We start from the raw sequence: 56,494 nt of genomic DNA, 5'->3' as shown, positions 1-56,494 counted from the left end.
CGCCGGCTCCGCCGCCGGATCCGCCAGGGCCTCGCGCAGGAACGGCAGGATGCCCCGCTCCAGCAGGGCGTTCCGCCAGGCCTCGCGCGCCAGCGTGACCTCGTCGGGTGCGGCTTCGGCCCCGTCCCCGGCCACCACCTCGGTCGCCCGGTTGCGTACGGCCGTCACCAGCAGCGCGACCACCGCGCCGAACAGGGTGACCGCCGTCAGCGCGCCGAAGAGCCAACCGGCCGTCAGCATCGTGTCGGCGAAGGCGGGTTCGGGCTCGACCGCCTTCAGGACGTAACCGACCAGCAGGAAGATCACCATGGCGGTGGCCGCCAGGACCGGGGCGAGGACCGCGACCATGGCGGTGATGCCCGCCCCGTCGCTCCCCTCCCGACCGCTCTCCCGGTAGTCCGCCCGCGGGGTGGAGCGGATTTCCTCGCGCTGCGCGCCGCGCACCTTCACGTAGTGGTCGTACTCGGCCGCGGCCGCGGCCGCCAGCAGCGCATTGGCCCCGACGGCCATGATGCGCAGTTGTTCGGCGGTGAGCCGTTCCCCCAGCCCGTCGAGTCCGGGCCGCTCGTGTGCGGTGCGCAGCGCCTCGTCGAGGAGCCGGTCGAACTCCGGCCGGTCTTCGGTCAGCAGGTGCGGAGCGCTGTTCATGTGCATCCCCCGATGCTCCGTGCGGGCCGGTTTGCCCGCGTAGACCCGGGCGCCGGCACAAACGGAGGAGAGCCTGCTACGGATAGAGCGATGGTAGAGGGCCCATGCCACGCCGTGACAGGGGCTTTCCCGAAATACGCCCTTCCTGACAAGCCTCAGTCGGTCAGCGGGAGTTGTACGACCAGGAGCTTGCCGGCCATCGTCACACCGCCGTCCATCGCGATGGCGAGGCCGCCCGCGTACACATGGGGGCCGTCGACGACCTCCGGACCGCCGCTGCCGTCACCGTCCTCGGTGCCCACCTCGCCCAGCAGGTACGGGATGGGGCTGTGGCCGTGTACGACCCGGCCGCCGCCGTAGGTGTCGAGGAGCTCGCGCACGGCCTGCGGGCCGGTCTCCTCGTCGCGGAAGGCGAACCGCTTGGTGAACTTGCGGAACAGGTCCCAGGTGATGTCCGCGTCGTTGCGGTTGAGCAGCTCGTGGATGGTGTCGTTGACGTCCTCGATGGAGTCGCCGTAATCGAGGTACGCGGTGGTGTCGGAGTGCAGCAGCAGGTGCCCGTCCACCAGCACGGCCGCGTCCAGGCGTGACATCCACTGCAGGTGGACGTCCTCCAGCCGCTCCATGTCGGTGCGCTGGCCGCCGTTCAGCAGCCAGGCGGCCTGGAAGGTGGCCGTGCCGGCGCCCGACTGGACCGGCGTGTCGCCGAACCGCTTGGCGCCGATGAGCAGCAGCTCGTGGTTGCCCATGAGCGCCTTGCAGTAGCCGCCCGCCGCGGCGGCCTCGGCGGACAGCCGCATGACGAGGTCGATCACACCGATGCCGTCGGGCCCGCGGTCGGTGAAGTCGCCGAGGAACCAGATGCGGGCGTTCCCCGCCGACCAGCGCTGGTCGGCGTCGATGATGCCCTGTGCCTGGAGCTCGGCGACGAGCTCGTCGAGGTATCCGTGCACGTCGCCGACGACGTAGAGCGGGCCGGGGCCGCTCGGCGCCTGCTGGGGGACGTAGTGCACCTGGACGGTGTCGCCGGGGCCGCCGAGACCGCCGCGGCCGATGACCGGGAGATCGCGCTGGGTGGGGGTGTAGTCGTCCATGCTGCCCTCCGCGGGCGGCATGCCCACGGGGGGCTGCGGGGGCACGTGCGGCACCGGCGGCGCGGCCGGGACCGGCGGCACCGGCGCAGGCGCGGGCGGCACCGGGCCGGGAGGCGGCGGGACCGCTCCCGGGGCGGGCGCGGGCTCGCCGTAGTACGCGGGGTACTCGCCGTAGACCGGGGCCTCTTCGGCAAGTCGCGCGGGCACGCCGTACGGATGGGGCTCGGTGACCGGCACCCGGAAGTCCCGCAGCGTCTCCGTCCGCATCGCGGGTCCCTGACCGGCCCCCTGAGTCATCGACCCCTCCACCACCGTCGCGCTGCCGTACACCTGCGGATCCGCCCGCCCTCCGGGTCGGAGGATCCGTGATGTCGTGCGCCCATCATAGGAATGCAGCTCGCGCTGTGTGACGCACCAGGGGTGGTGAATCCTGTGCGGAACCGATCGTTCCTGCCGCTTTATCCCGAAATCTGCGTTGCCGAACTCTCCGGCGGGGTCGTCGACCCCGCCGGAACGACGGTGCAGCGGTCAGTCCTGGGCCGGAGACCGGGGCGGGCTGATCGTCGTCCGGGGCCTCCTGCGCTGCGAGGACGTACGGACGATCAGCTCGGTCGGGACGACCTGTTCGACGGTGCGCCCGGTGTCGACGCCCTCGATGGCGTCGATGAGCAACTGCACGACGGCGGTGCCGATGCGGCGCGGCTTGAGGGAGAGCGTGGTGATCGGCGGCTCGGTGTTGGCGTACACGGTGGACTCGCTGCAGCAGACGAGCAACAGGTCCTCGGGAACGCGCAGGCCGTAGCGGCGCGCCGCGGCGAGCAGGTCGGTGCCGTTCGGGTCGAACAGCCCGTAGACGGCGTCCGGCCGGTCGGGCCGGGCGAGCAGGCGGTCGGCGGCGACCGCCCCCGCGCACGGGTCGTGGGCGGGGTAGGACTCGTACACGGGGTCCTGGCCGACGCGCTTGCACCAGTTGAGGTAGGCGGTGGTGGACAGGTGGGTGTATGTGTCGGTGGTCGTGCCGGTCAGCAGCCCGATGCGGCGGGCTCCGGCGGCGGCGAGGTGGTCCAGCAGGTTGAGCACGGCCGCCTCGTGGTCGTTGTCGACCCAGGCGGTGACCGGGAGGGAGCCGGCGGGGCGCCCGTCGGAGACCACCGGAAGGCCCTGGCGGACCAGCTCGGTGACGACGGGGTCGTGGTCCGAGGGGTCGATCACGACGGTGCCGTCGAGGGCGACGTTGGACCACACGTCGTGCCGGGAGGTGGCCGGCAGGATGACGAGGGCGTAGCCGCGGGCGAGCGCGGCCGAGGTGGCGGCTCTGGCCATCTCGGCGAAGTACGCGAACTCGGTGAAGGTGAAAGGTTCATCCCCGTACGTGGTGACGGTCAGGCCGATGAGGCCCGATTTGCCGGTACGGAGGGTGCGGGCCGCGGCGGAGGGGCGGTACCCCAGCCGGTCGGCGACCTCGCGGACGTGGCGGCGGGTGGCATCGGGCAGTCGCCCCTTGCCATTGAGCGCGTCGGAGACTGTCGTGATCGAGACGCCCGCCGCGGCGGCCACGTCCCTGATGCCGGCCCGGCCCTGCCGGCCGGCGGCCCGCCGGGTGGTCTCGGTCCGGCTCACCTGATGCTTCCCTGCTGCTGTCATGGCGAGCCGATAGTAGGGCTCGGTGGGGAAGGCGGTCCGGATGCATATGCACGCGTTGACAGGCACGTTTCTGCATGGTTCGCCACCCCCAATGACCTTGGAAATAAAGGCATTTGAGAGTTCGCAGTGAATGGGCCCTTTGCTGACGGGTCCGAGCATGCCAAAACGGCGCGGTCCTGGGGCGTTCCCAACTCACCTGTACGAGGGATGCGCGCCACGGCGCAGGCCACCGGCGCACGCATATATGCGTGCGCTCCCCCGCAATCCTGGCGCCGCCATTTTCGCCGGAGCGGAATCCTCTTAAGGTGAGCAGTATTGAGTCGACGGCGACGTCCGACGGGATGGTCTAGGAGGACCTGCGGTGAGCGAGATGACCCCTAAGCTGCGCGCCGAGCTGGACGGCATCCCCGTCTACAAGCCGGGCAAGCCCGCCGCCGCGGGCGGTCCCGTCGCGTACAAGCTGTCCTCGAACGAGAACCCGTACCCGCCGCTGCCCGGCGTGCTGGAGACCGCGGTGGCGGCGGCAGGCCAGTTCAACCGCTACCCGGACCTGGCCTGCACCCGGCTGGTGAACGAGCTCGCGGAGCGGTTCGGGATCCCGGCCGACCACATCGCCACCGGCACCGGCTCGGTGGGCGTGGCCCAGCAACTGGTCCAGTCGACCGCCGGCCCCGGCGACGAGGTGATCTACGCCTGGCGCTCCTTCGAGGCCTACCCGATCATCACGCAGATTTCGGGTGCGAAGTCCGTGCCGGTCCCGCTGGCCCCCGGGGACGTGCACGACCTCGAGGCGATGTACGACGCGATCACCGAGCGGACCCGCCTGATCTTCGTTTGCAACCCCAACAACCCGACCGGCACCGCCGTGCGCCGAGCGGAGCTGGAGCGCTTCCTGGACCGGGTGCCCTCGGACATCCTCGTGGTCCTCGACGAGGCGTACCGCGAGTTCGTCCGCGACCCCGAGGTGCCGGACGGCATCGAGCTCTACCGCAACCGTCCGAACGTCTGCGTGCTGCGCACCTTCTCCAAGGCGTACGGCCTGGCCGGCCTGCGCATCGGCTTTGCAGTGGCACACGAGCCGGTGGCCGCGGCCCTGCGCAAGACGGCGGTGCCGTTCGGTGTGAGCCAGCTGGCCCAGGACGCGGCGGTCGCCTCGCTGCAGGCCGAGGACGAGCTGATGGGCCGGGTCGGTTCGCTGGTCGCCGAACGGACCCGGGTCCACGAGGGGCTGCTCGGCCAGGGCTGGACGGTCGTGCCGGAGACGCAGGCCAACTTCGTGTGGATGCGGTTGGGTGAGCGGACCCTGGAGTTCGCCGCGGCCTGCGAGAAGGCCGGCGTGGTGGTCCGGCCCTTCCCGGGCGAGGGCCTGCGGATCACGATCGGTGAGTGCGAGGCGAACGACATCTTCCTGCACACGGCGGAAGCCTTCTTCAAGGAGATGTAGTGCTGTGAGGGGGTGTGGCGCTCGCGCGAGCGCTATGCCCGCTCCACCCGGATCGGGTCGCCGTCCCGGACGGTGGCCAGCAGGCGGACGTCGCCGTCGAAGGAGCCGAGGACGTTGCACGGGCTCGCCAGGCGGCTCTCGCCCCCGCGCGAGATGGGCGTCGGGCCGTAGGGGAGCGCGAGGGCGTCGCCCTCGGTCCAGAACGCGACGGTGCCCGGTTCGACGACCTGTCGGGCGTCGTGTTCCAGGGCCACGGCGACGCCGGTGTCGAAGTAGACCTCCTCTCCCCAGGTCTGGGCGGAGGCGGAGATCGGGAGGGCCTCGGCCAGCGCACTGCTGGTCGGGGTCTCCTCGAGGGTTGCGGTGAGGTGGCCGGCGGGCCACGAGATGCGGATCTTCATGGGGCGTAAGTCAACATTTTGTTGAATGCGTTGGCTAGGGGACCCCCGGCTGAAAGTCGCTGGAGCCGGTACGACATAATGCTTGTGAATGTGAACGCGTTCACAAGCTCGACCGTTTCCTTCCTCAATGAGGGAAATGGGGGCTGACTTCGGCCATGACCACGGCGACCCGAAGGAGATGACGACGTGGACCTAGCTTTGGCGCCGGAAACACTGGCGCGCTGGCAGTTCGGCATCACGACCGTCTACCACTTCCTCTTCGTCCCCCTCACGATCTCCCTCGCCGCCCTGGTCGCGATCTTGCAGACCGCATGGGTGCGCACCGAGAAGGAGAAGTACCTCAAGGCCACGAAGTTCTGGGGCAAGCTCTTCCTGATCAACATCGCGATGGGTGTCGTCACCGGCATCGTCCAGGAGTTCCAGTTCGGTATGAACTGGTCCGACTACTCGCGGTTCGTCGGCGACGTCTTCGGCGCCCCGCTGGCCTTCGAAGCGCTCATAGCCTTCTTCTTCGAGTCCACCTTCATCGGCCTGTGGATCTTCGGCTGGGACAAGCTCCCGAAGAAGATCCACCTCGCCTGCATCTGGATGGTGTCACTCGGCACCGTGCTCTCCGCGTACTTCATCCTTGCGGCGAACTCCTGGATGCAGCACCCGGTGGGCTACCGCATCAACAAGGAAACCGGCCGCGCCGAGCTGACCGACTTCTGGCTCGTCCTGACCCAGAACACCACCCTGGCGCAGGTCTTCCACACCCTGACCGCGGCCCTGCTGACCGGTGGCGCCTTCATGGTGGGCATCGCCGCCTACCACCTGCTGCGCAAGAAGCACATCCCGGTGATGCGTACCTCGCTGCGGCTCGGCCTGGTCGCCGTCGTCATCGGCGGTGCGCTCGTCGCGATCAGCGGCGACACGCTCGCCAAGGTCATGTTCAAGCAGCAGCCAATGAAGATGGCCGCCGCCGAGGCCCTGTGGGACGGCGAGGAGAGCGCCCCGTTCTCCGTCTTCGCCTACGGCGACGTCGACAAGGGCCACAACAAGGTCGCGATCGAGGTGCCCGGCCTGCTGTCCTTCCTGGCCGACAACGACTTCGACTCGTTCGTGCCCGGCATCAACGACGTCAACAAGTCCGAGCAGGAGAAGTACGGCCCCGGCGACTACCGGCCGAACATCCCCGTCGCCTACTGGGGCTTCCGCTGGATGATCGGCTTCGGCATGGCCTCGGTCGCCATCGGCGCCGCCGGCCTGTGGCTGACCCGCAGGAAGTTCCTGCTCCCGCCGGCCCTGCGGACCGGTGACGACGAACGGCCGCACCTGGTCCTGTTCGCCAAGCCCCTCAGCCCCCGACTGACCCGGCTCTACTGGCTGGCCGCGATCTGGACGCTCGGCTTCCCTCTGATCGCAAACTCCTGGGGCTGGATCTTCACCGAGATGGGCCGCCAGCCCTGGGTCGTCTACGGAGTCCTGAGGACCAGGGACGCGGTCTCCCCGGGGGTTTCCCAGGCCGAGGTCCTCACCTCGATGCTCGTCTTCACCGCTCTGTACGCCGTACTCGCCGTGATCGAGGTCAGGCTGCTGGTCAAGTACGTCAAGGCCGGCCCGCCCGAGCTCACCGAAGCCGACCTCAACCCGCCGACAAAAATCGGCGGCCACGACTCCTCCGACCGGCCGATGGCCTTCTCGTACTGAGGCTGAGGGGACCACACCATGCAACTCCACGACGTCTGGTTCGTGCTCATCGCCGTCCTGTGGACCGGCTACTTCTTCCTCGAGGGCTTCGACTTCGGGGTCGGCGTCCTGACCAAGCTGCTCGCCCGCGACCGCAAGGAGAAGCGGGTCCTGATCAACACGATCGGGCCCGTCTGGGACGGCAACGAGGTCTGGCTGCTCACCGCGGGCGGTGCGACCTTCGCCGCCTTCCCCGACTGGTACGCCACCCTGTTCTCCGGCTTCTACCTGCCGCTGCTGGTCGTCCTGGTCTGCCTGATCGTCCGCGGCGTCGCTTTCGAGTACCGGCACAAGCGGGACGAGGACCGCTGGCAGACCAACTGGGAACACGCGATCTTCTGGACCTCGCTGATCCCCGCCTTCCTGTGGGGCGTGGCGTTCGCCAACATCGCCCGAGGCGTGAAGATCGACCAGAACAAGGAGTACGTCGGCACCCTCCTCGACCTGCTCAACGTCTACGCCGTCCTCGGCGGCTTCGTCACCCTCACCCTGTTCACCTTCCACGGCGCGGTGTTCACCGCGCTCAAGACGGTGGGTGAGATCCGCGACCGTGCACGGGCGCTGGCCACCCGGCTGGGCCTGGTCACCACGGTGCTGGCCCTCGTCTTCCTGGGCTGGACCCAGCTGTCGCATGGTGACGGGTGGAGCCTGGTCGCGCTGATCATCGCGGTGGCGGCGCTGGCCGGAGCCCTCGGCTGCAACCTGGCGGGCCGTGAGGGCTGGTCGTTCGCCCTGTCCGGGATCACCATCGCGGCGGCCGTCGCGATGCTGTTCCTGACGCTGTTCCCGAACGTCATGCCGTCCTCGCTGACCGATGCCTGGAGCCTCACGGTCACCAACGCATCGTCCAGCCCGTACACCCTGAAGATCATGACCTGGTGTGCGGCCGTGGCCACCCCGGTCGTCCTGCTCTACCAGGGCTGGACGTACTGGGTGTTCCGCAAGCGGATCGGCACGCAGCACATCGCCGACGCGCACTGACGCTGTCCGCCGACGCGCCCTGACCCCGTCTGGGAGATGTTTCACGTGAAACCGATCGACCCGCGCCTGCTTCGGTACGCCCGCTCCACCCGCCTCTTCCTGGCGGCGGTGGTGGCCCTCGGATGTGCCGGGGCGGGGCTGGTCATCGGTCAGGCGATGCTCATCGCCGAGATCGTGGTCGGCGCCTTCGAGAAGGGCCTGGACGGTGGGCAGCTGCGCACACCGCTGCTGTTCTTGGCGGCCGTGGCGGTGGGCCGCGGCCTCCTCGCCTGGCTCACCGAGCTCGCCGCCCACCGGGCGGCCGCGTCGGTCAAGTCGGAGCTGCGGGCCCGGCTGCTGGACCGCGCCACCGGTCTCGGGCCGGGCTGGCTGAGCGGGCAGCGAACGGGGTCGCTGGTGGCGCTGGCCACCCGGGGCGTGGACGCCCTCGACGACTACTTCGCGCGCTATCTGCCCCAGTTGGGGCTGGCGGTGGCCGTCCCGGTCGCCGTCCTCGCCCGGATCGTCACCGAGGACTGGGTGTCGGCGGCCATCATCGTGGTCACCCTGCCGCTCATCCCCCTGTTCATGGTGCTGATCGGCATGGCCACCCAGACGCGGATGGACCGCCAATGGCGGCTGCTGTCGCGGCTGTCGGGGCACTTCCTCGACGTGGTGGCGGGCCTGCCGACGCTCAAGGTCTTCGGCCGGGCCAAGGCGCAGGCGGAGTCCATCCGCAGGATCACCGAGGACTACCGGCGGGCGACGATGCGCACCCTGCGCATCGCGTTCCTGTCGTCCTTCGCGCTGGAACTGCTGGCGACGTTGTCGGTGGCCCTGGTCGCCGTGACCATCGGCATGCGACTGGTCCACGGAGAACTGGACCTCTACACCGGCCTGGTCGTACTGATCCTGGCGCCCGAGGCGTACCTGCCGCTGCGGCAGGTCGGTGCCCAGTACCACGCGGCCGCGGAGGGGCTGGCGGCGGCGGAGGAGGTCTTCGAGGTCCTCCGGACGCCGGCCCCGGTGGGCGGGCCCGAAGGCCACACCACCGGGGCCCCCGGTGCCACCGGTGTCGGCGTGCCCGGGGCGGGACCGGCGGGGCTGCGGATCGAGGTCGACGGGGTGGCCGTACGGCATCCCGGGCGGGGCGAGGACTCGCCCGGGCCGGTCTCGTTCACAGTGGAGCCCGGCGAGTGCGTGGCCCTCACCGGACCCAGCGGGGCCGGCAAGTCCACGCTGCTCCACGTGCTGCTGGGATTCACGGCGCCGACCGCGGGCCGGGTGCGGATCGGCGGCGCGGACCTGGCCGGGCTCGCGCCGGAGCAGTGGCGGAAGCGGATCGCCTGGGTGCCGCAGCGGCCGCACCTGTTCGCGGGAACCCTCGCCGAGAACGTGCGTCTGGCCCGGCCGGACGCCTCCGACGAGGCCGTTGCGGCGGCCTTGGAGGACGCCGGGGCGGGTGGGTTCGTGGCCGCACTGCCGCACGGCATCGAAACGGTGCTCGGTGAGGGCGGCGCCGGCCTGTCCGCCGGGCAGCGCCAGCGGATCGCGCTGGCGCGGGCCTTCCTGGCGGACCGACCCGTGCTGCTGCTGGACGAGCCGACGGCGGCGCTGGACGGGCAGACCGAGGCCACGGTGGTCGAGGCCGTACGCCGCCTCGCGGTGGGGCGGACCGTCCTGCTGGTCGTGCACCGGCCGGCGCTCCTCGCCCTCGCGGACCGGGTACTGGAGCTCGGCGCCGGACCGGCGGGTGTGCCCGCGGCCATGTCGCACCCCGAGCCGGAGGATCGGGTGCCGGAGGGTCGGGCGTCCGAGGGGCGGGTGCCGGGGCCGCGGAACCACGAGTCCGAGGACACCGCCTCACAGGCCCCGCTGGTCGGGGCCGGCTGGGGCGACTCCGCCGGGCGGGACCCGCTGCGCCGGGTCAGGGACGTGGCCAAGGCCTGGCAGGGGCGGTTCCGGCTCGGCTTGCTGTTGGGGGCGCTGGCCGTCGGATGCAGCGTCGGGCTCATGGCCGTCTCCGGATGGCTCATCTCGCGGGCCTCCCAGCAGCCGCCCGTGCTGTACCTGATGGCGGCGGTCACGGCCACCCGCACGTTCGGCATCGGACGGGCCGTCTTCCGGTACGCGGAGCGGCTGGTCTCCCACGACGCCGTCCTGCGGATGCTGTCCGACCTGCGGGTGTCCGTCTTCCGGCGGCTGGAGCGCATCGCTCCCGCCGGGCTGCCCGCGCAGCGGCGCGGTGACCTGCTGGCCCGACTGGTGGCGGACGCCGACGCCCTGCAGGACTACTGGCTGCGCTGGCTGCTGCCGGTGGGCGCCGCCGCCCTCGTGGGCGGCGGGTCGGTCGCGTTCACCGCGTGGCTGCTGCCCGAAGCCGGTGCCGTTCTCGCCGCCGGACTGCTGGCTGCCGGGGTCGGGGTGCCGCTGGTCAGCGGGGCGTGCTCCCGGCGCGCGGAGCGCCGGCTGGCACCCGCCCGAGGGGAACTCGCCACCCGTACGGCCGACCTGCTGACCGGGACCGCAGAACTGACCGTCGCCGGCGCGCTCGGACGGCGCAAGGACGCCGTGCGCGAGAGCGACCGGATCCTGACCGCCATCGCCGCGCGCGGCGCCGCCGCCACCGGGCTCGGCAGTGGGCTGTCGGCCCTCGTGTGCGGGCTGACCGTGGCGGGCGCCGCGGCCTTCGCCGCCGGCGCGGTGCAGGACGGGCGACTGTCCGGGGTGGCCATGGCCGTGGCCGTCCTGACCCCGCTGGCCGCCTTCGAAGCGGTCGCCGGGCTGCCGCAGGCCGTGCAGTTCCGGCAGCGGGTGCGGCGCAGTGCCGAGCGGGTCTACGAGGTCATCGACGCCCCGGCCCCGGTGGCCGAGCCGGCGGTGCCCGTGCCGGTGCCCGCCTCGCCGTTCCCGCTCCGTCTGTCGGGTATCGCCGCCCGGCACCCCGGCCAGGAGGGCGACGCCCTGCACGGTCTCGACCTGACCCTGGAGGCCGGGCGGCGGACCGCCGTCGTCGGGGTCTCCGGCGCCGGCAAGTCGACCCTGGCGCAGGTCCTGCTCCGGTTCCTGGACCCGCGCGCGGGCTCGTACACCCTGGGCGGGACCGACGCCCGCGGGGTGGACGGGGACGAGGTCCGCCGGATCGTCGGCCTGTGCGCCCAGGACGCCCACATCTTCGACAGCTCGGTCCGGGAGAACCTGAGGCTGGCCCGTCCCGCGGCGAGCGAGGAGGAACTGCGGACGGTCCTGGCTGCGGCCCGGCTGCTGGAGTGGGCCGACGGGCTGCCGGACGGCCTCGACACCCTGGTCGGCGAACACGGCGCGCGGATATCCGGCGGCCAGAGCCAGCGCCTGGCGCTGGCCCGCGCCCTGCTCGCCGACTTCCCCATCCTCGTCCTGGACGAGCCCGCCGAGCACCTGGACCTCGGGACGGCAGACGCCCTGACCGCGGACCTGCTGGCCGCGACCGAGGGTCGCACCACCGTGCTGATCACGCATCGGCTGGCCGGGCTGGAAGCGGTCGACGAGGTCCTCGTCCTGGACGGCGGAGGCGTCGTCCAGCGCGGTGCCTTCGACGAGCTGGCCGTCGTCGAGGGCCCGCTGCGCCGCATGCTGGAGCGGGAGACGGCAGCCGACGGCGTACTGGCCGACTTTCCCTGATAAAACGGACTAACTAGGCTCACCTGCATGTCGCTGCAGCAGTCGCCGGAAGCGCCGGACCCGGCCCCTCGGGTTCCGGACCCGCTGGAGGCCGCCACCCTGGCCACCCGAAGTCTGCACGGGTTGTCCACCGAGCTCACGGCACGCGTGCCGCAGCTGCTGGAGGCCATGCGATCGGTTGGCACCGGCCTCGAACTGCACTCCACCCTCGACCGCATCTGCGAGACCGCCGCCGAGCTCGCGGACGCCCGGTACGCGGCGATCGGCGTCGTGGACACCGAGGGCCGCGGCCTGTCGGACTTCGTCACCTTCGGGATCGACGCCGAGGTGGCGGAGAGGATCGGGCACCGCCCGAACGGCAAGCGGGGCCTGCTCGGAGCGCTGATCTCGCATGCCGGGACCGTACGGCTGGCCGATCTCACGCAGGACCCCCGCTCGGCGGGCTTCCCGCCGCACCACCCACCGATGAAGACCTTCCTCGGTGTCCCGATCCGCGTGCAGGGGGAGATCTTCGGCAACCTGTACCTCGCCGAGAAGAACGGCGGCGGCGAGTTCAGCGACTACGACGTCCACATGGTCCGGGTGCTGGCCACCGAGGCGGGCATCGCCATCGGCAACGCCCGGCTGTACGAGGCCGCTACCCAGCGGGAGCGGTGGATCGACGGCTCGGTGGCCGTCACCACGGCCCTGCTGTCGGGCGGGGACGCGGACGACGCCCTTTCCGTGGTGGCCGAGCAGGCCCGCCGCCTCGCCGACTCCTCCGCCGGGATCGTGATGCTGCCGACCGATGACGGCGGAATGGAGATCGTCGCCGTCTCCACCGACACCGCGGCCACTTCGCTCGGTGTGGTCGTGCCGGCCGAAAGCCCGGTCGTGGCCCGGCTGCTGCGCGGAGAGCCGGTCTTCGTGGACGACGCCGCGGCCGACCCCCGCACGGCCAGCCCGCTGACCAGCCGGTTCGGACCCTGCATGATGTTGCCCCTGCACAGCGGCGGGCGGGTGCTGGGCGCCCTCGTCACCCCGCGCGACCGAGGCAAGAGGCCGTTCAGCGATGCCGAGCGGACCCTCGCCACCCAGTTCGCCTCCCAGGCCGCGCTCGCCCTGATGATGGCCGAGGCGCAACGCGACCGGGAGCGGCTCGCGGTGTTCGAAGACCGCGACCGGATCGCCCGGGACCTGCACGACCTGGTGATCCAGCGGCTGTTCGCCACCGGGATGATGTTGGAGAGCGCCCAGCGGCGTTCCGACGTCCCCGAGGTGCGCGAGGGCGTCGGGAAGGCCGTGGACGAGCTGGACGTGACCATCCAGGAGATCCGCACCGCGATCTTCGCGCTCCAGCAAGGTCCGGCGGAGGCGCCCTCGGGGCTACGGACCCGGGTCCTGCGGGAGATCAACATGGCGGCCGTGCCGCTCGGTTTCAAGCCCGCGCACCGCTTCCTCGGCCCTCTCGACGCGGTCGTCGGCGAGCTGGTGGGAAAGAACCTGATCGCCGCGCTCCGCGAGGCCCTGTCGAATGCGTTCCGGCATGCGGCGGCGACCCGGATCGAGGTCGTGGTCGATGCCACGGTCACCCTGTCCGACGGGCGGCCCGGGGTGAGGCTGGAGGTAGCCGATGACGGGATCGGCATCAGCGAGAACGGGCGCCGCAGCGGGCTGCGCAACCTGCGCCGGCGGGCCGAATCGCTGGGCGGCTCCAGCTCGTACGGACCGGGGATCGGCGAGCACGGCGGCGGGACGACCCTGCTGTGGGAAGCCCCGCTCTGACGCCGCGAGGCTGCTGCCGCCCGGGGCCGCGCCGCCGTTCGCTGTACTGCCGTCGCCTAGAGCTGCCGCTGCCGTCCGCCGAGGCCGGCCAGCATCTGCTCGATGACGACGGCGACCCCGTCCTCGTTGTTGGCGACGGTACGGCCGGAGGCCGCTGCGATCACATCCGGATGGGCATTGCCCATCGCGTACGAGGTGCCCGCCCAGCTCAGCATTTCCACGTCATTGGGCATGTCGCCGAACGCGACCACCTCCGACGGGGAGATGCCGCGCTCCTCGCAGCACAGCGCCAGGGTGCTGGCCTTCGAGACGCTCAGCTCGCTGATCTCCAGGAGGGCGGTCGGGCTGGAACGGGTGATCGAGGCGTGGTGTCCGGCCGCGGAGCGGGCGAGCACCAGGAACTCGTCGGGGGTCAGCTCGCCATGGTGCGCTAGCAGCTTCAGCACCGGGGCGGAGGTGTCGTCCGCCTCGACGCCGAGCAGCTTCTCCGCGGTGGCGACCTGGGCGCCCGGGTCCTGGAAGAAGGGTGGGTACTGAGGCTCGTAGTTGATGCCCGCGGTCGTCTCCACGGCGAAGGAGGTGCCGGGGGCGGCGGCCCGCAGGGTCTCGACGACCGTCAGTGCCGTGGCCCGGGGCAGTGCCCGGACCTGGACGAACTCCCGTCCGGCGTGGAGGTCGACGACCGCGGCGCCGTTCGCGCAGATCGCCAGGCCGTGTCCGTGCACGTGATCGCTGACCACGTCCATCCAGCGGGCCGGGCGGCCCGTGACGAAGAAGACCTCGATCCCGGCCGCTTCGGCGGCGGCGAGCGCGGCCACCGTGCGCGGCGAGACGGATTTGTCGTCGCGCAGCAGGGTGCCGTCGAGATCGGTGGCGATGAGCCGGGGAGTGGGGGTCTGCCCGTCCGGGCGCTGGGGAGCCGAGGTCACCGGTCCATCTTCACCCATGGGTCTGCTCTGGAGGACCCGGGCCCCGTGGGTCCGGGACCCCGATGGCGATGTTTCACGTGAAACATCGGGCTGCTGTGTTTCACGTGAAACATGGGCGGCGTCGTAGTCTCGAACGCATGAGTTTGCGTCTGAGCACTGTGATTCTCCCGGTACGACCGTGGCGCGAGGGCGGCCGCGACCAGTGGATACGGGCCGAGGAGCTGGGTTTCCACACCGCCTACAGCTATGACCACCTGTCCTGGCGGTCCTTCCGGGACCTCCCGTGGTTTGGCGCGATTCCGACTCTGACGGCGGCGGCCGCGGCCACCGAGCGCATGCGTCTGGGCACCCTCGTCACCTCGCCGAACTTCCGGCACCCGGTGACCCTCGCCAAGGAGCTCATGACGCTGGACGACATCTCCGGTGGGCGCGTCACCCTCGGTATCGGGGCGGGTGGCAACGGATTCGACGCGACCGCCCTCGGTCAGGACCCCTGGACCCCGCGCGAGCGTGCTGACCGCTTCGCCGAGTTCGTTCCGCTGTTGGACCGGTTGCTGACCGAGCCCGCGGTGAGCGTGCACGGCACGTTCTACTCCGCGGACGAGGTCCGCAACATCCCCGGCTGTGTCCAGCGGCCGCGCCTGCCGTTCGCGGTCGCGGCGACCGGACCGCGCGGACTGAAGCTCGCGGCGGCACACGGTCAGGCATGGGTGACCACAGGAGACCCGAAGCTGTACGAGGCCGGTACCCCCGAGCAGTCGCTGGAGGCGCTGCGCGGTCAGCTGAGCCGGCTGGAGAAGGCCTTCGCGGAGATCGGCCGCGACATCGAGCCGATGGAGAAGGTGCTGCTGACCGGGTTCACTCCGGAGCGCAACACCCTGCTGGAGTCCTTGGACGCCTTCGTCGACTTCGCCGGGCGCCACCGGGAGCTCGGCTTCACCGAGTTCGTGATCCACGCGCCGATCCCGGACTCGGACTTCGCCGCCGACCAGGGCGTCTTCGAGAAGATCGCCACCGAGGGGCTGGCCCAGCTGGCCTCCTGACCGGCCGGGCAACGGAGCGGCCGACGAGCCCGCGCAGCGGACACGAGCCGGTGCGACACGAGCCGGTGCCGCCGCGACGACGGGGGCACCGGCTCGGCATCCCGGCTCAGGAGGACAGCCGCTGGAGCGTGTACTCGGCACGCTCCAGCAGGGTCTTCGCCGTGTCCTGCGGCAGCGCCCGAAGCTCTTCGACCAGTGCCGACATCCGGGCCGCCCCCGCCTCGTCGTGCCCCAGTTCCTGCTCGGTCCAGGCGGCGTACTGCACGCACTGCAGGCGTTCGTCCAGGTGGTCCGGTCCCAGCTCCGCGTAGACGGCGGCGGCCCGCTCGCACAGGTCGACCTCCTCCAGACGCAGTGCCCGGAGCTCCGCCGCGTCCAGCTGATCGGCGGGCCGTGCGTCCTCCCCGTACTCGTCGTCGAGCTGCTCGGCGGTGGTCACCTGTCGGTCGAGTACCTGAGCCAGCTGGTGCCAGGTCTGGGCGAGCTCGGCCCGCAGCGGGGGGTTCCCCGGGTCGGAAGCGGTCGTCAGCACCCCGACCGCCTCGTCCATCAAGAACCGCGCCCGCGCGACGCTCGCCCGCGCTGCCCCGTCGCGCAGGGCCAGCCAGGCCAGGGAGCGAAGGATCCGTACCTCTGCGACCGGCGCGCCGCCGTCCGCCCGGTACAGCTCCAAGGCCCGTTCGTACGCGGCGATCGCCTCCTCGGGCAGCTGCGCCGCAGAGAGCTGGTCCGCGGCCGAGTGCGCGAGGTCCGCCTGCGGCTGCGGGCCGTTCCAGTCCTCGGCCGCCTCCGCCGCCAGCAGGAACTGCTCCGCCGCGGCCCGCGGCTCGTTCAGCTGCCGCAGCAGGTCGCCCAGGAACTGCCGTGCCGACACGGCCTGGAGATCACCGTGCTCCAGCAGGTCGGGCAGCGCGGACTGCAGGACCTCCGCCGCATCGGCGAAGCGGTCGTCCCGCGCGTACGCCCGGGCCAGGAGGAGCCGTGCCTGTGCCCCGTTGAGGGAGGACAGTCCGGCCTGGTCGAACCAGTGCGCCGCCGTCAGCGCGTGCTCCGCCGCCTCGGCCGCCGCCTCGGCCCGCCACATCAGGATGTCCGCACAGGTGAGCCGTACGGTTCCCTGCGTCTCGGCGTCGACGATCTCCACGGCGGACTCCACCGCGGAGCGGGCCGCCTGCTCGGCCTCCTCGGGCTGCCCGAGCGACATCAGCAGTCCGGCCCGCAGCACCAGCGGGTCCACGGCCTGCCACGGCCGGCCCGCTTCGGCGGCGTGCCGCGCGGCGGAGGCCAGCAGCGCTGCGGCCCGCTGGGGGTCGCCCTGGGACAGGGCGATCCGGCCGAGCGCTTCCTCGGCGTCGGCGGCCAGATCCGGCAGCGTCTGCGCGTGCGCTTCGGCGAAGGCGGTCAGCTCCCGCTGCCCGTGGTCGTGCTCCGGGTCGTGGCCCTGCAGGGGAGCGTGGTCGGGCTGCGGCGCGTACGCGTGCTCGTGGCCGGTTTCCCGCGCGCGCAGGTGTGGCTCGATGCGGATCGCGGCCAGTTCCGCCGAGGCGATCCGGCGGGCGCGCAGCGGCTCGTCCCGATCCAGCGCCCCGGCCGCCCGCGCCGCCGCGGCCAGCAGTTCCCGAACCCGGTCGGGCTCGGCCCCGTCCTGGCCGGCCACGCTCGCCAGCCGCACCTCCGCCAGCGCGGCCCGCTGCGCCTGTCCGAGGTACCGGTAGCGGTCGCGGACCGCCATCAGCAGCTCCCCCGCCTCCTGGGCACCGGCGCGTGCGGCGGCCAGCGCCCGGCTGTCCGCCACGTCGGCGGCGATCAGCGGATCCACGTCCTCCTCCGGGAGGGCGCCCACCCGTACGGCCACCTCCGCCCAGAGCCCGTCCGCGGCCGGATGCCCCTGGTCGCGAGCCCGCCGGGCCCGCTCCACCAGCTCGGCGAAGGCGGCCCCGGCGGCGACCGGGGCTGCAGCCGCCGCCGGCCCGGGTGTCGCCGTCGGTGCCGCGGCCACGGCCGCCGCCGTGGCCGGGGCGCCCGCGGTCTGCGGGAGCGGTGCGCTGCGCACGCCCAGCGGCAGCACGTCGACGAGCGGCTGCGCTCCGATCCGGGCGAGGAAGCGGTCCGAGACCCGGTTCGTGCCGTTGCGGGCGTCGAAGCGGTGGGCGATGGCGAGCGAGCCCGCGTACATCACCTCGTGCAGCTCGGAGACCGTGCGAGGGACGCCTTCGTAGGAGGCGGCCGGGCTGTTGCCGTGCCCGAGCTCCTGCAGCCGGCGCAGCAGGACGAGGATGCCGCCGTGGAAGGCCAGCTGGTCGTCGACGTTGGCGAGCGGAGCCAGGTGGGCGGCGTGCTCGGCGAGGATCTCCAGCCCGCGGGACTCGTTGCCGCTCAGCGCGCAGAACTCGATGTGCTTGGCGATCGACGGCAGCAGGCTCTCGTTGCCCCGGGCCATGCGGTAGCCGCGCAGGTGGTGGGAGCGGGCCTCGTCGAGACGGCCGAGGCGCAGCAGTGGCAGCAGCGACGTGGCCAGTACCCGGTGGGGCTCCTCGGCGCAGGTCCGCTCGCCGTCCAGTACGGGCCGCCAGTGCTCCAGGGCTTGTGCGTCGTCGCCGCGCAGGGCGGCGTAGCTGCCCTGGCTGTTGAGCTCGCAGGCGTGGCAGTCGCTCATGCTGTCGCGGTCCGCCGCCAGCCAGGCCCGGTGGGCCCGGTCGGCCCGCTCGTCGTCCCCGGCGGAGTGGGCGAGCCACATCTCGGCCTCGCGCACGGGCCGCTCGGTGTAGCCGGCGACCCGGTAGCGGCGCTCCATCTCCGCGACCCAGCCCCAGGCCGATTCGAGCGGGATCTCCGGGGAGTCGGAGATGGCCGTGGCCACCCACTTGAACTGCCAGAACAGGGAGTGGGCGTCCCACTTGGCGAAGGAGCCGGGGTCCTTGTCGTACTCCTGGAGCAGCCGGGCGAAGGGCACCAGCATCTTGGAGGACTCGGAGCTCCACAGGTAGGCGTGGACCAGGTTGTCCAGTGCGTCGCGGAACAGAGCGGCATCGCCGAGGGCTTCGGCCGCGCCCACCAGGGCCTCGGCGTGGGCATTGCGGGCGGTCCCGTTCGGGGCGCCGCGGTTCTCCGCCAGGCCCCGCCGGACCTCCTCGTGCGTCATGGTCACTGCTGGCCCTCCTGGGCGTCGGCGGAGTGGGTCGCCCATTCCAGGAGCCCGAGGAAGGCCCGGTTGAGCAGGGTGGAGTCGGCCGGGCGCAGCGGCCGCTGGGACATCAGCAGAGCCTGCCCGTACAGCGACTCGACGGCGGTCCCCGCCAGCGCCTCGTCGGACAGGGCCGCGATCCGGCGGATGAGCGGGTTGTGGTGGTTGAGCACCAGGCGGGCGCGCGGCGCGGAGCCGCGCAGGGCGCCGAGGATGCCCGCCCACAGGGAGTCGGCGCTGTCCAGGGCGGCGGTCCGGTCGCGCTCCTGGCGGGCCTGCCGGTCGTCGAGGTAGAGCGCCGGGACGGAGACGGGCTGGAAGGCGCGCAGCACCACGTCGCAGCCCTGCGGCTGCAGGCGGGTGCGGGCGGTGGACAGGAAGGGCGCGAGGGCGAGCTCGGCGGCGGTCGGGACCGGGTCGAGCCGTTCGGTGACGGCGCCGGCATCCAGCTCGGTGACCTTCAGGTCCGGCCGTACGGTGGGCAGCAGGGCGAGCAGGTCGGCGTCGTAGGTGTAGCCGGCGTTGATGACGCCGAGGCCGTGGGCCGCCGCGATCGGGGCGATCTGGCGGAACTCCTCGACGGTGCGGGTGAAGTGGATCTCGGTGTGGGCGGCCGCGAACTCCTGCAGGCTCATCGAGCCGTCGCTGGTCTCGAACGGCAACCAGGGCAGCATCAGGCCGAGCAGGTCGGCGTCGTGCCGGGCCAGGGACTTGACCCCGAGGTGGTGGACGTTCAGGAACGCCGCCAGCCGGTCCGGTTCGCTGGCGGCGAGCTCGGCCAGCCAGGCGCGGATACGGGCGCCGAGCGCCTCCCGGACGGCGGACAGGGTCTCGTCGTCGTAGAGGTTCTCGCGGGAGGCGGTGGGCCGCAGGGTGTCGGTGTCCAGGACGGCGCGCACGAAGAACGCCCAGTCCGGCAGCAGGTTGTCGGCCCGGTCGGTGAGCAACATGCCCTTGAGGTGGACGCGGTGTCCGGCCCGGTGGGCGGGGCTGGTCGGTTCGGGCAGGACGTACGCGACGCCGCGGACCCCGGCGACGGGCAGGTCCAGGTCGATGGTGTCGAGCGGGGTGAAGCCGAAGAGCTGCGCGCAGTGCCCGGCGAGCGCGACGCGGCGGGCGGCCGGCGTGGGGAAGGCGCGGTCCCAGACGGCGGGCCGGTCGGTGACGGGCCGCGGGTCGCCGCCCCGGCCGTCGTCGAAGGTGATGTCGTACGGCAGGAGGGAGCCGTAGTCGCGGGCCAGCTGCTCGACCTTGGCGGGGACCATCCATTCCTCGGCACCCGGCCGGGCCTGGAGGACGACGGTGGTGCCGGGCTCCGGGCGGGCGTCGTGGGGCAGTTCGCGGACGGTGTACGAGCCGTCGTCCGTGGCCAGCCACTCGACGGGTGCGGCCTGCGGGTCGCGTGCGGAGCGGGTGATGACGCGGATCTCGCGGGCGACGACGAAGCAGGCGAGCAGGCCGATGCCGAACTGGCCGAGGAACTCGCGGCGGGCGGTCTCCAGGCCGTGCTCGCCACCGCGCTTGGAGCTGCGGCCGATGGTGGCGAGGAGGGAGTGGGCCTCGGCGGCGGTCAGGCCGATGCCGCTGTCCTCGATGGTGACCCGGTCCGCGGATGCCGACAGGCGGATGCGGATCTCCGCCTCCGGGTCGAGCGCGTGGCGGGCGGTGACCGCGTCCACCGCGTTCTGCATCAGCTCGCGGACGTAGACGCGCGGGCTGGAATAGAGGTGGTGGGAGAGCAGGTCGACCAGACCGCGCAGGTCCACCTGGAAGTTGGACGTCATGGAGTGTCACCTCGCGTGTTACGGGAAAGTTCGGCGATCGCGAGGTGCCCCCCCTCACGGATCACGGAGTGAGCAACACATTAGGGCGCTCATCTGACAATCTCCTGGGAAATTCGGGACAGTCACGGCAGGCGCAGGAACTGCGGAGGGACCGCGTCCACCAGCCACACCCCGTTGGCGCTGACCCGGAACACGTGCCCGGCTGCGTGCATCGCGCCCGCGTCCACGCTGAGCACGATCGGCCTGCCGCGCCGCGCGCCGACGCGGGTCGCGGTCTCCCGGTCGGGGGACAGGTGGACGTGGTGCCGGGCCATGGGCCGCAGGCCCTCGGCGCGGATCGCGCCCAGCGCGGCGGCGACCGTGCCGTGGTAGAGGTACGCGGGCGGTTCCGCCGGCGGGAGGTCCAGGTCGACGGGGACGGTGTGGCCCTGGTTGGCGCGGATGCGCGTGCCCTCGACGGCGAAGCGCTGCTTGTCGTTGGCGGCGACGACGTGGTCGAGCTCGGCACGGGTGATGGGGAATCCGTGGGCCGCGGCCGCACGCAGAAGGGCGTCGATCTCCACCCAGCCGTGCGCGTCGAGAGCGAGTCCGATGCGCTCCGGCTGGTGCCGCAGGTGTTTCGAGACGTATTTGGACACCTTCACGGTGCGTCTGTCGTCCATGGGCCCAGCTTGCCGGTCCGGTCGGGACCGCTGCAGCGATTTTCCGCCAGGCCGTCCGGTCGTGGACAGCCGCTACTCTTCTTCCAAGATGCGGAATGTCTTTTCCATTGACGATCCTGTCCAGGGGGGACCTCATGACGACTCGCGCTTCCCTGCCGCGCCGTGCCGTCGCCGAACTCGTCGGCACCACCGGCCTGCTCGTGGTGGTGATCGGTTCCGGCATCCGGGCGGCCGGCCTCAGCCGCGACACCGGGGTCGCCCTCGTCGCGAACTCGCTCGCGTCGGCCATCGGCCTCGGGCTGGTCATCACCCTTTTCGGCCCGCTGTCCGGGGCCCACCTCAACCCCGTGGTCACCCTCACCTCCTGGTGGGCCCGTCGGCGCGGCGGCGAGGGGCTGGCGGGACGGGATGCGCTCGTCTACGCCGCGGCCCAGACCGTCGGGGCCGTCGCCGGGGCCCTCCTCGCCGAGGTGATGTTCGGGCGGGCCCCGGGCGTCCTCTCCACCCAGGTCCGCGGCGGCCACCTGCTCGTCGGAGAGATCGTCGCCACCGCCGGTCTCGTCCTCGTCATCCAGGGCCTGGAGCGCATCGGTCGCCCGAAGCTCGTCCCGGCGGCGGTGGCGGCGTACATCGCCTGCGCGATCTGGTTCACCTCCTCGGGCTCCTTCGCGAACCCGGCCGGCACCGTCGGGCGCGCCTTCAGCGACTCCTTCACGGGCATCGCCCCGCAGTCGCTGCCCGGCTTCATCGCGGCTCAGCTGGTCGGAGGGGCCGCGGGGCTGGCCCTCGCCGGATTCCTGTACGGCGGCTCGGGGCGCGCCTCGGGCCCACGCGGCGCCGGCCGGCGGGCGGGTGGCCGGGGTGCGGGTCGGGAAGCAGGCGGCGGGACGCGGGAAGCCCCCGCTGCCAGACCGGGGTTCGAGGCCGTCGGCTGACGTCGTCCACAGGTTTGCCCACAGGAATCCCCGGCTTGTCCACAGCCGGTTGGGTGGGTTTTGACGGCAAACGAGCGATCCGCCCTGTGGACTACTCTCCGTCGTCCACCGGATCCCGTCGGCCGCCCCGCTGAGCCAGGTCGTTCATCCTGCGGGCCTGCAGCTCCCGTTCCGTCGCCGCCCGGACGAACTCCCCCACGTGCTCGGCGCCGACCAGCTCCTGCACCGCCCGTACCGTCCCGGCCGGCAGGGCCACGGACGCCGGTCCCGATGCCTGCGGCGCGCCGGCGGCGCCGAGGTGCCGCTGCAGGTGCCGGGTCGCGAACAGCCGCATGGCCCGTGCCAGCTCGGCGTCCACCGTCTGCTGGGCCAGCGGCCGCAGCCGGCGGACCAGGGCCGCCGCCTCCGCGGCGTCCGAGTCCGTCGGCGGCACCTGCCCCAAGTAGCGGGCGAAGACGTGCTCGGTGGTGAACTCCAGGAAGCGGGAGGCTATGTGCTCGACCTGCCCGCGCAGTTCCCGCAGGTGCCCGGTGATCGCCTGCAGCGGCACCCCGGCCGCGTACAGCTCGGCGGCCACCGCCAGTTCCTGCGGCGAGGGGACCAGGAACTCCTCCGGACGGCCCGGGATCCGCTCCAGCACGCCCAGCGCACAGGCCTCGTTCACGGTGGCGTCGTCGGAGGTGCCGCCGAAGCGCTCGTCCAGCTCGGCCCGGCTGACCCGGGCCGCCTCCTCGTCGGTCCACGGCCCGTGCACCTCGGCGACGAGCCCGAGGACGCCGCCGAGTCCCCGCCCCGCGTCCCAGGCCTCCAGCAGCTCCTTGATGGAGGCCAGGGTGTAGCCGCGGTCCAGCAGGTCGGCGATCTGGCGCAGCCGCGCCAGGTGCGTGACGCCGTAGACGTTCGAACGGCCGCGCCGCTCCGGCTTCGGCAGCAGGCCACGGTCCTGGTACGCCCGGATCGTGCGCACCGTGGCTCCACTGTGGTGCGCCAGATCCTCGATCCGGTACTCGGCTGCTGCCTGATCGGACAATCCCGGCTCCCTACGACATGGCGGCCCGGCCCCGCCTGCGCAGCGAGCCCTCCTGCGAGGGATGGTACGACCGCCGGAATGAGGGGTACACGGCCGCGCGGCCCCCGTTCACAGCCGGGGTTCCATCCGGGCGAGCCGCCGCAGGGCGCGGGGCGCGAAGCGGGACATCCACAGGGCACCCTTGGACTCCGGCGTCACCGGGACCACGGCCTCGTCGTGCACGACCGCCCGGAGGATCGCGTCGGCGACCTTCTCCGGCGGGAAGTTGCGCAGCCCGTACAGCCGCGAGGCGCGCGCCTGTCGGCGCTTCTCCTCGGTCGCGTCCACCCCGGCGAACCGGGAGGTGGCGGTGATGCCGGTGTTCACGATGCCCGGGCAGATCGCCGAGACGCCGATCGACTGCGGGGCCAGTTCGGCGCGCAGGCACTCCGACAGCATCAGGACCGCCGCCTTCGACGTGCTGTACGCGGGCAGGGTACGGGACGGCAGGTAGGCGGCGGCGGAAGCGGTGTTGACGATGTGTCCGCCCTGGCCGCGCTCGGCCATCTGCTTCCCGAAGATCCGGCAGCCGTGGATGACGCCCCACAGGTTGACGTCGAGGACCTTCTTCCAGTCCTCCGCCGTCGTCTGCAGGAACGGACCCGACAGGCCGATCCCGGCGTTGTTGACCAGGACGTCCACCACGCCGTACTCGGCCGCGGTCTTCGCCGCGAGCTTCTCCATGGCCTGCTCGTCGCTGACGTCGACGCATTCGCCCCAGGCCTCGGGGGCGCCGATGAGCCGGGCCATGCCGGCCGTGCGCTCCGCGCCCTCCGCGTCCCGGTCCACGCACACCACCCGGGCCCCGGCCTCGGCGAACGCGAAGGCGGTGGCCCGGCCGATGCCGCTGGCGGCGCCGGTGACCAGGACCAGGCGGCCCCCGAACCAGTCGGCGTACCTGCCCGGAGCCCTGGTCTCCGGGGCCCGCGCGGAGGGCTCCTCCCGGGCGGTGACGAACTCGGTGATCCACGCGGCCAGCTGGTCGGGGCGGGTGCGGGGCACCCAGTGCTTGGCCGGCAGGGTGCGCCGCACCAGGTCGGGGGCCCACCGCTCCAGGTCGTCGTAGAGCTTCTCGGAGAGGAAGGCGTCTCCGGTCGGCGTGATCAGCTGCACCGGTACGTGGGCGTACGCGTCGGCGCGCGGGCGGCTCAGCCGGGACCGCACGTTGTCACGGTAGAGCCAGGCCCCGTGCGCGGCGTCCGAGGGCAGCGAGGGCGTCGGGTAGGAGCCGGCCGGCACCTTCTCGACGCGCTCCAGGATGCCTGGCCACCGCTTGCCGAGCGGCCCGCGCCAGGCGAGCTCCGGCAGGACGGGGGTGTGGAGTGCGTACACGTACCAGGACTTGAGGCCCTGGCCCAGCAGTTGTGAGGCCCGGCGCGGGGTGGGCCGGCTCATCCGCTTCTTGATCCAGTGACCGAAGTGGTCGAGGGAGGGCCCCGACACGGAGGTGAAGGAGGCGATCCGGCCCTCGGACCGGGCGACGGTTGCGAACTCCCATCCCTGCACGGAGCCCCAGTCGTGGCCGACCAGGTGCACCGGGCGTTCCGGGCTGACCGCGTCCGCCACCGCCAGGAAGTCGTCGGTCAGCTTCTCCAGCGTGAACCCGCCGCGCAGCGGTACGGGCGCCGTGGAGCGTCCGTGGCCGCGCACGTCGTAGAGCACGACGTGGAAACGGGCCGCGAGCCGCTCGGCGACCTCCGCCCAGACCTCCTTGCTGTCGGGGTACCCGTGCACGAGCACCACGGTCGGCCGGGCCGTGTCCCCGAGCTCGACCACGCACAGCTCGATCCCGCCGGTGTTCACCCGGCGCTCGCGCGCTCCGGCCAGACCCGTGCGGCGCACCCCGTTCACCCCACCCACAGCGTCCACGCCCTTGCTCCTGCCCACGCCCTCGCCCGTCACACGGTCCATGCCGTCCGCCCCGCCCCTGCCGCTCATGCTGCCTTCTCCTCGGCCCAGCGCCGCACGTGCGGCAGATCGTCGTCCAGCCAGAACGCGCTCTCCTCGGGATCCCGGGAGTCCGTGACGACCAGGATCTCCTCGAACTTCGCGCCGGTGCCCCGGAACCCCAGGTGCGGCTCCACCGCCCACATCCCGGGCTGCGGGGCGTGGTCGGAGAAGCGGTACGGGCTCCACAACGGGGACCAGCCCTCCCGGTGCCCGTGCAGGGCGTCGGAAGCCAACCCCTTGAGGGACTGCACCCCGAACCCGAACGCGGTGGGGGACCAGCGCCGTTCCCGCACCCGGTCGATCTTGTGGGCGATCACGCCGAAGGGGTAGGCGCGGTGCCGGTTGGCGTACCCCTGCCGGACCATCAGCCGGTCGACGTTCTCGTAGATCTCGCGCAGCGGGCGGCGTTCGCGGACCTGCCCGAGGATCAGCTCCCGGTGGGCGCGCAGGTCGGACATCAGCCGGTCCTGCACCGGGTTCAGCCCGAGGCTGCCCGAGTACCCGATGTCGGCCGCGTAGCCACGGTGGACCGGTGCCATGTCGAGGATGAACGGCATCCCCGGCTCCAGCCTCCGGTTGGTCGGGAAGAACTGGAGCGGGATCTTGAAGCTCGCGAAGGCGGTGCGGTCGCCGAACCAGGCGAACGGCAGGTGGAACCAGTCCCGCACCCCGCGCTCGCGCAGCCACTCCCGCTGCATCCGCGCGGCCTCGCGCTCGGTCACGCCCGGCCGCAGCTGCGCCGCCACGGCCTCGGCGCACTCGTAGGCGAGGCGCTGCACTTCTCTGAAGCCGCGGAGGTCGGCGGCGAGCCGATCGGTGAGCCGTGCGGTGCGCTGCCTCGTGTCCCCACCCATAGCCGTCCGTCCGTAGAGCCGTACCGCCAGTAACTTGACATTGATGAATGTGACAATGGCCGGAGGTCGCGTCAAGGGGCGTGCGCGGACCTGTGGACAAAGTTGTCCGGTGCACATCAGTCTCGTGTCAGGGTTCGTAGTCCTGAAGGCTGATACCGGATCGCGCTCCAAGTCTGACGACCTGCAGGTGACGCGCCACTACCGTCGAAGCCGTGACTGTCATCGCGGCCGAAGGCCTGACCAAGCGGTACCCCCGAGTGACCGCCATCGACCGGCTCTCCCTGGACATCGGCCCGGGAGTCACCGGCCTGGTGGGCGCCAACGGTGCCGGCAAGTCCACGCTGATCAAGATCCTGCTGGGACTGTCCCCCGCCACCGAGGGGCGCGCCTCCGTGCTCGGCCTCGACGTCGCGACGCACGGTAGTGCCATCCGGGAGCGGGTCGGCTACATGCCCGAGCACGACTGCCTGCCCCCCGACGTCTCGGCCACCGAGTTCGTCGTGCACATGGCGCGCATGTCCGGGCTCCCGCCGGCCGCCGCCCGCGAGCGGACCGCCGACACCCTGCGCCACGTGGGGCTGTACGAGGAGCGCTACCGCCCCATCGGCGGCTACTCCACCGGCATGAAGCAGCGCGTCAAGCTCGCCCAGGCGCTCGTCCACGACCCGCAGTTGGTGCTCCTCGACGAGCCCACCAACGGCCTCGACCCGGTCGGCCGTGACGAGATGCTCGGCCTGATCCGCCGCGTGCACACCGACTTCGGCATCTCGGTGCTGGTCACCTCGCACCTCCTCGGGGAGCTGGAGCGGACCTGCGACCACGTCGTGGTCGTCGACGGCGGCAAGCTGCTGCGGTCCAGCTCCACCAGCGACTTCATGCAGACCACCGCGACCGTCGCCGTCGAGGTCACCGACTCGGATGCGCACCCGGACGGCACCGCAGCCCTGCGCGCGGCACTCGCCGAGGCGGGCGTCGTCCTGCACCCGGGCGAGGAGCAGGGACTGCCCGGCGCGGGTCACATCCTGCTCGTCGAGGCCACCGGCGAGAGCACCTACGACACGATCGTCGACACCGTCGCAGGCCTCGGCCTCGGCCTGGTCCGCATGGAACAGCGCCGCCACCACATCGCGGAGGTCTTCCGCGACAACGACCAGCAGAAGGGGCCCGGTGGCGATGGCGCCTGAGACCTCCACCCAGATCCACAACATCGGCTACCGGTCCTACGAAGGCGCCCGGCTCGGCCGCTCCTACGCCCGCACCTCGCTGTACTCGCAGTCCCTGCGCGGCGCGTACGGGCTCGGCCGCTCGGCCAAGTCCAAGGTCCTCCCGATGATCCTCTTCGCGGTGATGTGCATCCCCGCGCTGATCATCGTGGCCATCGCCATCGCGGTGCCCGGGTCGACCGACCTGCCGATCAAGTACACGACGTACGCCCTGACCACCCAGATGGTCATCGGCCTCTACCTCGCCTCGCAGGCACCCCAGTCGGTCTCGCGCGACCTGCGGTTCAAGACCGTGCCGCTGTACTTCTCGCGGCCGATCGAGCGGGTCGACTACGTCCTCGCCAAGTTCGCGGCGATGGCCTCGGCCCTGTTCATCCTCACCGCCACCCCGCTGCTGATCATGTGGATCGGCTCGCTGCTGGCCAAATTCGACTTCGCGGACCAGACCAAGGGGTTCGCTCAGGGGCTGGTCTCCGTGCTGCTGCTCTCGGTCCTCTTCGCCGGCCTCGGCCTGGTCGTGGCCGCGCTCACCCCGCGCCGCGGTTTCGGCGTGGCCGGGGTCATCGCCCTGCTGGTGATCCCCTACGGCGCGGTCACCGCGGTGCAGGGCGTCTCCTACAGCGCTGGAACGACCGCACCGATCGAGTGGATGGGCCTGTTCTCCCCGATCACCCTGATCGACGGCATGCAGACGGCGTTCCTCGGCGCCACCTCCGCCTTCCCCGGCGGCGAGGGCCCCTCGACGGGCGTCGGCTTCGTCTACCTGCTCGTCATCCTCGCCCTCATCGCGGGCTCGTACACCGCCCTGATGGCGCGCTACCGGAAGGCCGGGCTGTGACCACCATCGACATCGACCACACCTCCCGCTGGTTCGGGAACGTCGTCGCCGTCAACGACGTGACCATGCGGATCGGCCCCGGCGTCACCGGGCTGCTCGGCCCCAACGGCGCCGGCAAGTCCACCCTGATCAACATGATGGGCGGCTTCCTGGCCCCCTCCACGGGCACCGTCACCCTCGACGGCGCCCCCATCTGGGGCAACGAGCAGGCCTACCGGCAGATCGGCGTCGTGCCGGAGCGCGAGGCCATGTACGACTTCCTCACCGGCCGGGAGTTCGTGGTCGCCAACGCCGAGCTCCACGGTCTCGACGACGCCGCCGCGCAGCGCGCCTTGGCCACCGTCGAGATGGAGTACGCCCAGGACCGCAAGATCGCGACCTACTCCAAGGGCATGCGCCAGCGCGTGAAGATGGCCTCCGCACTGGTCCACGACCCGTCGGTGCTCCTGCTCGACGAGCCGTTCAACGGTATGGACCCGCGTCAGCGCATGCAGCTCATGGACCTGCTGCGGCGCATGGGCGAGGAGGGGCGCACCGTCCTGTTCTCCTCCCACATCCTGGAGGAGGTCGAGCAACTCGCCTCCCACATCGAGGTGGTCGTCGCCGGCCGGCACGCCGCCTCCGGCGACTTCCGCAAGATCCGCCGCCTGATGACGGACCGCCCGCACCGCTACGTGGTCCGGTCCTCCGACGACCGGGCCCTCGCCGCAGCCCTGATCGCCGACCCGTCCACGGCCGGGATCGAGGTCGACGTCAAGGAGGGCGCCCTGCGCATCCAGGCCGTCGACTTCGGGCGCTTCACGGAGCTGTTGCCGCAGGTCGCCCGTGCCCACGGCATCCGGCTGCTCACGGTTTCCCCCTCCGACGAGTCCCTCGAGTCGGTCTTCTCCTACCTCGTCGCGGCCTGAAGGAGCTGGCACCCATGTACAACCCCACCGTGGCCCGGCTCACCTACCGTGCCCTGCTCGGCCGCCGCCGCGCGCTGATCCTCTTCGCGCTGCCCGCCATGCTGATCGTCATCGCGGCTGCCGTCCGCGTCTTCACCGGCCTGGACGACAAGATCGCCGCCGATCTGCTGGGCGGTTTCGCACTGGCGACGATGGTCCCGCTGATCGGCGTCATCGCCGGTACCGGTGCCATCGGTCCGGAGATCGACGACGGCTCGATCGTCTACCTGCTCTCCAAGCCGGTGAAGCGGCCGACGATCATCATGACCAAGCTGATCGTCGCGATCGCCGTCACGATGGCCTTCTCGGCCATTCCGACGCTGATCGCCGGCTTCATCCTCAACAACAACGGCCAGCAGATCGCCGTCGCCTACACCATTGCCGCGTTGGTCGCCTCCATCGCCTACAGCGCCCTGTTCCTGCTGCTGGGCACGGTCAGTCGGCACGCTGTGGTCTTCGGCCTGGTCTACGCACTGATCTGGGAGTCGCTCTTCGGCAGCCTGGTCTCCGGCGCCAAGACCCTCAGCGTCCAGCAGTGGGCCCTGGCCGTGGCCGAGAAGGTCGCCGGTGAGGGTTACGTCGACGCCACCGTCGCCCTGTCCACCGCGGTCGTCCTCCTCACCGTGGTCACCGTCGGCGCCACCGTGTACGCCGGCCAGAAGCTGCGCCGCCTCACCCTCGCCGGCGAGGAATAGGAACAGCAGGACGGGCCCCAACGGCCCCGGAAAGAGCCCGGAGCACCTGTGCCCCGCCCGGCCCACCAGCCGGGCGGGGCACAGCCGTGCGGGGCATCATCGGGGCATGACCGAGCGCCCCGAGCCGGAGCCCTCCAGGCCCGTGAGGTCCTGGATACGCTCCTCGCCCGGAACGCACGTATGGCTGCTCGTCATCGCGATCACCAGCCTCGTCGTCGTGATCGCCCCCGACCATCTCGAAAGCGTCCTGCTCCACCGTCACAGCAGCAATATCCACGAGCTCACCCGGCACCCCGTACGCGCCCTGCTCTCCAGCGCCTTCTGGATCGAGAACCCGGCCTCGCTCGCCCTCTACGCCGTCCTCTTCGAGGTCTTCCACGCCTCCGTGGAACGCTGGCTCGGTACCCTGCGCTGGCTCGCCATCGTCGCCACCGCCCACATCACGGCCACCCTGATCAGCCAGAAGCTCGTCCTGACGGCCGTCCAGGACCACCGGGCACCGCACAGCATGGTCCACGTCGTCGACGTCGGCGTCAGCTACGGCCTCGCGGCCTCCGTGGGTGTCCTCACCTACCGGCTCCCCAGTCCCCTGCGCTGGTTCTACCTGGCCGGCGCCGTCGCCTTCTTCGGGGTCCCGCTCCTGACCGGGGCCACCTTCACCGACCTCGGGCACGCGATCTCACTCTCCGTCGGCCTGCTCGCCTGGCCACTGACCCGCAACCCGCACCCCTGCCGCCCTCCTGGTCATGTTTCACGTGAAACATGACCCGCGGCGGCCTGCCCCTGGGCCGCCTCCGAGGCGCCGAAAATAACTGGTACGGGGCTTCCGCCCGGGGCAGAGTGGGCGGTGCGGGGAGAACAAAAGGTCCGGGGCAGCCACTTCGAGCGCGCCGTTCGGCGCGGGCTGCCCCGGACCCTCACATCCGCACGGACGGGCCGTCCGAGCGCGACAACTCCCCTACGCGGCGCCCAGCAGGCGCTCCAGAACCACCGCGATCCCGTCCTCCTCGTTGGAGGTCGTGACCTCGTCGGCCACCGCCTTGAGCTCCGCATGGGCGTTGGCCATCGCCACGCCGTGTGCCGCCCAGCCGAACATCGGGATGTCGTTGGGCATGTCGCCGAAGGCGATGGTCTCGGCGGCCTTCACCCCCAGCCGGCGCGCGGCGAGGGAGAGCCCGGTGGCCTTGGTCAGGCCGAGCGGCAGGATCTCCACTATCCCCGGACCGGCCATGACGATGTCGACCAGCGAGCCGACCGTCTGCCGTGCCACCGTGACCAGGGCGTCGTCGTCGAGCTCGGGGTGCTGGATGTACAGCTTGTTCAGCGGAGCCGACCACACCGCGGCGGTGTCCTCGAGGTACACCGCCGGCAGGCCGCCCTGCACCCGGTAGCCGGGCCCGAACAGCACGTCGCCGTCCACCCCGTCACGGCTGGCGGCCAGCGCGAGCGGGCCCACCTCGGCCTCCAGCTTCGACAGCGCCAGACCGGCCAGCTGCCGGTCCAGCGTCACCGAGGTCAGCAGCCGGTGCGCGCCTGCGTCGTAGACCTGCGCGCCCTGGCCGCACACCGCTATCCCCCGGTAGCCGAGGTCGTCCAGCACGCGCCGGGTCCAGGGCACGGCCCTGCCGGTGACGATGATGTGGACGGCGCCCGCCGCGGTGGCCGCGGCGAGCGCTTCCCGGGTGCGTTCCGAGACCGTGTCGTCGCTGCGCAGCAGCGTGCCGTCGAGATCGGTCGCGACGAGCTTGTACGGGAACGGGGCCGGGCTCACTTGGCGATCGGCTCCAGGACCTCGCGGCCGCCCAGGTACGGACGGAGCACAGCGGGGACCCGGACCGAGCCGTCGGCCTGCTGGTGGTTCTCCAGGATCGCGACGATCGTGCGGGGCACGGCGCACAGCGTGCCGTTCAGCGTCGCCAGCGGCTGGGTCTTCTTGCCGTCGCGGACGCGGATCGACAGGCGGCGGGCCTGGAAGCCGTCGCAGTTCGAGGCGGAGGTCAGCTCGCGGTACTTGCCCTGCGTCGGGATCCACGCCTCGCAGTCGAACTTGCGCGAGGCGGAGGCGCCGAGGTCACCGGTGGCGACGTCGATCACCTGGAACGGCAGCTCCAGGCTGGTCAGCCACTGCTTCTCCCAGGCGAGCAGTCGGGCGTGCTCGGCCGCGGCGTCCTCCGGCGCGACGTACGAGAACATCTCGACCTTGTCGAACTGGTGGACGCGGAAGATGCCGCGGGTGTCCTTGCCGTAGGTACCGGCTTCGCGGCGGAAGCACGGCGAGAAGCCGGCGTAGCGCAGCGGCAGCTTCTCGGCGTCGATGATCTCGTCCATGTGGTACGCGGCGAGCGGAACCTCGGAGGTGCCGACCAGGTAGTAGTCGTCCTTCTCCAGGTGGTAGACGTTCTCGGCGGCCTGGCCGAGGAAGCCCGTGCCCTCCATGGCCCGGGGGCGTACCAGGGCGGGGGTCAGCATCGGGATGAACCCGGCCTCGGTGGCCTGCGCGATCGCCGCGTTGACCAGGGCCAGCTCCAGCAGGGCGCCGACGCCGGTCAGGTAGTAGAAACGCGAGCCCGACACCTTGGCGCCGCGCTCGACGTCGATGGCGCCCAGCGCCTCGCCGAGTTCCAGGTGGTCCTTGGGTGCGAAGCCCTCGGCGGCGAAGTCGCGAATCGTGCCGTGCGTTTCGAGGACGGTGAAGTCCTCCTCGCCGCCTACCGGGACGTCCGGGTGAACGACGTTGCCGAGCTTGAGGAGCAGGTTCCGGGCGGCCTCGTCGGCCTCGTTCTGCTCGGCCTCGGCCGCCTTGACGTCGGTCTTGAGCTGCTCGGCCTTCTTCAGGAGCTCCGCACGCTCTTCCGGGGAGGCCTTGGGGATGAGCTTGCCGAGCGACTTCTGCTCGTTGCGCAGTTCGTCGAAGCGCATCCCGGAGGACCTGCGGCGCTCGTCGGCGGAGAGGACGGCGTCGACAAGATCGACGTCCTCTCCACGGGCGCGCTGCGAGGCGCGGACACGGTCAGGGTCTTCACGGAGCAGCCGAAGGTCAATCACCCCTCCAGGCTACCGGTCTGGGCTTCCCGGGCTCACACCGATATCACACTGCGTGTCGCTATGTCCCAATTGCCGTGAATGCAAAACTCTCTTCCGCTGGCCGGAAGCGACCGGATGCCGGTCGGTCCCCAAAAGTCGCCGATTCCCCGGGGAGGGGTGCAATCCCAACGTTCGGACACCTGCAGGGTCGGTGGGCCGTCCCCGTCTTGTCCACAGGAATTGCCCGACCAGCAGAGTTGTCCACAGGCTGTGTGTGGCATCTGTGGACACGGAATCAGATCAATCCCGTCCACTGGGTGGTCATCGCGATTCAAGGTTCAAACCACCCTCACGCGCTCATTCGGGTGGGAATGACTCGCTCCAAAGAGTTGGTCGCCGATGCGTGGGTGACGCCGTTCATCCCCTGCTCTCCCGCGCGAAACCCGGGCCGTAGACCGATTTGTCGACCTTGCGGGCCCTGACTGTCGACTAGTCCACAGGTCCTCTTCTCGCCCTGTGGATAACTCTGTGGACAGTGGATACGGCGGACGCCGCTTACGACCGGCCGTCGAGGCAGCGCGCCAGCCAGTCGGAAGCAGCCGTGAAGTCGCCGTCCGAGGTCCCCGGCCGTGGAGCCCGCACGTCACTGCGGGTGACCCCGGCACGGGGATAGGAGCCGAGGAACCGCACCTGGGGACAGGTCCGCTTGAGGCCCATCAGCGCCTCGCTCACCCGCCGGTCGGAAATGTGGCCCTCGGCGTCGACCGCGAAGCAGTAGTTGCCGATGCCCTGGCCGGTCGGCCGGGACTGGATCAGCATCAGGTTGACCCCCCGCACGGCGAATTCCTGGAGCAGCTCCAGCAGCGCGCCGGGGTGGTCGTCGCCGAGCCACAGCACGACCGAGGTCTTGTCGGCGCCGGTCGGCGCGGCGGGCCGGGCCGGCCGGCCGACCAGGACGAACCGCGTCTCGGCGTTCTGCGCGTCATGGATCTCGGTGACCAGCGGGACGAGCCCGTAGGTGGCGGCCGCGAACTCGCCCGCGAAGGCCGCGTCGAAGCGGCCCTCCTGGACCAGGCGGGCGCCGTCCGCGTTCGACGCGGCCGACTCCCACACCGCGTCGGGCAGGTTCGCCCGCAGCCAGTTGCGCACCTGCGGCTGGGCGACCGGGTGCCCGGTCACGGTCTTGATGTCCGACAGCTGGGTACCGGGCCGCACGAGCAGCGCGAAGGCGATCGGCAGCAGCACCTCGCGGTAGATCATCAGCGGTTCGCCGGAGGCCAGCTCGTCCAGGGTGGCCGTGACACCGCCCTCCACCGAGTTCTCGATCGGCACCAGCGCCGCCGCTGCCTCCCCGTTGCGCACGGCGTCCAGGGCGGCCGGCACCGACACCATCGGGACGAGCTCCCGGGTCGCGGCTTCCGGCAGAGTGCGAAGGGCGGCTTCGGTGAAGGTGCCCTCGGGACCGAGATAGGTGAAACGGGTGGCCGACATGCGATCAGCCTAATGCCGGGCACCCGCCGGGAGGGGGGCCGTTCACCCTTCGAGCAGACGCTGCCCCACGTACTCCCCGTCGCGCGGCCCCGGCGGCACGGCGTACAGGCCGCTGGACTCGTGCCGGAGGAACTCCGACAGCGCGTCCCCGCGGTCGAGCTTGCGCTGTACGGGCACGAAACCGCGCAGCGGATCGGCCTGCCAGCAGATGAACAGCAGTCCGGCGTCGGGCGCGCCGTCGGCGGAGATCCCGTCGTGGAAGGAGAACGGGCGCCGCAGCATTGCGGCCCCGCCGTTCTGCTCCGGGGCGGAGATCCGGGCGTGGGCATTGGCGGGAATGACGGGCTTGCCGTCCGCGCCGAGTTTGTCGAGCTCCATCCGGCTGGTCTCCGTGCCGCCCGTGAGCGGCGCACCCGTGGCCTTGGTCCGGCCTATGACCTGTTCCTGCTGGGCGAGGGACCGCTTGTCCCACTCGTCCAGGAGCATCCGGATGCGCCGGACGACGGCGTACGAGCCCCCGCCCATCCATGCGTGCTCGGCGGGCCCGGGTCCGGCGGCGGGCACGAAGATCCGCTTGTCGAAGTCGGCCTGGGAGGGCTTCGGGTTGTTGGTGCCGTCGACCTGGCCCATCAGGTTGCGGGCGGTCATCGGGGTGGCAGTGGCGCCGGGAGAGCGGTTGAAGCCGTTCATCTGCCAGCGCACGCGGGCGGCCTCCCCGGCGTCCTTCTGGAGGGAGCGCAGCGCGTGGAAGGCGACGAGGCCGTCGTCGGCGCCGATCTGCACCCACAGGTCGCCGTTGCTGCGCTGCGGATCGAGCCGGTCGGAGGAGAACTCCGGCAGCGGGTCCAGGGCGGTGGGGCGGCGGTCGGCCAGCCCGGTGCGCTCGAAGAAGGAGTGGCCGAAGCCGAAGGTCACCGTCAGGGAGGACGGCCCGGCGTCGAGGGCGATGCCCGTGTCCGCCGTCGGCGCGGTCTCCCCTGCCATGAGCCGGCGGGCGGTGTCCGACCAGCGGCGCATGAGGGCGGCGGCCTCCTTGCGGCCGGCACCGGGAGCCAGGTCGAAGGCGAGCACGTGGCCCTTGGCCTGGAGCGGCGTCGTGATGCCGCTCTGGTGGTCGCCCTGGAACGCGACCCGGGTGGCGCCCACCGAGGACAGCCCGGCGCCGCCGGGGGCGCCGGCCGCTCCGGAGGGCCCGTCGGCCAGGGCGGACTGGACGAGCGCCCCGCTGGCGCCGCCGAGGGCCAGTCCGGCGGCGCCCGCGGCGCCGACGGTGCCCAGCAGCTTGCGGCGGGAGATTGCGATGTCGGGGTTGCTCTCGGTCACGCTGGTCAGCCGATCTTCACGGTCTTCTGCACGGTTGTCTGGTCGATCTCGGAGGTGCGGACGGTCACGTCGATGCGCCAGTCCCCGGCGAGCGGCAGCTGGACGCCGGAGGCACTCCAGTGTCCGGCGGCCGCGCGCTCGGGAACGAGCGGGAGGGGGCCGATGTCCTTGGCGGGCAGGGTGAAGGCGACCTTGATCTCGGGGATGTCGAGAGGGGTGCCGTCGAGGGACTCGACCCAGAGGTGGAGGGTATTGGCGCCGACCCGGCCCGGGTCGAGCTGGAGCCGGGCGGAGCCCTTGCCATGGGAGCCGCCCGTGTCGAACGGCAGGGTGATCTTGACGGCCCGGTCGGGTACCGCCGTGGCGGCGCCCGCCCCACGACCCGTCTCCTGGGCGGCGGCCCGTCCGGGCTCGGTGCTGGTCAGCACGGTGGTCACGGCGAGGAGCACCACGGCCACGCCCGCCTCGGCGAGCACCGAGCGGCGCAGGCCGGCCCGGTTCGGGTCCGCGTCGCGCGCCTGCCGCGCGCGGGCGTTCTGCACGGCCGCACGCTGCCGGGCGAGCTGTGCGGCGCGCCGAGGGTCCTCGGCGGCCTCGGCGGTCTTGGTGGGAGCCCCGGAATCCGCCGGTTGCTCAGCGGCGGCCTTCGATGTTTCACGTGAAACACCGCTCGCCGTACCCGCCTCGGCCAGCTCCCCGGCGGGTGCCTCTGCCAGCCGCGCGGTCCAGCCCCGGGAGAGGTAGGCCATGCCGACGAGGACGGCGACGAGCCCGACCTTCAGCAGCAACAGCCGTCCGTACGCGGTTCCGGTGAGGGCCGACCAGCTGCCGAGCTGACGCCAGGACTGGTAGACGCCCGTGACGGCGAGGACCAGGACCGCGGCGAACGCCAGCCGCGAGAAGCGCCGGACGCCGTCGCGCCCGATGCCGGGGACCTTGTGGAGCGCGACGAGCAGGGCCGCCAGTCCGCCGAGCCAGGTCGCTGCGGCCAGCAGGTGCAGGATGTCGACGGGCATGGCGATGCCGGGCTGGATGCCGGTGGACGCGTGCTCGGACAGGGCCCAGGTCGCGGCGATGCCGGCGGCGACCACGCCGCCGCCGATGCAGAGACCGAAGAAGAGGTCGGCGGTGTCCTTCTCGGCTGCGCCGTCGGTGCCGTCGCCCCCGTCGGTGCCGCCGTCCCGGTCAGTGCCCTCGGCGTCGTCGGCACCCACGGCCCCGTGAGCCCCGGTCTGCCGTCGCGCGTACGCACCGAAGAGCACGGCGATGAAGAGCGCGGCGGCACCGAGCAGCAGCAGCCGGGACACGAGTGCGGCGCCGGTCTTGGTCTCCAGCACGGCTTTGAGGCCGCCCAGGTCGAAGGTGTCGGCGAACTCTCCGGATCCGGTGTACGGGTTGCGGAGCACCAGCATCACCAGAGTGGCCGCGGTGAGCGTCACCCAGGACCGCAGGACGAGCTTCTGGAGCGGTCGCTGCGCGGACCCCCGCCGCCAGCAGGCCAGGACGAAGGCGCAGCCGCCCACCAGCACCGTGAAGCCCGCGTAGGCGGCGTACCGGGCGATGCCGTACGCGATGCCGACGGGACCGCCGCCCGCCTGCCGGTTGGGCAGGGTGACGCTGGTGGCCGACGGGGCGCCGACGGAAAAGGTGAAGGCTCCCGAGATGGGGTGGCTGTCGGCCGAGACGGCCTGCCAGGCGACGGTGTAGGTGCCGTCGGGCAGGCCCGAGTGCAGGGCGGTGCCGTAGCGGACGGTGGATCCGCTGCACATGTCGCGCAGTTCGCCGGTGTCCACGCGCTTGCCCTGCGGGTCCAGGACGCGGATCGAGTCGTCGCCCATGGCGACCTGCTCCGAGAAGGAGAGGGTGACCTGGGCGGGAGCCGTGGCGACCACCGCCCCGTCCTTGGGGTCGCTCGCGGTGAGGGCGGCGTGTGCCGTGGCCGGGGCGGCCGCGGTGAACAGGGTCGCCAGCAGGGCTGCGAGGACCAGCGCGAGCCGCGGCAGCAGTGCCGCAGCCCGGTCGCGGGCCGTGGAGGGGGCGGGGGCGGTGGCCGTCATGGCGTGTCAGTCCCTCGGTCCGTCAGTGCGTCAGTGGGATGCGGTGTGCTGGGCCTGGTACGTCCGTTCCTTCACGTCCAGTTCGACCTTGACCGGGTCGGCCTTCTCGAAACGCAGCTCGATGGTGACCTTGTCACCGACCTTCGGCTTGTCCTTGAGCCCCATGAGCATGATGTGGTTGCCGCCGCGCTCCAGCTTGAGCTCGCCGTTCGCCGGCACGTCCATGGCCGGGACCTGCTGCATTTTCTGGTCCTTGGTCTCGTGGATCTGCATGTCGTCCGAGAGCGGACCGGTGACGGCCGTGAGCTTGTCGGCGGTCTTGGAGTCGTTCTTGATGACCATGAAGGCGCCGGCCATCTTGTCGTTGACCGGTTCGGGCATGAACGCGCCGCTGACCGTCATCTTCGGCTTGTCGGCGGCGTCCGGGTCGGAGGAGCACCCGGATATGGCCAGGGCCGCGGCCAGGGAGAGGGCGGCGGCGAGGGTGCGGGTGGTGGTGCGGGCGGTCACGGGTTCTCTCCCTTGATGATCTTCGGCAGGTCCTTGGTGTAGGTGTCGACGGTCGTGTTCTCGCCGTAGAGGAGGTAGCCCTCGTTCGACTTGGGGGAGAACGCGATGACCTGGGCGCCGTGCATGGAGACGACGCTGCCGTCGGCCTCCTTCTTGGCGGGGTCGATGCCGATGCCGAGTTGGCGCGCGGCGGCCTGGATGGTGGCGAAGTCCCCGGTCAGTCCGGTGAAGGACGGGTCCTGGGCCCTGAGCCACGCGCCGAGGGATTCGGGAGTGTCCCGTTCGGGGTCGGTGGTGACGAAGACGACCCGGAGGTTCTCCTGGTCGGCCTTCGGGAGCGCCTTCTTGGCGACGGCGATGTTGCTCATCGTCAGCGGGCACACGTCGGGGCAGTTGGTGTAGCCGAAGTAGATGAGGGTCGGCTTGCCCTGGGTCTGCTCACGCAGGTTCCACGGCTTGCCGCCGGTGTCCGTGAGGATGAGCTCCGGCTTGTCGAAGGGGCGGTCGAGGACCGTCGCGGCCCCGGCCTTGGACTGGCCGGTGATCTGCGTGACCCCGTCGGTCTTCGCGGGGGTCCCACCGCCGCAGGCGGTGAGGGTGAGGGCGGCCGCCGCCACGAGGGCGGCGACCGTCACACGTGTGGTGCGCATGGCGTGTTGTCCCTGGAATCGGGTGGGTCGCTGACGCGCCGCCGGACGAGGGGTCCGGCCGCGCGGATGCGGTGAAGTGTGGATACGCCCCTGGAGGGCGCCCGGTCAGGAGGCGCGGCGGCGCGAGGAGATGCCGAACGCGACACCGGCGAGGCCGACGACGATGCCGGCGACGCCGAGGGCGCGCGCGGTCGTGTCCGAGCCGCTTCCGCCGGCCGCCTCGGTGTGGCCGTCCTCGCCGGAGTGCGCGGCGTCGGCCGGCTTCTTGGCGTCGTCGTGGTGGGCGTCGGCGGCCTTGGCCGCGGTCAGCTTCAGGACGGGAGCCGGGGTCTGCGGCTCGGCCGCGCCCTCCTTGGGCTCCTCGATCCAGCGGACGACCTCGTTGTTGTCGTACGTCTGGATCGCCTTGAAGACCATCCGGTCGGCGTTCTCCGGCAGCTTGCCGACGGAGACGGGGAACTGCTGGAACTTGCCGGGCTCGATCTTGCCGCCGGTCCAGGTGACCTTGGTGACGGCCTCGTTGATCTGCTTGCCGTGCACGGTGAGCGGCTTGTCGAGCTTGGTCTTCTCGACCGTCACGGTCCAGCCCGGGACGTCCTGCGGCATGACGGACGTCAGGGGCTGGTCGGCCGGGAAGTTGACCTCCAGCTGCGTGGTCGAGGCGTTGTCGCGCTCGTTCGGCACCTTGAAGTTGAGGGTGGCGTAACCGCCCTTCACCGCTTCGCCGGGCTGGACGCCGACGTGCGCGAAGGCCGTACCGGACAGGGCGAGGACGGAGCCGGCGGCGAGGGCGGCGACGAGGGAGACGCGCGAGGTCTTCATGACGGAAACACTCCACAGGGGCAGGGAAACGGTGGCTGCGCACGCGGGTGCGTGCGGTTCCGCGGCACCGTCGCCCAGGTGCTCGTGCTCCGGGGGAGGGTGTCGCGTCAGGCTGCGAGGGCGAGGGCCATGGGCGGCCCGCGCCTGATCACCGTGTGCTGGAGTGCCTCCCGGCCCGTGGGCGCCGCGGGCTCGGAGGCCGTACGCGGGAGCCGCGGCCCGCCCGCGGGGGCGAGTGCGAGCCCGGCGCGGAGCGCCCGTACGAAGGCCAGCGCGGCGCGCAGCGGGCGCACCGGGCCGGCCTCGGTGGAGCTGCGGGACAGCTCGGCGAGCCGGAACAGGGCGGCGTCGCCGCGCCCGAGCAGCCAGGCCGCGGCGAACGCGGCCAGCAGGTGGCCGGCGAACATGCCGGGGCTGAGCAGGCCGGTGGCCGGTTCGGCGGCGGCCCCGGCCAGGTGGGCGTGGCCGGCGTGGGCCTGTGCCTCGGCCTGGACCGCGAGGGCGGCCGGGTCCAGCCCGGCGGCTTCCAGGATCCGTCGGGCGTCGGCCGGCCCGGGCGGGACGGAGCCGCCGCCGCACACCAGTTGCGCGGCGAGTTCCGAGAGCGAGGTGTCGGAGGCGCTGCGCGCCTCGGCGACGGCGGCGCGGTGCTGGGCGAGGCCGAACACCGCGTGCAGCCCCAGCTGGCCGGCGGCGAGCCCGGCGGTCAGGCCGGGCAGCGAGCGGCGTCGTCCCGCGAGCGGGGCGGCGACGGCGAACACGGCCAGGAAGGCGATGACCAGAGCCCACCAGGGCACGGTGGCGCAGGACCCCAGTGCGTGCCCGCCCGCGGACAGCACGACGCAGAGCGCGGTGAACACCGCGGCCCGGGTCAGCCGGAGGCCGACTCCGGCGGGCGTCGCTTGGGGATCAGTCATGGCCGGGTCATCATCGCACTGCGCCCGTACCGCGCATACGGCAGGTCCGGAAGGTCGCGAGTGCCCGCTCTGCGACCCGTTCATCTCATGCGTCCATCGCACTGCCATACACGTCGGTCCCGGCGTGCCGCATCGGCCGAATGAGGGCCGTACGGGCTGCCGGGTGCTTACGGTGCACCGGTGGCGGCAATAGGTAACCGTATGAGCATCTGGTGGTCTCTCCAGTTGAGGCGCGAAGCCGCGAGCGTGCCGCTCGCCAGGCGATTGCTGCTGAGGACGATGGAGACCGCGGGGGTGGATCCGGACATCTCCTTCGACCTGTCGGTGGCCCTGAGCGAGGCGTGCGCGAACGCGGTCGAGCACGGCGGGCCCGTGCCCGGCGCCGGCCGCGACGGGGGACCGGCGGCGGAGGCGTGCGGGGCCTACCGCGTCACGGCGTACCTGGACGGGGACTGCTGCCGCATCGAGGTGACGGATTCGGGCCCGGGATTCCCGGAGGCTCCGGGGCCCGTGGCCTTCCCGGGGGATCCGGGGCCGGCGCCGGCGGAGTGCGAGAGCGGCCGCGGCCTGTGGCTGATCGAGGAGCTCGCCGACCACGTCCGGTTCCGCAACCGGCCGGGCAGCGGTGCGGTGGTCAGCTTCGACAAGATCCTAAAGTGGCGCGAGGGCGCGGCCCTGCTCCAGGCGTCGTGATGCGCCGACGGGCGGGATCCCCGCACTGGTGTGCAAGGGGAGCCCGCCCGTCCAGGGCGTGGGGCGCGCCGGTCGTCAGCCCTTCAGGCCGGCCATCCAGGCCTCGACGTCGGCCGAGGCGCGGGGCAGGCCGGCCGACAGGTTCCGGTTGCCGTCCTCGGTGACCAGGATGTCGTCCTCGATGCGGACACCGATGCCGCGGTACTCCTCGGGCACGGTCAGGTCGTCGGCCTGGAAGTACAGACCGGGCTCGACGGTCAGGCACACGCCCGGCTCCAGCGTGCCGTCGACGTACGCCTCGGTGCGCGCGGCGGCGCAGTCGTGGACGTCCATGCCGAGCATGTGGCCGGTGCCGTGCAGGGTCCAGCGGCGCTGCAGGCCCAGTTCCAGGACGCGCTCGACCGGGCCCTCCAGCAGGCCCCACTCGACGAGCTTCTCGGCCAGCACGTGCTGGGCGGCGTCGTGGAAGTCGCGGAACTTCGCGCCCGGCTTGACCGCGGCGATGCCGGCCTCCTGGGCCTCGTACACCGCGTCGTAGACCTTGCGCTGGATGTCGGTGTACGTACCGCTGATCGGCAGCGTGCGGGTGACGTCGGCGGTGTAGAGGGAGTGGGTCTCCACACCGGCGTCGAGCAGGAGCAGGTCACCGGAGCGGACGGGGCCGTCGTTGCGGACCCAGTGCAGGGTGCAGGCGTGCGGGCCGGCGGCGCAGATGGAGCCGTAGCCGACGTCGTTGCCCTCGACCCGGGCGCGCAGGAAGAAGGTGCCCTCGATGTAGCGCTCGGAGGTGGCCTCGGCCTTGTCGAGGACCTTCACGACGTCCTCGAAGCCGCGGACGGTGGAGTCGACGGCCTTCTGCAGCTCGCCGATCTCGAACGCGTCCTTCACCACGCGGGCCTCGGACAGGTAGACCCGCAGTTCCCCGTCGCGCTCGGCGGTGACCTTGTCGGTCAGGGCCTTCTCGACGACGGAGTCGTGGCCGCGCACGACGCGCACCGGGCCGGTGGCCTCGGCAAGGGCGTCGGGGAGCTCGCGGACGTCCTTGACCGGGACGCCCAGGAGCTGCTCGGCCTCGGCGAGGGAGTGGCGGCGGCCGACCCACAGCTCACCCTGGCCGGAGAGCCAGAACTCGCCGTTCTCGCGGTTGGAGCGGGGCAGCAGGTACATGGTGGCCGTGTGGCCGTTCTCGCCCACCGGCTCCAGGACGAGGACGCCGTTCTCGGTCTGGTCGCCGGTGAGGTACGCGTACTCGGTCGCGGCGCGGAAGGGGTACTCGGTGTCGTTCGAGCGGGTCTTCAGACGGCCGGCGGGCACGACGAGGCGCTCGCCCGGGAAGCGCGCGGACAGCGCCTCGCGGCGGGCCGCGGTGTGCGCGGCCTGCGCGATGGGCTCCAGGCCGTGGAGCTCGGTGTCGGCCCAGCCGGTGCGCATGTTCTCGGCGAGTTCGTCGCTGACGCCCGGGTACAGACCGTTCTTGCGCTGCTTGTGCGTCTTCTTGGGCTGCTCTTCTTCCGGGGTCTCCGGGGTGAGCTCGTCAGCCACGTCTTCTCCTCAGCTACGACAGCTACGACAGGACCGGGTAGGGACCTCGTCCATCGTATGTGCGAGCGGAAGACGCCCGGGGACGGCTGTGATAAATCAGTCAAAACGGGCAGCGAGGAGGACCAGGTCCTCCGGAGCTGCGGCCGGGCCGCCCCATGCCGGGTCCCCCTCGGGCAGCACCGCGTGCAGCACGTGGTCGCAGAGCGCCGCCGGATCCTCGCGGACCCCGTGCGGGGCGCCGGCCGCGGCGGCGTGCAGTCTGGCGTAGGCCCGGTCCATCGGGTCGCCGGTGCGCCTCAGGAGCCCGTCCGTGTACAGCAGCACCGTTTCTCCTCGAGCGGGTTCGACCTCCACGCTGGGCGCCTCCCAGCAGGAGAGCATCCCGAGCGGCGCGGAGAGCGAGGTCTCCACGTACTCCGTGCGCCGCTCCCCGACGAGCAGCGGCGGGGCGTGCCCCGCCCCCGCCAGGATGATCTTGCGGCGGGCGGGCTCGCAGTAGGCGAAGAGAGCGGTCGCGCAGCGCGCCGGCTCGGTGAGCCGGAGCAGCAGTTCGAGGTCGGACAGGACCGCGACCGGGTCCTCGCCCTCCATCACGGCGTACGCCCGCAGCGAGGCCCGCAGCCGCCCCATGGCGGCGACGGCGCTGGGACCGCCCCCGGTGACGGAGCCGACGGCCAGTCCGAGGGCGCCCTCCGGCAGTGGGAGCGCGTCGTACCAGTCGCCACCGCCGTACGGCCCGGTGTGGTGGCGGGCGGCGAGTTGGACACCGGGGATCCGCGGGAGCCGGCTGGGCAGCAGCTCCTCGGCGATCGTGGCGAGGCGGCTGCGGGACCGTTCCACCTCGAGCATCCGGGCCAGGTGCTCGGCGGCGTGGCGGACGTAGAGGCCGACGATGTCGCGCTGGCGGTCGCTCGGCTCGGCCTGCTCGTCGTACAGCCAGACGGCCGCGCCGAGCCGGCCGGTCGCCTCGGCGGTCAGCGGCAGGGCGTAGCTGGCGGCGTAGCCGAGCCGGGCGGCGACCTCGCGGTGCCGGGGGTCGACCGGGGTCCCGTACCCGCCGATGCCGGGGGCGGCGTCGGGTTCCGGGAGCACCTCGGAGCCGCCGTGCGCGCCGGGGAGTCCGTCGAGGATGCGGCCGTACGAGGTCGCGGCGCGCGGGACGGTCTCGATGTGCCCGAGGTCGGCGCGGCCGAGGCCGAGGCCGGTGGTGCTCGTGGGGCCGCGTCCGTCGGAGGGCTCCAGGACGATCAGGCCGCGGCGGGCGCCGACGAGGGCGGCTCCGGCGCGCAGGAACTCCTGGAGGGAGGAGTCCAGATCGCTGGCGCGCGCGAGGCGTTCGGTGAGTTCGTGGAGGGTGGTCAGATCGGAGACCATGCCGGCGAGGCGGTCCTGGACCAGCGTGTTCGGGGCGGGGGCCGCGGCAGGCACGGAGGCGGCCAGGACGGGTGTGGGCGCTGCAGTCTGCGGGACCGCTGCAACTGCTGGATCGATTCCAGCCACTTTCGGTAGATGCGGCGCGCTCATGGCGTCCGCCTTTCCACCTGGTGCGATTCGCCATATAGCATCGCAAACCCCCAGATCGTGCTGCGCCGCCATCAATGAATCCACATCTACACGCACACGAGGATCGATGTCCAGCATTGTCCTGCTGAGAATCCTGGTGTCCGTGAGGCGGCAACTCACGGTCCAGTCAAGGCTAGAACTTGGCTGGAAAAAGTCGGAAGCGGACGGTTTTTGCGATCGACTGGGCGGGCGCCGGAGTGGCCTCGGGTACGTAGTCAGTGATGCCCGGGGGTGGTTGGCGCAGCCCGGCATCCGCCGGGAACCGCCCGGCAGGGGCCGTCGTCCTTAGCGGCGGCAGCCGGTCTCGGTACCGGCGCGGGTCGCGTTCCGCCCCGCCGGACATTTCATGGACCCGTAAGAAAACTGCACGAACCGTGTGAACCTGCTTCTGGCGGACAGTGACGCGAAACGTGTACGTGTGGTGAGGCACCGCTTACATGGTGTGATGTGGCCCTCGACGTTCAAGGAAAGGAACGAGCGCTCATGCGCGAGATCCTCGGAAGGCGTCTCCAGCGGCTCCGCAACCGTCTGAAAACCCTCCGGCCCGCCCCGGCCCAGAGCGGTGACCAGGCATTTCCCGACACGACGGCCCCCGAAACGGCGACCCCTGAAACGGCGACCCCCGAAACGGTGCTCCTCGGCGCGGTGACCCCTGACGCGACCCTCCCCGAGACGGCGCTCCCCGAGACGGCGCTGCGCGATGCGGCGCTGGCCTGCGCCGCCGGGCGGCGGTGGCCCGTCCTGCCCGGCGTCGGCCGCTGCGGATCCGGCGTCGCCGACCGCTGCGCCTGCCCCGACCCCGACTGCCCCGTACCCGGGGCGCACCCCTTCGACCCCGGACTGCTCGCGGCCACGACCGACCCCCGGATGGTGGCCTGGTGGTGGACCCGCCGGCCCACCGCCCCCGTCCTCCTCGCCACCGGCGGCTCCGCGCCGTGCGCGGTGAGCCTGCCCGCAGCCGCTGCCGCGCGGGCGGTCGTACGGCTGGAGGCGCAGGGCATGCGGCTCGGCCCGATCGTGGCCACTCCTACACGCTGGTCACTGCTGGTGGCGCCGTACTCGCTGGAACGGCTCGGGGAACTCCTCTACGCCAAGGACCACGTCCCCTCCGCACTGCGCTTCCACGGCGAGGGCGGATACCTGCTGCTCCCGCCTTCCCCCGCCTGCAGTGGCGGGCAGGTGCGGTGGGAGCGGGAGCCCGCGGACGGGGGGAGCCCGTGGCTGCCGGAGGTCGAGGCCGTCGTGGACGCGCTGGTCGAGGCGAGCAGCGGGGCCTCCGGGGGCGGCAGCCGGCTCGCGTACTGACGATCCCGGGCAGGCGCCGGCATCTCGGTGCCTGCCCTTCACCCCTACGCCTTCACCCGTACGCCTTCACTCGTACGGGTGCCCGTGCACCGAGTTTCCCTGGGAATTGGGCGCGGGGATCTCCGAGGCCCATTCCCGCGTCGCTATGTTCGCCGAATGAATCTCCGCTTGATCGGTATCGGCGCCGGTGTGCTGGTCATCTTGTCGCTCCCGCTGGCCGGAGCGATCGCCGGACCGGATTTCGCCGGTCAGGACGACGAAAAAGGCGGCGGGTTGCTCTCCGCCCTCGGCTTTGCCGATCCGTCGGACCCGTCCCGTGCGCCGGCACCGCCGGCCGCACCCGGACAGCAGAAGGGAGCCGCCGGGGCGGGAGCACCGGGCGGCCCGGCGGGCGCGGTGCCCGCCCGGAGCGGCTCGGCTCGGCCCGGCCCACCCGAGCAGCCCCGCACGGACTCCCGGTGCGGTCCCGAACTCTCCTCGGCCCAGGGGCTGGAAGCGCAGACCTGCGTCATGACCGCCGACGGGCAGACCTGGGGCAGGAGCTACTTCCACAACACCGGTGGCCGCGCACTGGACGCCGTATTGACGATGATGGGACCCGCCGGGCGGACGGTGCAGATCCACTGCGCGGTCGGAGCGGGGGACGAGCCCGGGCTGTGCGAGACGCCGCGGGAGGCCTCCGCCGGGGCGCGGGATGCCTACTCGGCCGTTGCGGAGTTTGCAGTTCCGGGCGATGAAGGGCGGCTGCTGCTGCGGTCCGGGAGCAACTCGGCGACAGCGGACGGGGGTTGAACCCCCAGAAATGGAAGGGCCCGGTCGCTGGCGACGGGGGATGCACCAGCGACCGGGCTACAAGAACGGTAACAAGAGATCGCCTGTTCGCAAATTCGATCTCTGATATTCAGACACCGATTTGCCGACGATTAGCGGGAGTTGTGACCGCGGTCACCGCTCCTGCGGGCGCCGGGGCGATCAGCTGAGCGTGATCTGGCGGTTGGTGAGCCCACCGCGGGCCCGGCGCTCCTCCGCGGTCAGCGGCGCGTCCGAGGCCAGCGCCGTGGCCAGGCGCTCCGCGAACTCGGCGGCAGGCTTCTCCACGTCGTCCGCGGTCATGCCGGTGGGCAGGTCCCAGACCGGGACCATCAGACCGTGCGCCCGGAAGGAGCCGACGAGCCGGGTGCCCTCGCCGAGCGAGGAGGTGCCGGCCGCGTGCAGCCGGGCCAGGGCGTCGAGCAGCTTCTCCTCGGGGTGCGGCATGACCCAGCGCAGGTGGTTCTTGTCCGGGGTCTCGCACCAGTAGGCCGCTTCGACGCTCGCCAGCTTGACCGTCGGGATGGCGGCGGCGTTGGCGCGCTCCAGCGAGGCGGCGATCTCCGGAGAGGCGTTCTGGGCGGTCTCCGCATCCGGAATCCAGAATTCGAAGCCACTGTGCACAACAGGCTCGAAAACGCCGTCGGTGTCCAGGAGGTCCTGAAGTCGCGGGCCCTCGGCGGGAACCCGGCGGCCCGGCACCGGGTTGCCCGGCTCCGTGGCGAGGGCGCGCTCCAGGGTGTCGGCCATGTCCCGGGCGAGGTCGCCGGTGGTCGAGTCGTTCTGCAGGGCGAGCAGGACCGAGCCGTCCTCGCGGCGCAGGGCCGGCCAGGCCATGGGGAGCACAGTCACCAGGGTGACGGAGGGGACGCCCTCGGGCAGGCCGCCCTTGAGCGACAGCGGGATGGTGGCGGCGGGCACGAGCTCGCGCAGCGCCACCCAGTCGCATTCGCCGGGCAGGCCCTCGAAGGGGCGCTGCACGTGCGCGGTCGCGGCGTGTGCGGCGGCCGCCCCGTGGCAGGCCTTGTAGCGGCGCCCGGACCCGCAGGGGCACGGCTCGCGCGCGCCCACCACCGGGATCTCCCCGTTCTGGAGCTGCGGCTTTGCAGTCTTGGCTGCGGGGCGCTTCTTGGCCATCGTGGGTGTCTCCCGGTTGCGGCGGTACGGCTGTTGCGTTTGGCGTGAGCCTAGCCGTTCCGACCGCCGCAACCGGTGGGGTGCGGCCGGGAGCACGGTCGGCGTGCGCTCCCGGTCGGCCGCTGGTCTGCCGCTCGTACGGCCGCTGTGCTGATGGCCGTTGATGCGGGTGATGCTGTCGGGGATCCGGTCGCGGATCCGGTTCCGGATCCGGTCAGGAGTCCGTTCGGTGATCCGTTCGGTGATCCCGTTCGGTGATCTGGTCAGGGGGCCAGATCGTCGAAGGCGGTGCTGAAGTCGAGGACCGGGGGCGCAACGCGCGTAGCAAAATCGGCGTGACGGGGTCCGCACGCGACGATCACCCAGACGGTGACCTCACCTGCCGCTCCGTCCCGGACTCCCCAGTCCTGCGCGAGGGCGCTGATGATGTTCAGCCCCCGGCCGCCGTGCGCGGTGACCGAAGGCGTGGCCGGAAGCGGACGCGTGGGACCGCCCCCGTCCGTCACCTCGACCGTCAGCCGCCCCGCGGTGTCGATGCGCCACGCGGCGCGTATCTCCCCGTCGCCGATCTCCCCCGCGCCCAGCGGTCTGCCGTGCCGGCAGGCGTTGCTGAGCAGTTCGGAAAGGATCAGTACGGCGTCGTCCACGACGGTTTCGGACACCCCGCTGAGGCGCAACTGTTCGCGCATCCGGTGTCTCGCCTCGCCTACGCCCGCAGGACCATGGCGTACGTCCATGCACGACGACGTGGGCACTTCCTGTGCCACCACCAACGCCACCCCCGGAACCTCCTTAGTCCCACGCCATGGTCTGAATGCCCCAATGGCCTGGACCGGAAACCGACCGGGCGGAGCCCTCTGACGCATTCATGACCACCGGTTGCGGAGCGGATGCGCCGGGGCACACCCCGTCACCGAAGGGGTTCGAGGGGTGGGTGGGCAAAACGGGACGTCAGCGGCCCAGCTGTGACAGAACCTGTCGCGGTCTGTTCGTGATGATCGCTTCCACGCCCAGATCAGCGCAGAGCTGAACGTCCTCGGGCTCGTTCACGGTCCACACATGTACAGAATGGCCCGCGTCCTGAAGCCTGCGGATGTAGCCGGGGTTGTTGCGCGCGATCCGCATGCCCGGTCCGGCGATCTGCACGCCGGCGGGGAGCCGTCCGTCCCGCATCCGCGGGGAGACGAACTGCATCAGGTAGACGGTCGGGATCGTCGGTGCGGCGGCGCGCACCCGGTGCAGGGAGCGGGCGGAGAAGCTCATGACGCGGACCGGGTGCGGGCCCCCGGCGGGCGGGGCGTCCAAACCGAACCGTTTGAGGAGGAAGAGGAGGCGCTCCTCCACCTGTCCGGCCCAGCGGGTCGGGTGCTTCGTCTCGATCGCGAGCGGTATGGGGCGTCCGGCGTCGGAGACCAGTTCCAGCAGCCGCTCCAGGGTGAGGACCGAGGTCCGCTCGGGGTCGGCGTCCCAGTCGGGGGACTCCTCGCGGTCCTTCCAGGAGCCGAAATCGAGGGCGGCGAGATCGGCCAGTTCCAGGGCGGACACGGCGCCGCGGCCGTTGGAGGTTCGGTTGACCCGGCGGTCGTGGACCAGCACGAGGTGCCCGTCGGCGGTGAGCCGGACGTCGCACTCCAGGGCGTCCGCGCCGTCCTCGATGGCCCTGCGGTAGGCGGCCAGCGTGTGTTCGGGGGCGTCCTCCGAGGCGCCGCGGTGGGCGACGACCTGGATGAGGGGCGGCGTTGCGTGCGTCACCGGGTCATGGTGCCACCGAGGGGGCTCCGGATGGAGGCCTTCGACCCCTAGGTGTGACCGAAATGCCAGATATAAAGGATGGGGGAGACGCACAGGTCCGGCTTACAGTGCTCTGACGGGTGATAGGGAACGCTTTTCCCAGGAACTTGTACGGCACGTCGAACGTTCAGTCGGGCCGAAACGCCAAATGTGTGAAGCCGTGTGTGACGAGGAGAGAGCGCTGTGAGCACCGATAACGAGGGAACCGCGGCCCCGACGCCCCCCGCGGCCCCTTCGGCACGCCCGCCGGCCGCTCCCGCTCCGGAGCAGCCGGCGGCCGCGCCCGCTCCGGCCCCGGCCCCCGCTCCGGCTCCGACCGGGGCCTCCGCCGACGAGGCTCCGACGGCCGTCGTCCCTCCGGTCCCGGCGTCCGCCCCGGCGGCTTCGGAGCAGGCGCCTGCGGCCGCGGTGCCCGGCGCCGCCCCTGCCGAGCCCGTGACCCAGCAGCTCCCGCCGGCGCCCGCGCCCGGCACCGAGCCCACCCAGCAGATGCCGCCCGCCCCGCACCAGGCTCCGGTCCCGGCGTACGCGCAGCCTGCCGCTCCGCACACCGCGTACGGCGCCGAGGGCTGGCCTCCCGCGCCGCCGGCGGTCCCGGTGTACGCGGGCGGCGGCGGCCACGGCCCCGGTACCGGCTGGGGCGCCCCCCTGGCCGACGGTGTCCCCCCGGCCAAGCCGAAGGGGCGGGGCGGCCTGATCGCCGCGGTGCTCGTGGCGGCCCTGCTCGCGGGCGGCGTCGGCGGTGGGCTGGGCTACTGGGCGGCGGAGCGCAAGGGCGACGGCTTCGGCTCGACGACGATCACCGCCGGCAACACCCCGAAGGACCTCAAGCGCGAGCCCGGCTCCGTCGCGGGCCTTGCCGCCGGAGCGCTGCCCAGCGTCGTCACCATCCAGGCCTCCACCGGCGACGGGGAGGGCGGCACCGGCACCGGCTTCGTCTACGACCAGCAGGGCCACATCCTCACCAACAACCACGTGGTGGCCTCCGCGGCGAACGGCGGCAAGCTCTCCGCGACCTTCTCCGACGGCAGGAAGTACGACGCCGAGGTCGTGGGCCGGGCCCAGGGCTACGACGTGGCAGTGATCAAGCTGAAGAACCCGCCGTCCGGTCTCAAGCCGCTCCCGCTCGGCGACTCCGACAAGGTCGCGGTCGGAGACCCGACCATCGCGATCGGCGCCCCCTTCGGCCTGTCCAACACGGTCACCACCGGCATCGTCAGTGCCAAGGACCGCCCGGTGGCCTCCGGCGACGGCTCCGGCAGCAAGAACTCGTACATGAGCGCCCTGCAGACGGACGCCTCGATCAACCCCGGCAACTCCGGCGGTCCGCTGCTGGACGGCCGTGGCGCGGTCATCGGCATCAACTCCGCCATCCAGTCCGCCGGCGGTGGCGGCTTCAGCGGCGGCCAGGCCGGTTCGATCGGCCTCGGCTTCGCCATTCCGGTCAACCAGGCCAAGAACGTCGCCGAGTCGCTGATCAAGACCGGCAAGCCGGTCTACCCGGTCATCTCCGTCTCCGTGGACCTCCAGTCCAAGACCGACGGCGCCAAGATCTCCGAGCAGGGCGCGCCCGCCAACGAGCTGGTCGACCCGAACGGCCCCGCGGGCAAGGCCGGCCTCAAGCCGGGTGACGTCATCACCCGCTTCGGCGACCGGCCGATCGACAGCGGCCCGACCCTCATCAGCGAGATCTGGACGCACAAGCCGGGCGACGTGGTGAAGCTGACGTACCTGCGCGACGGCAAGCCGACCACCGTGGACATCACGCTCGGTTCGCGCGTCGGCGACAAGTAGCGGCGGGCGGCCACGGCCGGCAGCCGGCCGGAACCCGTGGCCGGATGGCGAGGGGCCGTGGGCGGGATTACGCCTACGGCCCCTCCCAACGTCCGCTTATGCTTCCGGTGTGTTCGATTCGCGGCACATACGTACGTTCCACGAAGTCGTGGCCTCTGGTTCCTACTCGGCGGCCGCGCGCGCCCTCGGGTACACGCAGCCCGCGATCACCCAGCAGATGAAGGCGCTCGAACGCTCCGTCGGAACCCCGCTGTTCACCCGCGTCGGCCGCCGGATGCAGCTCACCGAGGCGGGGAAGTCCCTGGCCCGGCACGCGGAGTCCATCCTCGGCAGCCTCTGCGCCGCCGAGGCCCAGATGAAGGCGCACGCCCGCCTGCGTACCGGCCGGGTACGCCTGTGCGGCTTCCCCAGCGCCAACGCCACCCTCGTTCCCGAGGCCCTCAGCAACCTCGCCAAGGACCACCCCGGCATCCAGGTCGAGCTGCTGGACGGGGAGCCGCCGGAGTCGCTGCTCCGGCTGGAGCGCGGGGAGTGTGACATCACCCTGGCTTTCACCTACCCCGGGCTGCACGAGGAGGTTCCCGAGGAGGTCGTCGAGGTCAGGCTGCTGGAGGACCAGCTCACCGTCCTGCTCCCGACCGGGCACCAGCTGGCGCGGCGGCGGGCCGTGCACCTGGCCGACCTCGCGGAGGAGCGGTGGATCGCGGGCTGCCCGCGCTGTCGGGCCAACCTGCTGCACGAGTGCGCCGAGCTGGGCTTCGTCCCCGACATCCGGTTCGCCTCGGACGACAACCTGGTGGTGCAGAGCATGGTGGGGCAGGGGCTCGGCGTGGCGATGATGCCCGCGCTGGTCCTGCCGTCGCTCTCCCTGAGCCGGGTCTGCGGGCGGCCGCTCCAGCCGGACGCCCGTCGGCACATCTCCGCGTACGTGTACCGCGACCATCTGCGGATACCGGCGACGGCCGTGGTCCTGGAGGCGCTCAAGCAGGTGGCCTCGAACCGGGTCGGGTGCTGACCCCTTTGATCTCTCCCCGGGCAACCCATAAGCGGTTCTTGGGATTTCAGGTGAAAACTGTCGTTGGACGTGATGGGTGAGCTGCTCGACGCTGCCCCTATGACCACCACGACGCCGGCCCGCACCACCACGAGGATGGCCGCCCTCGTCCAGGAGATCCGCACGGTCGTGGACCGGGGACTGGCCCCGGACCTGACCGCCTACCTCGTCGGCGAGCGACTCGCCCCGCACCTGGGCGCGCCCGACCTGCTGATGCCCGAGCAGTGCGAGGGCAGCCCCGAGCGGTACCGGCAGCACGTCCTGCACGCCGAGCCGGACGGCAGCTTCTCCGTGGTGGCGCTGGTGTGGCTGCCCGGTCAGGAGACGGCCATCCACGACCACGTCTCGTGGTGCGTGGCGGGGGTGCACCAGGGCGAGGAGAGCGAGCTCCGTTACCGGCTCGCGCCCGCCACCCCGACCTCGGGCGCCCGGCTGGTGGCCACCGAGGCCGTGGTCAACGGCGTCGGCGACGTCTGCGGTTTCGCTCCGCCCGGCGACATCCACAAGGTGCGCAACTCCTGTGCCACCAAGGCGATATCGATCCACATCTACGGAGCCGATGTCGTCCGCCTGGGCAGCAGCGTGCGCCGCGTCTACACGCTCCCCTCCGACTGATGGCGCTGCTCAACCGCCCGGTACGCGCGGCGGGCAGCGGCAGCAGCGGTGACGGCAGCGGCGGCGCGCCGACGGGCCGTGTTTCACGTGAAACATCCTCGTCCTGGCCGGGATTGGGGCTGGCGGCCGCCGGCGTCGCCGTGGCGTGGGGCGTGCACCGGCTGGTGCCGGGGATCCCGATGCTCACGGCGTCGGTGGTGCTCGGCATCGCCGGGGCCCACCTTCCCGGCCTGCGGGGTGTCGTACGCGGAGTCGCCCGTCCCGGCTTGTCGCTGGCCGGCCGGCGGCTGATGCGGATCGGCATCGTCCTGCTCGGCCTCGGCCTGGGGCTGGACCAGGTGCTCGGTCTGGGCTGGGCCACCGTGGCCATGGTGGCGGGCGTGGTGGCGGCCACCTTCTTCGGCACGCTCTGGCTGGGCCGGCGGCTCGGGTTGCCGGGCGACCAGCCGCTGCTCATCGCCACCGGCTATTCGATCTGCGGTGCCTCGGCGATCGGCGCGGTGAGCCAGGTGTCCGGCAGCGACGAGGAGGACGTGGCCGCCTCGGCCGCACTGGTGACCCTGTGCGGCACGCTGGCCATCGCCGTGCTCCCGCTGCTCCAGGACCCGCTCGGGCTCTCCGACGTGGCCTTCGGGCGGTGGGTCGGCGCGAGCGTCCACGATGTCGGTCAGGTGGTGGCCACCGCCCAGACCGCCGGTCCCGGCGCGCTCGGGGAAGCGGTCGTGGTGAAGCTGATGCGTGTCGCGCTGCTGGCTCCGCTGGTGGCGGCAGTGGCCTTCACGCTGCGGGCTCGCCGCCGGGGCGAGCGGACGTCCTCAGGGCGCCGCCCGGCTCCTGTGCCGCTCTTCGTGGCCGGCTTCCTCGCGGCGGCCGCCCTGCGTGCCACCGGTGTGCTGCCGGAGACGGCCCTGGAGTGGGCGCACACCGTGCAGGAACTGCTGCTTGCCGCGGCCCTGTTCGGACTCGGCAGTGCGGTGGACCTCCGCTCCATGGCCCGGACCGGCGGCCGGGCAGCCCTGTTGGGGCTCGGTGCGTGGGTGGTGGTGGCCGGGGTCTCGTACGCGGGCGTGCTGGTGACCGTATGAGGGAAGGAATGGTGAGGGGCGGGAGGAGCGGACGGACGGCCTCACGGGCGGGAGTTGGCCATTTCGTGGCCTGAACCGAACGAACGTTCCGGCCGTCTCCTGACATCTCGTGCCGCACGTGCGACCCTGCGGCCGATCCGCACCGACAGCTCTTCACCCCCACCCTGTCCGGTTCGACGGGACCGGGCACGGCAGAAGGAGTCATGCGTGAATCGTCATCGCACGGCTGCATCGGTCCTCCTCGCGGCGGGCGCCCTGATAACGGGCGCGCTGACGGCGGCCACCCCCTCGGCCGCCACGGAATCCCCGGCCTCGTTCCGCCAGCAGCACACCCCGGGCTTCTGGACCGCCGAGCGGATGCGCAGCGCCGTCCCGCTGGACGTGTCGGGGGCGCCGGCGACCGGCCGGGCGCCGGTCACGAGCGCCGACCGGCCCACGCTGATCGCTCCGACGCCCGCCTCCGCACCCGCAGACGCGGCCGCCTCCGCCGCGGTGTCCCCGACGGCCTTCCCGCAGGCCGGCGGTGCCTGGACGGGTGCCGGGGCGGTGGTGAAGACCTCCGGCCGCGTCTTCTTCACCTTCGGCGGTCGGACCGCCTCCTGCTCCGGTGACTCCATCACCAGCGCCAACGGCAGCACCGTGATCACCGCTGGCCACTGCGTGAAGTACCAGGGCGCCTGGCACACCAACTGGGTCTTCGTCCCGGCGTACGACAACGGCAACGCGCCCTACGGCCAGTGGCCGGCCACCAAGACCTTCGCGACCGACCAGTGGGCCGCCAGCGAGGACATGAACATGGACGTCGGCCTCGCGGTCGTCGCCCCGCAGAACGGCCAGAAGCTCAGCCAGGTCGTCGGTGCCCAGGGCATCCTCTTCAACGGCGGCTACAACAAGCGGATGTACTCCTTCGGCTTCCCGGCCGCGTCCCCGTACGACGGCACCAAGCTGGTCTACTGCAGCGGCAACAGCAGCAAGGACTTCCTGCTGACCAAGGACCACAGCCTGGCCTGCAACATGACCGGCGGCTCCAGCGGCGGCCCCTGGTTCCAGGACTTCAACGAGACCACGGGGCTGGGCACCCAGGTCTCGGTGAACAGCTTCGGCTACACCTTCCTGCCGAACTGGATGTTCGGGCCGTACTTCGGCAACGAAGCGAAGGCCGCCTACGACAAGGCCCAGAATTCCTGACGCCACCGCCTCCCACCTCCCGGTACTCTGTACCGGCCAGGTGGGTTGCCCGAGCGGCCTAAGGGAACGGTCTTGAAAACCGTCGTGGCGCGAGTCACCGTGGGTTCAAATCCCACACCCACCGCACCAGGTCAGACAACGCGCTGATCAGAAGGGGTGCCCCGGATCCGGGGCACCCCTTTTCCGTTGGGCCCTCCGGGTGGTGTTTGTCGGACGATCGGCGCGGGTGATGGGGGCCGTACTGTTGCGGACGCATCATGACGAATGTATGCAGATCGGCCCGTCGGAACAGTGCGAAGCGAGGCACCTCGTCATGGCTCAGCGCATCACCCTCAGCTCGGTCCGGACCGCTGTCCTCGGCGTGCTCGCGGCACTGTTCGCCGTCCTCGGGCTGCGTCGCAGGGACGCCGCACCAGCCGTCGCCGTCGGGGATGCGTCCTCGTGGTGCGCGCCGGCTCGCAGCTCCGTCGAGGTGTGCCGGCAGCCGGCCGCGGTGCCGGGCGGTCGGCGGGCGGTGGTGCGGGGTGGGGCAATGCCGCCGACCATCAAGCAGCGGATCCGCGCCGAGGCGCACGGAAAGAACCCGTCCGCCCGTAGTTCGGCCACCGCCACTGCCGCCCCCGTCACGGGAGCCGGTTCGGGTGCGGGTGTCTGCGCCAGGGCTGCTGTTCGGGTCGGTTCCACCGCGGCCCGCTCCCTGCGGGATTCCGTTGCCGAGGACGACGCCCGGCTCCGTTTCGCACTCGCCGCCTAGCGCACGGGCCGCGCAGGCGGACGGGAGTGCTCCGGGCGCGTCGTATCGTGCGCTGCGCTGCGCGGCACGGGGCGGACGCGGTGAGCGCGAGGGTGCACGGAAGGGCGCGCAGGGGGCGTGAGGCTTGGGATCGCAGGGCCGCAGGGTCGGGAGACGGTGGGGTTCCCGGACGGAGCGGCCCCTTTCGGCATGCCCGGGACGCCCGGATCCGAGGGAACGATTCTGCTCTGCCGCGGTCCGGGGTGTGGCCGCCGTTGCCCGGCTGACCTGGGACGTTGTGGTGCGAAGGAGGTTTATCCGCTGGTGCTCATGCCTGCGGGGGAATCGTGCGGCCGGGAGTGGTTCACCGCGGATCCCGTGGGCAACTCTGGTCCCGCGACGTCATCACCACGCACCACGCCCGGAGGCGGTCGGCCAACTGCCCCGGTGCACGTCCGACTTCGGTTCCAGGGGGAATCACGAACATGGCAAGCATCCGTACCGCCCGCGTCCTCGCCGCCGTCGCCTCGCTGCCGCTGGCCGCCGTGCTCTGTGGAGGGGCGGCGTCGGCCGACAACGGCTCCTTCGCGAACGACGGATCGAACGCGAGCGTCGCGAGCATCGTCGGCAGCGGTGTGGGCGGGAGCAACCTCGGCAACTCGTCCACGACCCAGCAGGTCGCCAGCGGCTCCGGCGCCTCCAACCAGAGCAACTCCGCGCAGGTCAACGGTTCGACCCTGGCCGGAATCCAGCAGGCCAACTCGAACGTGGCGGTCCACTTCCTCCCCATGTGGTAGCCGCCGCGGAGCCCCGCTCCGCGCACCGAGGGCGGGGGGGGGGGGGGGGGGGGGGGGGGGGGGGGGGGGGGGGGGGGGGGGGGGGGGGGGGGGGGGGGGGGGGGGGGGGGGGCGGGCGGGGCGGGAAGGCGTAATCA

General features: G+C 72.0%; 47 protein-coding genes and 1 tRNA gene (1 of these 48 cut by a window edge). 23 read left to right on the top strand and 25 right to left on the bottom strand.

Going from position 1 to position 56,494, the window contains the following annotated elements:
- The 3 genes from ACZ4VL_RS05240 to ACZ4VL_RS05230 form a co-directional block, all read right to left on the bottom strand.
- Positions 1-654, bottom strand: the 5' portion of a protein-coding gene (locus ACZ4VL_RS05240; RefSeq protein ID WP_468196053.1) for a hypothetical protein. 165 nt of this gene lie to the left of the window's left edge; only the first 654 of its 819 coding nucleotides appear in the window; it begins with the start codon at positions 652-654; its stop codon lies off the left edge, out of view.
- 149 nt (positions 655-803) lie between these two features.
- The gene (locus ACZ4VL_RS05235; RefSeq protein WP_468196050.1) at positions 804-2,039 is read right to left on the bottom strand and encodes a metallophosphoesterase; all 1,236 of its coding nucleotides are present in this window, start codon (positions 2,037-2,039) and stop codon (positions 804-806) included.
- Positions 2,040-2,270: 231 nt separating this feature from the next.
- Positions 2,271-3,386, bottom strand: coding sequence for a LacI family DNA-binding transcriptional regulator (locus ACZ4VL_RS05230; RefSeq protein WP_468196048.1), 1,116 nt, complete (start codon positions 3,384-3,386; stop codon positions 2,271-2,273).
- A 361-nt stretch (positions 3,387-3,747) separates the two neighbouring features.
- Here ACZ4VL_RS05230 and hisC point away from each other — a divergent pair, with 361 nt between their 5' ends.
- Positions 3,748-4,830, top strand: a complete 1,083-nt coding sequence (hisC, locus tag ACZ4VL_RS05225) for a histidinol-phosphate transaminase (RefSeq protein WP_468196046.1) — start codon at positions 3,748-3,750, stop codon at positions 4,828-4,830.
- Between the two features lie 32 nt (positions 4,831-4,862).
- Here hisC and ACZ4VL_RS05220 read toward each other — a convergent pair whose 3' ends face one another.
- Positions 4,863-5,231: a cyclophilin-like fold protein gene (locus tag ACZ4VL_RS05220; RefSeq protein ID WP_468196044.1), complete on the bottom strand. Its 369-nt coding sequence runs from the start codon at positions 5,229-5,231 to the stop codon at positions 4,863-4,865.
- 186 nt (positions 5,232-5,417) lie between these two features.
- Here ACZ4VL_RS05220 and ACZ4VL_RS05215 point away from each other — a divergent pair, with 186 nt between their 5' ends.
- The 4 genes from ACZ4VL_RS05215 to ACZ4VL_RS05200 are packed head-to-tail and all read left to right on the top strand — an operon-like array spanning position 5,418 to position 13,343.
- Positions 5,418-6,920, top strand: a complete 1,503-nt coding sequence (locus ACZ4VL_RS05215; protein ID WP_452936637.1) for a cytochrome ubiquinol oxidase subunit I — start codon at positions 5,418-5,420, stop codon at positions 6,918-6,920.
- An 18-nt stretch (positions 6,921-6,938) separates the two neighbouring features.
- Positions 6,939-7,940 (top strand): cytochrome d ubiquinol oxidase subunit II, encoded by a 1,002-nt coding sequence (gene cydB / locus ACZ4VL_RS05210; protein ID WP_468196041.1) that lies wholly within the window; start codon positions 6,939-6,941, stop codon positions 7,938-7,940.
- A gap of 45 nt (positions 7,941-7,985) precedes the next feature.
- Positions 7,986-11,579 (top strand): thiol reductant ABC exporter subunit CydD, encoded by a 3,594-nt coding sequence (gene cydD / locus ACZ4VL_RS05205; protein WP_468196038.1) that lies wholly within the window; start codon positions 7,986-7,988, stop codon positions 11,577-11,579.
- A 27-nt stretch (positions 11,580-11,606) separates the two neighbouring features.
- Entirely contained in the window at positions 11,607-13,343 is a 1,737-nt protein-coding gene (locus tag ACZ4VL_RS05200) for a GAF domain-containing sensor histidine kinase (RefSeq protein WP_468196036.1), read from the top strand.
- A gap of 56 nt (positions 13,344-13,399) precedes the next feature.
- Here ACZ4VL_RS05200 and ACZ4VL_RS05195 read toward each other — a convergent pair whose 3' ends face one another.
- Positions 13,400-14,290 (bottom strand): Cof-type HAD-IIB family hydrolase, encoded by an 891-nt coding sequence (locus ACZ4VL_RS05195; RefSeq protein WP_468196033.1) that lies wholly within the window; start codon positions 14,288-14,290, stop codon positions 13,400-13,402.
- A gap of 119 nt (positions 14,291-14,409) precedes the next feature.
- Between ACZ4VL_RS05195 and ACZ4VL_RS05190 the strand changes: the two genes are divergently transcribed.
- Positions 14,410-15,315 (top strand): LLM class flavin-dependent oxidoreductase, encoded by a 906-nt coding sequence (locus ACZ4VL_RS05190; RefSeq protein ID WP_468196031.1) that lies wholly within the window; start codon positions 14,410-14,412, stop codon positions 15,313-15,315.
- Positions 15,316-15,421: 106 nt separating this feature from the next.
- On the opposite strand, the gene ACZ4VL_RS05185 is transcribed toward ACZ4VL_RS05190, so the two are convergent.
- The 3 genes from ACZ4VL_RS05185 to ACZ4VL_RS05175 all read right to left on the bottom strand — a co-directional run bounded on the left by ACZ4VL_RS05185 (position 15,422) and on the right by ACZ4VL_RS05175 (position 20,945).
- On the bottom strand, positions 15,422-18,463 hold the full coding sequence (locus ACZ4VL_RS05185; protein ID WP_468196029.1) for a tetratricopeptide repeat protein: 3,042 nt from the start codon (positions 18,461-18,463) through the stop codon (positions 15,422-15,424).
- A complete protein-coding gene (locus ACZ4VL_RS05180; protein WP_468196027.1) occupies positions 18,460-20,283 on the bottom strand; it encodes an HSP90 family protein in 1,824 nt (607 codons plus the stop codon). The genes ACZ4VL_RS05185 and ACZ4VL_RS05180 overlap by 4 nt, the downstream gene beginning before the upstream one ends.
- A 122-nt stretch (positions 20,284-20,405) precedes the next feature.
- On the bottom strand, positions 20,406-20,945 hold the full coding sequence (locus ACZ4VL_RS05175; protein ID WP_468196025.1) for an RNA 2'-phosphotransferase: 540 nt from the start codon (positions 20,943-20,945) through the stop codon (positions 20,406-20,408).
- A gap of 134 nt (positions 20,946-21,079) precedes the next feature.
- Between ACZ4VL_RS05175 and ACZ4VL_RS05170 the strand changes: the two genes are divergently transcribed.
- Positions 21,080-21,880, top strand: coding sequence for an aquaporin (locus ACZ4VL_RS05170; protein WP_468196023.1), 801 nt, complete (start codon positions 21,080-21,082; stop codon positions 21,878-21,880).
- A gap of 91 nt (positions 21,881-21,971) precedes the next feature.
- On the opposite strand, the gene ACZ4VL_RS05165 is transcribed toward ACZ4VL_RS05170, so the two are convergent.
- The 3 genes from ACZ4VL_RS05165 to ACZ4VL_RS05155 all read right to left on the bottom strand — a co-directional run bounded on the left by ACZ4VL_RS05165 (position 21,972) and on the right by ACZ4VL_RS05155 (position 25,753).
- Positions 21,972-22,910: a MerR family transcriptional regulator gene (locus ACZ4VL_RS05165; protein WP_468196020.1), complete on the bottom strand. Its 939-nt coding sequence runs from the start codon at positions 22,908-22,910 to the stop codon at positions 21,972-21,974.
- 108 nt (positions 22,911-23,018) lie between these two features.
- Positions 23,019-24,887 carry an SDR family oxidoreductase gene (locus ACZ4VL_RS05160; protein ID WP_468196018.1) on the bottom strand — a complete coding sequence of 623 codons (1,869 nt, stop codon included), beginning with the start codon at positions 24,885-24,887 and terminating at the stop codon, positions 23,019-23,021.
- Positions 24,884-25,753, bottom strand: a complete 870-nt coding sequence (locus tag ACZ4VL_RS05155) for a M24 family metallopeptidase (RefSeq protein ID WP_468196014.1) — start codon at positions 25,751-25,753, stop codon at positions 24,884-24,886. The genes ACZ4VL_RS05160 and ACZ4VL_RS05155 overlap by 4 nt, the downstream gene beginning before the upstream one ends.
- A 212-nt stretch (positions 25,754-25,965) precedes the next feature.
- On the opposite strand from ACZ4VL_RS05155, the gene ACZ4VL_RS05150 reads away from it, so the two are divergent.
- From ACZ4VL_RS05150 to ACZ4VL_RS05130, 5 genes are all read left to right on the top strand, one after another.
- Positions 25,966-26,937: an ABC transporter ATP-binding protein gene (locus ACZ4VL_RS05150; RefSeq protein ID WP_468196011.1), complete on the top strand. Its 972-nt coding sequence runs from the start codon at positions 25,966-25,968 to the stop codon at positions 26,935-26,937.
- Complete coding sequence (locus tag ACZ4VL_RS05145) at positions 26,927-27,814, top strand: ABC transporter permease subunit (RefSeq protein ID WP_468196009.1); 888 nt, start codon at positions 26,927-26,929, stop codon at positions 27,812-27,814. The genes ACZ4VL_RS05150 and ACZ4VL_RS05145 overlap by 11 nt, the downstream gene beginning before the upstream one ends.
- A complete protein-coding gene (locus ACZ4VL_RS05140; protein ID WP_404237242.1) occupies positions 27,811-28,722 on the top strand; it encodes an ABC transporter ATP-binding protein in 912 nt (303 codons plus the stop codon). The genes ACZ4VL_RS05145 and ACZ4VL_RS05140 overlap by 4 nt, the downstream gene beginning before the upstream one ends.
- Positions 28,723-28,736: 14 nt before the next feature.
- Positions 28,737-29,456 (top strand): ABC transporter permease, encoded by a 720-nt coding sequence (locus tag ACZ4VL_RS05135; RefSeq protein WP_468196006.1) that lies wholly within the window; start codon positions 28,737-28,739, stop codon positions 29,454-29,456.
- A gap of 106 nt (positions 29,457-29,562) precedes the next feature.
- Positions 29,563-30,222: a rhomboid-like protein gene (locus ACZ4VL_RS05130; protein WP_468196003.1), complete on the top strand. Its 660-nt coding sequence runs from the start codon at positions 29,563-29,565 to the stop codon at positions 30,220-30,222.
- Positions 30,223-30,414: 192 nt separating this feature from the next.
- Here ACZ4VL_RS05130 and ACZ4VL_RS05125 read toward each other — a convergent pair whose 3' ends face one another.
- The 9 genes from ACZ4VL_RS05125 to ACZ4VL_RS05085 all read right to left on the bottom strand — a co-directional run bounded on the left by ACZ4VL_RS05125 (position 30,415) and on the right by ACZ4VL_RS05085 (position 40,250).
- Complete coding sequence (locus tag ACZ4VL_RS05125) at positions 30,415-31,227, bottom strand: HAD family hydrolase (RefSeq protein WP_468196001.1); 813 nt, start codon at positions 31,225-31,227, stop codon at positions 30,415-30,417.
- Positions 31,224-32,501 (bottom strand): serine--tRNA ligase, encoded by a 1,278-nt coding sequence (serS, locus tag ACZ4VL_RS05120; protein WP_468195998.1) that lies wholly within the window; start codon positions 32,499-32,501, stop codon positions 31,224-31,226. Before serS ends, ACZ4VL_RS05125 begins: the two co-directional genes overlap by 4 nt.
- 534 nt (positions 32,502-33,035) lie before the next feature.
- Positions 33,036-33,971, bottom strand: a complete 936-nt coding sequence (pheA, locus tag ACZ4VL_RS05115) for a prephenate dehydratase (RefSeq protein ID WP_468195996.1) — start codon at positions 33,969-33,971, stop codon at positions 33,036-33,038.
- Between the two features lie 42 nt (positions 33,972-34,013).
- A complete protein-coding gene (gene efeB / locus ACZ4VL_RS05110; RefSeq protein ID WP_468196146.1) occupies positions 34,014-35,303 on the bottom strand; it encodes an iron uptake transporter deferrochelatase/peroxidase subunit in 1,290 nt (429 codons plus the stop codon).
- Positions 35,300-37,351, bottom strand: a complete 2,052-nt coding sequence (locus tag ACZ4VL_RS05105) for a copper resistance CopC/CopD family protein (protein ID WP_468195994.1) — start codon at positions 37,349-37,351, stop codon at positions 35,300-35,302. Before ACZ4VL_RS05105 ends, efeB begins: the two co-directional genes overlap by 4 nt.
- Positions 37,352-37,381: 30 nt before the next feature.
- A complete protein-coding gene (locus tag ACZ4VL_RS05100) occupies positions 37,382-37,861 on the bottom strand; it encodes a copper chaperone PCu(A)C (RefSeq protein WP_468195991.1) in 480 nt (159 codons plus the stop codon).
- Complete coding sequence (locus ACZ4VL_RS05095) at positions 37,858-38,511, bottom strand: SCO family protein (protein WP_468195989.1); 654 nt, start codon at positions 38,509-38,511, stop codon at positions 37,858-37,860. The genes ACZ4VL_RS05100 and ACZ4VL_RS05095 overlap by 4 nt, the downstream gene beginning before the upstream one ends.
- A 105-nt stretch (positions 38,512-38,616) precedes the next feature.
- Entirely contained in the window at positions 38,617-39,333 is a 717-nt protein-coding gene (locus tag ACZ4VL_RS05090) for a YcnI family copper-binding membrane protein (protein ID WP_468195987.1), read from the bottom strand.
- Between the two features lie 107 nt (positions 39,334-39,440).
- Complete coding sequence (locus ACZ4VL_RS05085; RefSeq protein ID WP_468195985.1) at positions 39,441-40,250, bottom strand: hypothetical protein; 810 nt, start codon at positions 40,248-40,250, stop codon at positions 39,441-39,443.
- Between the two features lie 201 nt (positions 40,251-40,451).
- Here ACZ4VL_RS05085 and ACZ4VL_RS05080 point away from each other — a divergent pair, with 201 nt between their 5' ends.
- Positions 40,452-40,943: an ATP-binding protein gene (locus tag ACZ4VL_RS05080; protein ID WP_468195982.1), complete on the top strand. Its 492-nt coding sequence runs from the start codon at positions 40,452-40,454 to the stop codon at positions 40,941-40,943.
- Between the two features lie 75 nt (positions 40,944-41,018).
- Here the strand turns inward: ACZ4VL_RS05080 and ACZ4VL_RS05075 are convergent, their stop codons facing one another.
- Together ACZ4VL_RS05075 and ACZ4VL_RS05070 are read right to left on the bottom strand one after the other, a co-directional pair.
- On the bottom strand, positions 41,019-42,485 hold the full coding sequence (locus tag ACZ4VL_RS05075; RefSeq protein ID WP_468195979.1) for an aminopeptidase P family protein: 1,467 nt from the start codon (positions 42,483-42,485) through the stop codon (positions 41,019-41,021).
- Between the two features lie 96 nt (positions 42,486-42,581).
- Positions 42,582-44,126 (bottom strand): PP2C family protein-serine/threonine phosphatase, encoded by a 1,545-nt coding sequence (locus tag ACZ4VL_RS05070; RefSeq protein ID WP_468195977.1) that lies wholly within the window; start codon positions 44,124-44,126, stop codon positions 42,582-42,584.
- 405 nt (positions 44,127-44,531) lie between these two features.
- Here ACZ4VL_RS05070 and ACZ4VL_RS05065 point away from each other — a divergent pair, with 405 nt between their 5' ends.
- Positions 44,532-45,353: a bifunctional DNA primase/polymerase gene (locus ACZ4VL_RS05065; protein ID WP_468195975.1), complete on the top strand. Its 822-nt coding sequence runs from the start codon at positions 44,532-44,534 to the stop codon at positions 45,351-45,353.
- A 156-nt stretch (positions 45,354-45,509) separates the two neighbouring features.
- Positions 45,510-46,145: a hypothetical protein gene (locus ACZ4VL_RS05060; RefSeq protein WP_468195973.1), complete on the top strand. Its 636-nt coding sequence runs from the start codon at positions 45,510-45,512 to the stop codon at positions 46,143-46,145.
- A 180-nt stretch (positions 46,146-46,325) separates the two neighbouring features.
- On the opposite strand, the gene ACZ4VL_RS05055 is transcribed toward ACZ4VL_RS05060, so the two are convergent.
- From ACZ4VL_RS05055 to ACZ4VL_RS05045, 3 genes are all read right to left on the bottom strand, one after another.
- Positions 46,326-47,300, bottom strand: coding sequence for a DUF5926 family protein (locus ACZ4VL_RS05055; protein ID WP_404237274.1), 975 nt, complete (start codon positions 47,298-47,300; stop codon positions 46,326-46,328).
- Between the two features lie 263 nt (positions 47,301-47,563).
- Positions 47,564-48,166 (bottom strand): ATP-binding protein, encoded by a 603-nt coding sequence (locus ACZ4VL_RS05050; protein ID WP_468195970.1) that lies wholly within the window; start codon positions 48,164-48,166, stop codon positions 47,564-47,566.
- A gap of 85 nt (positions 48,167-48,251) precedes the next feature.
- Positions 48,252-49,052 carry a glycerophosphodiester phosphodiesterase gene (locus ACZ4VL_RS05045; protein ID WP_468195968.1) on the bottom strand — a complete coding sequence of 267 codons (801 nt, stop codon included), beginning with the start codon at positions 49,050-49,052 and terminating at the stop codon, positions 48,252-48,254.
- 222 nt (positions 49,053-49,274) lie between these two features.
- On the opposite strand from ACZ4VL_RS05045, the gene ACZ4VL_RS05040 reads away from it, so the two are divergent.
- The 8 genes from ACZ4VL_RS05040 (at position 49,275) to ACZ4VL_RS05005 (ending at position 56,357) form a co-directional block, all read left to right on the top strand.
- Positions 49,275-50,885 carry a S1C family serine protease gene (locus ACZ4VL_RS05040; protein ID WP_468195966.1) on the top strand — a complete coding sequence of 537 codons (1,611 nt, stop codon included), beginning with the start codon at positions 49,275-49,277 and terminating at the stop codon, positions 50,883-50,885.
- 109 nt (positions 50,886-50,994) lie between these two features.
- Positions 50,995-51,900: a LysR family transcriptional regulator gene (locus ACZ4VL_RS05035; protein WP_468195963.1), complete on the top strand. Its 906-nt coding sequence runs from the start codon at positions 50,995-50,997 to the stop codon at positions 51,898-51,900.
- A 99-nt stretch (positions 51,901-51,999) separates the two neighbouring features.
- Complete coding sequence (locus ACZ4VL_RS05030) at positions 52,000-52,554, top strand: cysteine dioxygenase family protein (RefSeq protein WP_468195961.1); 555 nt, start codon at positions 52,000-52,002, stop codon at positions 52,552-52,554.
- Entirely contained in the window at positions 52,554-53,639 is a 1,086-nt protein-coding gene (locus tag ACZ4VL_RS05025) for a YeiH family protein (protein ID WP_468195959.1), read from the top strand. The genes ACZ4VL_RS05030 and ACZ4VL_RS05025 overlap by 1 nt, the downstream gene beginning before the upstream one ends.
- Positions 53,640-53,846: 207 nt before the next feature.
- On the top strand, positions 53,847-54,827 hold the full coding sequence (locus ACZ4VL_RS05020) for a trypsin-like serine peptidase (RefSeq protein WP_468195956.1): 981 nt from the start codon (positions 53,847-53,849) through the stop codon (positions 54,825-54,827).
- 39 nt (positions 54,828-54,866) lie between these two features.
- A tRNA-Ser gene (locus ACZ4VL_RS05015) sits at positions 54,867-54,951 on the top strand.
- Positions 54,952-55,140: 189 nt separating this feature from the next.
- The gene (locus ACZ4VL_RS05010; RefSeq protein WP_468195954.1) at positions 55,141-55,581 is read left to right on the top strand and encodes a DUF6344 domain-containing protein; all 441 of its coding nucleotides are present in this window, start codon (positions 55,141-55,143) and stop codon (positions 55,579-55,581) included.
- A 464-nt stretch (positions 55,582-56,045) separates the two neighbouring features.
- A complete protein-coding gene (locus tag ACZ4VL_RS05005; RefSeq protein WP_468195951.1) occupies positions 56,046-56,357 on the top strand; it encodes a hypothetical protein in 312 nt (103 codons plus the stop codon).
- Positions 56,358-56,494: the final 137 nt, after the last annotated feature.

The sequence above is a fragment of the Streptomyces sp. NPDC029014 genome (assembly GCF_055564695.1).
Note: the sequence above shows the minus strand (reverse complement) of the source record. Positions and strands in the feature narration are given on the sequence as shown.

What these genes read in the sequence shown, in the direction of transcription:
- ACZ4VL_RS05105 (WP_468195994.1), bottom strand. Translation starts at nt 37,351, where the DNA reads ATGACGGCCACCGCCCCCGCCCCCTCCACGGCCCGCGACCGGGCTGCG.
- ACZ4VL_RS05085 (WP_468195985.1), bottom strand. Translation starts at nt 40,250, where the DNA reads ATGACTGATCCCCAAGCGACGCCCGCCGGAGTCGGCCTCCGGCTGACC.
- ACZ4VL_RS05080 (WP_468195982.1), top strand. Translation starts at nt 40,452, where the DNA reads ATGAGCATCTGGTGGTCTCTCCAGTTGAGGCGCGAAGCCGCGAGCGTG.
- ACZ4VL_RS05030 (WP_468195961.1), top strand. Translation starts at nt 52,000, where the DNA reads ATGACCACCACGACGCCGGCCCGCACCACCACGAGGATGGCCGCCCTC.
- ACZ4VL_RS05095 (WP_468195989.1), bottom strand. Translation starts at nt 38,511, where the DNA reads ATGCGCACCACACGTGTGACGGTCGCCGCCCTCGTGGCGGCGGCCGCC.
- ACZ4VL_RS05220 (WP_468196044.1), bottom strand. Translation starts at nt 5,231, where the DNA reads ATGAAGATCCGCATCTCGTGGCCCGCCGGCCACCTCACCGCAACCCTC.
- ACZ4VL_RS05160 (WP_468196018.1), bottom strand. Translation starts at nt 24,887, where the DNA reads ATGAGCGGCAGGGGCGGGGCGGACGGCATGGACCGTGTGACGGGCGAG.
- ACZ4VL_RS05145 (WP_468196009.1), top strand. Translation starts at nt 26,927, where the DNA reads ATGGCGCCTGAGACCTCCACCCAGATCCACAACATCGGCTACCGGTCC.
- ACZ4VL_RS05155 (WP_468196014.1), bottom strand. Translation starts at nt 25,753, where the DNA reads ATGGGTGGGGACACGAGGCAGCGCACCGCACGGCTCACCGATCGGCTC.
- ACZ4VL_RS05135 (WP_468196006.1), top strand. Translation starts at nt 28,737, where the DNA reads ATGTACAACCCCACCGTGGCCCGGCTCACCTACCGTGCCCTGCTCGGC.
- ACZ4VL_RS05005 (WP_468195951.1), top strand. Translation starts at nt 56,046, where the DNA reads ATGGCAAGCATCCGTACCGCCCGCGTCCTCGCCGCCGTCGCCTCGCTG.
- ACZ4VL_RS05170 (WP_468196023.1), top strand. Translation starts at nt 21,080, where the DNA reads ATGACGACTCGCGCTTCCCTGCCGCGCCGTGCCGTCGCCGAACTCGTC.
- pheA (WP_468195996.1), bottom strand. Translation starts at nt 33,971, where the DNA reads ATGTCGGCCACCCGTTTCACCTATCTCGGTCCCGAGGGCACCTTCACC.
- ACZ4VL_RS05025 (WP_468195959.1), top strand. Translation starts at nt 52,554, where the DNA reads ATGGCGCTGCTCAACCGCCCGGTACGCGCGGCGGGCAGCGGCAGCAGC.
- ACZ4VL_RS05230 (WP_468196048.1), bottom strand. Translation starts at nt 3,386, where the DNA reads ATGACAGCAGCAGGGAAGCATCAGGTGAGCCGGACCGAGACCACCCGG.
- ACZ4VL_RS05070 (WP_468195977.1), bottom strand. Translation starts at nt 44,126, where the DNA reads ATGCTGGACATCGATCCTCGTGTGCGTGTAGATGTGGATTCATTGATG.
- ACZ4VL_RS05235 (WP_468196050.1), bottom strand. Translation starts at nt 2,039, where the DNA reads ATGACTCAGGGGGCCGGTCAGGGACCCGCGATGCGGACGGAGACGCTG.
- ACZ4VL_RS05090 (WP_468195987.1), bottom strand. Translation starts at nt 39,333, where the DNA reads ATGAAGACCTCGCGCGTCTCCCTCGTCGCCGCCCTCGCCGCCGGCTCC.
- ACZ4VL_RS05195 (WP_468196033.1), bottom strand. Translation starts at nt 14,290, where the DNA reads ATGGGTGAAGATGGACCGGTGACCTCGGCTCCCCAGCGCCCGGACGGG.
- ACZ4VL_RS05200 (WP_468196036.1), top strand. Translation starts at nt 11,607, where the DNA reads ATGTCGCTGCAGCAGTCGCCGGAAGCGCCGGACCCGGCCCCTCGGGTT.
- ACZ4VL_RS05180 (WP_468196027.1), bottom strand. Translation starts at nt 20,283, where the DNA reads ATGACGTCCAACTTCCAGGTGGACCTGCGCGGTCTGGTCGACCTGCTC.
- ACZ4VL_RS05060 (WP_468195973.1), top strand. Translation starts at nt 45,510, where the DNA reads ATGAATCTCCGCTTGATCGGTATCGGCGCCGGTGTGCTGGTCATCTTG.
- cydB (WP_468196041.1), top strand. Translation starts at nt 6,939, where the DNA reads ATGCAACTCCACGACGTCTGGTTCGTGCTCATCGCCGTCCTGTGGACC.
- ACZ4VL_RS05050 (WP_468195970.1), bottom strand. Translation starts at nt 48,166, where the DNA reads ATGCGTCAGAGGGCTCCGCCCGGTCGGTTTCCGGTCCAGGCCATTGGG.
- ACZ4VL_RS05130 (WP_468196003.1), top strand. Translation starts at nt 29,563, where the DNA reads ATGACCGAGCGCCCCGAGCCGGAGCCCTCCAGGCCCGTGAGGTCCTGG.
- ACZ4VL_RS05175 (WP_468196025.1), bottom strand. Translation starts at nt 20,945, where the DNA reads ATGGACGACAGACGCACCGTGAAGGTGTCCAAATACGTCTCGAAACAC.
- ACZ4VL_RS05190 (WP_468196031.1), top strand. Translation starts at nt 14,410, where the DNA reads ATGAGTTTGCGTCTGAGCACTGTGATTCTCCCGGTACGACCGTGGCGC.
- ACZ4VL_RS05055 (WP_404237274.1), bottom strand. Translation starts at nt 47,300, where the DNA reads ATGGCCAAGAAGCGCCCCGCAGCCAAGACTGCAAAGCCGCAGCTCCAG.
- ACZ4VL_RS05065 (WP_468195975.1), top strand. Translation starts at nt 44,532, where the DNA reads ATGCGCGAGATCCTCGGAAGGCGTCTCCAGCGGCTCCGCAACCGTCTG.
- ACZ4VL_RS05010 (WP_468195954.1), top strand. Translation starts at nt 55,141, where the DNA reads ATGGCTCAGCGCATCACCCTCAGCTCGGTCCGGACCGCTGTCCTCGGC.